Consider the following 57,671-nt stretch of genomic DNA (forward strand, 5'->3'; position numbering starts at 1 on the left):
GTTGTGGCGGGAGCGGGGTGGGCGGGCGCGCAGGCTGCGGGTGAGTCATGCGTTCCACTCGCCGTTGATGGACCCGATGCTGGAGGAGTTCGGCCGGGTCCTGAACGGTGTGACGTGCCATGAACCGCAGATTCCGCTGGTGTCCGGTACTCCGGGTGCGGACGTGACGGATCCCGCGTACTGGGTGGGGCATGTGCGGGAGACGGTCCGTTATCACGACGTGGTCGAGGCGATGCGTGCTCAGGGCGTGGGCGTCTTCGCGGAGTTGGGTCCGGATGGTGCGCTGTCGGCGATGGCTGATGCCGGTACCTGGGTTCCGGCGTTGCGGGCCGACCAGGACGAGGCGGAGACGGCGCTGCGCGCGCTGGCGGGTCTTTATGCCGCTGGCGTCGAGGTGGACTGGTCCGCGGTGATCACCGGCGGGGCGCAGAGGGTTGCCCTGCCGACGTATCCGTTCCAGCGCCGGCACTACTGGCCGAAGGCCGTCGGTCGTGGTGATGTTTCGTCGGCGGGTCAGCAGCGCGACGGGCACCCGTTGCTGGCGGCGGCGGTGTGGCTGGCCGAGGGTGATGGGCTGGTGTTGACGGGTCGTCTGTCGCTGTCGGCGATGCCGTGGCTGGCCGACCACGCGGTGCACGGCACGGTTCTTCTGCCCGGCACGGCGTTCGTGGACCTGGCGGTTCACGCGGGTGACTTGGCCGGCTGCGGTGTGCTGGAGGAACTGACCTTGCAGGAGCCGCTGCTCCTGCCCAGTTCTGGTGGCGTGCAGTTGCAGGTCCAGGTTGGTGACAGTGACAGCGACACTGGTCGGCGCACGGTCATGGTCTCTTCCCGCGAGGGGGAGGGCGAGTGGGTCCGGAATGCGGTGGGTGTGCTGGCCCCGGCCAGCAACGAGCCCGTCCCGGCACCGCTGGCTGTCTGGCCTCCGGCCGGTGCGGAGTCCGTTCCGGTCGACAACGCCTACGAGAGTTTTGCCCAGCGTGGTTACGGTTATGGGCCGGCGTTCCAGGGCCTGCGTCAGGTGTGGCGCGCCGGGGACACCGTTTATGCCGAGGCCGAGCTGCCCGAGGCCATTGAGTCCGATGCTGCCGGCTTCGGCCTGCATCCCGCGCTGCTCGACGCCGCGCTGCACAGCCTCCTTGCCGCCGGTGATGGCAATGGGGGGACGGGGCTGCCGTTCGCGTGGTCGGGGGTTCGGCTGCTGGCGGGAGGCGCTCGCCAGCTGCGCGTGGTGCTGGCCCGCGAGTCGGGCGGCGTCTCGGTGACGGCGTTCGACGGTGTCGGCGAACCTGTACTGCACGCAAGGTCGTTGGCGATGCGCGAGGCCGCGGCGGGTCAGCTGAGCGGGTCTGATCGCCAGGTGCGCCAGTCGCTGTTCACGGTGGACTGGGTTCCGCTCACGGTGCAGGCTTCGGCAGGCGCAGTGCAGTGGGCGCGGCACGGTTCCGGGATGGCTCCGGTGGTTGTTGCTGCGGTGCCTGCCGCTCCCGCCGGGACGTCGGCGCCGCAGGCGGCGCACCAGGCTGCTGCGACGGTGCTGGGGTGGGTGCAGGAGTGGCTGGCCGATCCCGCGACCGACGACGCACGCTTGGTGATCTGGACCCACGGCGTCGCAGCCGGCCAGGACTTGGCCGGTGCGGCAGTGGCGGGCCTGATCCGTTCGACGCAGTCGGAGCACCCGGGTCGTCTGCTGCTGGTCGATGTCAACCCGGCGGCCGGCCTGGAACCGACGCGTGACGCCGACGTGGACACCGTCCTGGTCATGGCGCTGGGTGCCGAGGAGCCTGAGGTCTCCATCCGGCCCGCCACTGACGGCGAGGGTGCATTGGCGTTCGGTCGTCGGCTGGCCCGGGCTGGTGCGTCCGGGGAACTGGAACTGCCCGCTGGTTCGGGCTGGCGAGTCGAGGTGACCAAGCCGGGTGACCTGGGCAGTGCGGCCGTCGTCGACGCTCCCGAGACCGAGGCTGCGCTGTCGGCGGGTCAGATCCGGGTGGGTCTGCGTGCGGTGGGTGTGAACTTCCGCGACGTGGTGACCGGTCTGGGGATGGTCGCGGACGGCCGGGTCCTCGGTGGTGAAGGCTCCGGTGTCGTGCTGGAGACCGGCCCCGGAGTCACTGGTCTGACGGTTGGTCAGCCGGTGATGGGTCTGGTGCCGAACTGGGGTCTTGTCGGGATCGTGGACAGCCGCATGGTTGCCGCCATCCCGCAGGGCTGGTCGTACCAGCAGGCCGCGGCGGTGCCGGTCGGGTTCCTCACCGCGTTCTACGCGTTGCGGGATCTGGGCCAGGCTCGCCCCGGCCAACGGGTGTTGATCCACGCCGGTACGGGTGGTGTGGGCACGGCTGCGGTGCAGTTGGCCAAGGCGTGGGGCCTGGAGGTCTTCGCGACCGCGAGCCCGGCCAAGCAGCACGCGCTGCGGGCCATGGGCGTGGCTGACAGCCACATCGCCTCGACCCGTGACCTGGACTTCTGTGAGCGGTTCCTGGCCGTTACCGGTGGCGAGGGCATGGACGTGGTCCTCAACGCCCTGGCCGGGGAGTTCACGGACGCGTCGCTGCGGCTGCTGCCGCGCGGTGGTCAGTTCGTCGAGATGGGCAAGACCGACATCCGCAACCCCGAGCAGGTTGCTGAGGCCTACCCCGGGGTGGTCTACCAGGCGTTCGACCTGATGGACGCCGGCGAGCCGCGGGTCGGGGAGATGCTGGCCGAGCTCGGGGCCATGTTCGACGCGGGCACGTTGGTCCCGCCGCCGGTGACGACCTTCGAGCTGTCGCAGGCTGTGGCGGCGCTGCGCTACCTCCAGGCCGCCCGACACCTGGGCAAGGTCGTGCTGAACGTCCCGGCCGAGTGGGATCCGCAGGGCACCGTCCTCGTCACCGGTGGAACCGGCACGCTGGGCGGCGAGTTGGCCCGACACCTGGTCGACGTCCGTGGCATGCGGCACCTGCTCCTGCTGTCGCGTCGTGGTCCGGTCGCGCCGGGCGTGGCCCGTCTGGTCGCGGAGTTGGCGCAGTCGGGTGCGAGCGTGCGGGTGCAGGCCGGCGATGCCGCCGACCGCGAGGGTCTCGCCTCGGTGCTGGCGCGGATCGCGGCCGAGCGGCCGCTGACCGCGGTCGTGCACGCCGCCGGTGTGATCGACGACGCCACCGTGGAGTCGCTGACGCCCGAGCGGATGGCGCCGGTGCTGGCTGCTAAGGCTGATGCGGCGTGGAACCTGCACGAGTTGACCGAGGACGCGGGCCTGGCCGGGTTCGTGCTGTACTCCTCGGCGGCGGCGGTCATGGGTAGCCCGGGGCAGGGGAGTTACGCCGCCGCCAACGCGTTCCTGGACGCACTCGCGTCCTACCGCCGCGACCGGCAGCTGGCCGGTCAGTCGCTGGCCTGGGGCCTGTGGGAGCAGACCTCGGAGATCACCGGGCAGTTGGCCGGCGCCGACCTCTCCCGGCTGCGTCGCGGCGGCGTCCAGCCGCTGACGACCGAGCAGGGTCTCGCGCTGTTCGAGGCCGCTGCCGCGCTGGGCGCGCCGCTGGCGGTCCCGGCCCGGCTCGACCTGAGCGCGTTCTCTCGCGGAGGAAGGGCGGTGCCTCCGCTGCTGCGGGGGCTGACCGCCGGCGTTGTCTCCGCACGTCCGACCGCAGCCGAGGCCACGGCCGCGGACGGGAGTGGCCTGGCGGCCCAGCTGGCCGCGCTCGGTCCTGCCGAGCGCGAGCACGAGGTCCTGGAGATCGTCCGGGCCGCTGCCGCCGTCGTCCTGGGCCATGTCCGTCCCGGGGACATCGATCCCCAGCGGGCCTTCCGGGACATGGGCATCGACTCCCTGACCGGGCTGGAGCTCCGCAACCGACTCGCCAGTGAGACCGGCCTGAGCCTGCCCGCCACCCTGGTCTTCGACCACCCGACACCGGCCGATCTCGCCAGTCACCTGTGCCCGGAGATCATTGCGGATGTGGTGGTGGAACCGGCGGTCTTCACCCAGCTCACCCAGCTCGAATCGATTCTCTCCGGAGTACCCGCAGACAGCGAAATGCGCTCCGATATCACGGCCCGACTGCGGACCGTGCTGTCGAAGTGGATGCGTGACCAGGAGCCGACGGCGGAAAACACCGCGGCCCAGAAACTTGAGTCGGCCTCTGCTGATGAAGTCTTTGACTTTATTGCTAAAGAGCTAGGAGTTTCCTAATCCAATGACAGAGATGACAGAGCACGAGAAGCTCCTCAGCTTTCTGAAGAAGGTAACGGCCGACTCATACGAGACCAAGGAACGCCTGCGGAAGATAGAGGCCCGCGAGCAGGAACCGGTTGCGATCGTAGGGATGGGTTGTCGGTTCCCGGGCGGGGTCGAGGACCCGGAGGGCTTCTGGCAGTTGGTCGCCGCTGGCTCCGACGCGATGTCGGGCTTCCCGGCGAACCGCGGCTGGGAGGCGGCAGGCCCGTCCGACTCCGGTGACGAGGTCCCGGCCTACACCCAGGTGGGCGGTTTCCTGGATGGCGCCGGTGAGTTCGATGCGGAGTTCTTCGGGATCAGTCCGCGTGAGGCGTTGGGCATGGACCCGCAGCAGCGCCTGCTGCTGGAGACGTGCTGGGAGGCCCTGGAGGACGCGGGAATTGCTCCGGCCACGCTGAAGGGCACGGACACCGGGGTCTACGCGGGCATCATCGCCTCGGGATATCGGCTCGGTGAGCAGGACGGTGCCGGCGGTTTCGGGATGACCGGTACGACGGCGAGTGTGGCGTCCGGTCGAATCGCGTACACGCTGGGGCTCCAGGGCCCCGCGGTGTCGATCGACACGGCCTGCTCCTCCTCGCTGACGGCAATTCACCTTGCCGTGCAGGCACTGCGCTCCGGCGAGTGCGGGATGGCCCTGGCCGGCGGTGTCACCGTCATGGCCTCGCCCGGCACGTTCGCCGAGTTCGCGCGGCAGCGAGGACTGGCCGGCGATGGCCGGTGCAAGCCGTTCGCGGAGGCGGCTGACGGCACCGGGTGGGGCGAGGGCGTCGGCGTCCTGGTTCTGGAGCGGCTGTCGGATGCCCGTGAGCGTGGGCACCGGGTGCTGGCGGTCGTGTCCGGCAGCGCCGTCAACCAGGACGGTGCGAGCAATGGTCTGTCGGCGCCGAACGGTCCGTCGCAGCAGCGGGTGATCCGGGCTGCGCTGGCCAGCGCGAGGCTGCAGCCGAGTGATGTCGATGTCGTGGAGGCGCATGGCACGGGTACGGCGTTGGGTGATCCGATCGAGGCGCAGGCGCTGTTGGCGACTTACGGTCAGGATCGTCCTGAGGGTCGGCCGCTGCTGCTGGGTTCGGTGAAGTCGAACATCGGTCACACGCAGGCTGCGGCTGGTGTGGCGGGTGTGATCAAGATGGTGCAGGCGATGCGGCACGGGATGCTGCCGCAGACCCTGCACGTGGACGCCCCGTCCTCGCATGTGGACTGGTCGGCCGGTGCGGTGGAGTTGCTGACCGAGCCGCGCGAGTGGCCGGAGGGTCCTGGTCCGCGCCGTGCGGGTGTGTCGGCGTTCGGGATCAGCGGCACCAACGTTCATCTGATCCTTGAGCAGCCCGCCCAGGGCACCGATATCCGGGAGGAGTCCGAGTCTTCGGGTCCGGCGGCGTGGGTGCTGTCGGCGCGGACCGCTCCGGCACTGGCCGCGCAGGCGACTCGCCTGGCGGAGTTCGTGTCGGCGCGTCCGGAGGTTGCGGCCAAGGACCTGGCGTTCTCCCTTGCGGTGACCAGGAGCACGGCGTTCTCCCACCGCCTGGCGGTGGTCGGCGATGACCGTGAGCAGTTGCTGGCGGGTCTGACAGCGGCTGCGGCGGGCCGGGAGGCTCCGGGGGTTGTGGCCGGGGTTGCTGGTTCGGCGGCGGGGTCGCGGCCGGTGTTTGTGTTCGCGGGTCAGGGTGCGCAGTGGGTTGGTATGGGTCTGCAGTTGTGGGACCTGGAGCCGGTGTTTGCGGCGGCGATGGAGCGTTGCGCGCAGGCGCTGGCGCCGTTTGTGGACTGGCAGTTGCGTGAGGTGCTTGGTGACGCGGGGCTGTTGGCTCGGGTGGATGTGGTTCAGCCCGCCTCGTGGGCGGTGGCGGTGAGCCTGGCCGCGCTGTGGCGGGCGTATGGCGTCGAGCCCGCCGCGGTGACTGGACACAGCCAGGGCGAGATCGCGGCGGCGTGTGTGGCGGGCGGTCTGTCGTTGGAGGATGGCGCGCGGGTTGTGGCGCTGCGCAGCCGGGCGTTGGCCGGACTGGCCGGCACGGGCGGCATGGTGTCGGTGCCCGCATCGCTTGAGGAGGTTCAGGAGTGGGTCTCCCGCTGGGGCGATGACCTGTCGGTTGCGGCGGTCAACGGCCCGCGGCAGGTCGTGGTCGCCGGTGCCGCGCAGGCGTGCAGCGAGTTCACGGACGCCTACGCCGATCGTGGTGCGCGGCGGATCGCGGTGGACTACGCGTCGCACACGGCGCATGTCGAGGCGGTGAAGGACCGTCTGGCCGAGGACCTGGCCGGCGTGTCGGCGGCCAGTAGCGCGGTGCCGTTCTACTCGACGCTGGAAGCGCGCGTGGTGGACACCGCCGGGCTGGATGGTGGGTACTGGTACCGCAACCTGCGGCAGACGGTGCGCTTCGGCGAGGTCATTGCCGGCCTCGCGGCGGAGGGCCACCGGGTGTTTGTGGAGGTCAGTCCGCATCCGGTGCTGGGCTTGGCGATCGCGCAGGCCGGTGATGGCCTGGTTGCCGCGGGCAGCTTGCAGCGTGGTGATGGTGGTCGTGGTCGTTGGCTGACTGCGCTGGCTGGTGCCTATGCGGCTGGTGTGGAGGTGGACTGGGCCGCGGCAACCGCCGACGAGGGCCGGGCGGTCAAGGTTGATCTGCCGACGTACGCGTTCCAGCGTCAGCACTACTGGCCCAAGGCCGTCACCGGGCGTGGTGACGCGTCGTCGATCGGCTTGCAGCGCGTTGGTCACCCGTTGCTGGCGGCGGCGGTGTGGCTGGCCGAGGGTGATGGGCTGGTGTTGACGGGTCGTCTGTCGCTGTCGGCGATGCCGTGGCTGGCCGATCACGCGGTGCACGGCACCGTGCTCATGGCCGGCACGGCGTTCGTGGACCTGGCGGTCCACGCCGGGGACCTGGCCGGCTGCGGCGTGCTGGAGGAGCTGACGCTCCAGGAGCCACTGCTCCTCTCGGACCACGGTGGCGTGCAGTTGCAGGTCCGCGTCACCGACGGCGAGGACGGTCCGCGAACGGTCACAATCTCCTCCCGCGAGGGGGAGGGCGAGTGGGTCCGGCACGCCGTCGGCGTGCTGGCCCCGGCCGGCAGTGAGCCCGTCCCCGCCCCGCTGGCCGTCTGGCCTCCGGAGGGTGCGGAGGCGGTTCCGGTCGACGACGCCTACGAGAAGCTGGCTCGGCGCGGTTACGGCTACGGGCCGGTCTTCCAGGGTCTGCGTCAGGTGTGGCGCGCCGGGGACACCGTCTACGCCGAGGTCGAGCTGCCGCAGGCCGCGGAAGCGGATGTCGCCGGGTTCGGCCTGCACCCCGCGCTGCTCGACGCTGCCCTGCACGGCCTCTTGGCCGCTGGCACCGGCAACGGCAGTGGCGGGGGGACGGGTCTGCCGTTCGCCTGGTCGGGGGTGCGGCTGCTGGCCGGCGGCGCCCGCCAGCTGCGGGTGGTGCTGGCCCGTGAGTCCGGCGGCGTCTCGGTGACCGCGTTCGACAGTGCCGGGCAGCCGGTGCTGGAGGCCCGGTCGCTGGCAATGCGTGAGATTCCGGCGGGTCAGCTCACCGGGTCCGGTCGTCAGGTGCGCCAGTCGCTGTTCACCGTGGACTGGGTCGCGCTGCCGGTGCAGGCTGCGGCCGTCGCAGGGCAGTGGGCGCGGCACGGCCAGCCGACCGGCTCCGAGTCGGCGCCGGTGGTCGTTGCTACGGTTCCGGTTCCCCCGTTCGGGGTTTCGGCGCCGGAGGCGGCCCAGCAGGCTGCTGCGACGGTGCTGGGGTGGGTGCAGGAGTGGCTGGCCGACCCCGCAACCGAGAGTTCGCGGTTGGTGATCTGGACCCAGGGTGTGGCCGCCGGCCAGGACCTGGTCGGCGCGGCGGTGGCGGGCCTGGTGCGCTCGGCGCAGTCGGAGCACCCGGGTCGTCTGCTGCTGGTCGATGTCGACCCGTCGGCGGCCCTCTACCCCGCCTACGACATCGCCGTGGAGACCGTTCTGGCGGCGGTGCTGGCTGTGGACGAGCCCGAGGTCCGCATCCGTCCCGCGGCTGACGGCGAGGGTGTGGTGGCGTTCGGCCGACGGCTGGCCCGGGCCGGGACGGAGGAGCCCGGAGCCGTGCCCGCCGAGTGGGACCCGCAGGGCACCGTCCTGGTGACCGGTGGAACCGGGACGCTGGGCGGGGAGTTGGCTCGGCACCTGGTGGATGTCCGTGGGATGCGGCACCTGGTGCTGATGTCCCGTCGCGGTGCCGTTGCGCCCGGAGTCGCCCGCCTGGTCGCCGAGTTGGCGCAGTCGGGTGCGAGCGTGCGGGTGCAGGCCGGCGATGCCGCCGACCGTGACGGCCTCGCGTCGGTGCTGGCGCGGATCGCGACTGAGCGGCCGCTGACCGCGGTCGTGCACGCCGCCGGTGTGATCGACGACGCCACCGTGGAGTCGCTGACGCCCGAGCGGATGGCGCCGGTGCTGTCGGCGAAGGTCGACGCGGCGTGGAACCTGCACGAGCTGACCGAGGACGCGGGCCTGGCCGGTTTCGTGCTGTACTCCTCGGCGGCGGCTGTCATGGGCAGCCCGGGGCAGGGGAGTTACGCCGCCGCCAACGCGTTCCTGGACACGCTGGCCGCCTACCGCTGCGAGCGGAACCTGGCCGGCCAGTCGCTGGCCTGGGGGCTGTGGGCCCAGGCCTCGGAGATGACGGGGCACCTGGAGGGCGCAGGTCTGACCCGGCTGCGCCGCAGCGGCATCCAGCCGCTGACGACCGAGCAGGGCCTGGCCCTGTTCGACGCCGCCGCCGCGCTGGGCACACCATTGGCGGTTCCGGCTCTGCTGGACCTGACCGCGCTGTCACGCCCCGGACGTCAACTGCCCGCGCTGCTGCGCGGCTTGGTCGCCGGTGCGCCCGCCCGCCCGACCGCGGCCGTGGCCGCGGCCGCGAACGCGGGTGGCCTGGCGGGCCGGTTGGCCGCGCTCAGCTCCGCCGAGCGCGAGCAGGAGGTGCTGGAGCTCGTCCGGGCGACTGTCGCCGGCGTTCTGGGCCATGCCAGCCCTGGGGACATCGATCCCCAGCGGGCCTTCCGCGAGATGGGCATCGACTCCCTGACCGCGCTGGAGCTGCGCAACCGACTGGTTGCGGAGACCGGCCTGATCCTGCCCGCCACCCTGGTGTTCGACTACCCCGTCCCCCTGGACCTCGCCCGGCACCTGGTGACCGAGGCGTGCGGGACTGCCGAGGCCGTCGGGGAGACCGCCGTGCCGGCCGTCCGTGTCGGCACGGACGAGCCGGTGGCGATCGTGGGAATCGGCTGCCGGTTCCCGGGCGGAGCCGAGGGCCCGGAGGGCTTCTGGCAGCTGGTCGCCGGAGGCTCCGACGCGATGTCGGGCTTCCCGTCGAACCGCGGCTGGGACGTGACGGGTCTGTCCGACCTCGATTCCGGTGATGATGCGGGCGCGAGTTATGCCCCGGTGGGTGGATTCCTGGACAGCGCCGGTGACTTCGACGCGGAGTTCTTCGGGATCAGTCCGCGTGAGGCGCTGGGCATGGACCCTCAGCAGCGGCTACTGCTGGAGACCTGCTGGGAGGCCCTGGAGGACGCGGGCATCACCCCGAGTTCGCTGCGGGGCACCGACACGGGTGTCTACGCGGGCATCATCACCTCCGGCTACCGAGTCGGAGGACAGTACGGTGCCGGCGGTTACGGAATGACCGGGACCACGGCGAGCGTGGCCTCGGGACGCGTGGCGTACTCGCTGGGCCTTCAGGGCCCGGCCGTCTCGATCGACACGGCCTGCTCCTCCTCGCTGACGGCGATTCACCTCGCCGCGCAGGCGCTGCGGTCCGGCGAGTGCGGGATCGCGCTGGCCGGAGGCGTCACCGTCATGGCCACCCCCGGTGCGTACCTGGAGTTCGCGCGGCAGCGAGGCCTTGCTGCCGACGGTCGGTGCAAGCCGTTCTCGGACGCCGCTGACGGGACCGGCTGGGGCGAGGGCGTCGGCGTGGTGGTTCTGGAGCGCCTGTCGGATGCCAGCGCTCGCGGGCACCGGGTGCTGGCGGTCGTGGCAGGCAGCGCGATCAACCAGGACGGTGCGAGCAATGGTCTGTCGGCTCCGAACGGTCCGTCGCAGCAGCGGGTGATCCGGGCTGCGCTGGCCAGCGCCGGGCTGCAGCCGAGTGATGTCGACGTCGTGGAGGCGCACGGCACCGGCACCTCGCTCGGTGACCCGATCGAGGCGCAGGCGCTGCTGGCCACTTACGGTCAGGACCGTCCCGAGGGCCGGCCGCTGCTGCTGGGTTCGGTGAAGTCGAACATCGGTCACACCCAGGCTGCGGCTGGTGTGGCGGGTGTGATCAAGATGGTGCAGGCGATGCGGCACGGGATGCTGCCGCAGACCCTGCACGTGGACGCCCCGTCCACGCATGTGGACTGGTCGGCCGGTGCGGTGGAGTTGCTGACCGAGCCGCGCGAGTGGCCGGAGGGTACTGGTCCGCGTCGTGCTGGTGTGTCTGCGTTCGGGATCAGCGGCACCAACGTTCACCTGATCCTTGAGCAGCCCGCGCAGGATGTCCCTGCCGTGGATGCTCCTGTCCTGGCCGGGCCAGAGTCGTCTTCGGGTCCGGTGGCGTGGGTGCTGTCGGCGCGGTCCGGTGCGGCGCTGGCTGCGCAGGCGGGTCGGCTGGCGGAGTTCGTGTCGGCGCGTCCGGAGGTTGCGGCCAAGGATGTCGCGTTCTCGCTGGCCGTCACCCGGACCACGGCGTTCTCCCACCGCCTGGCGGTAGTTGGCGATGACCGTGAGCAGTTGCTGGCGGGTCTGACAGCGGCTGCAACGGGCCGGGAAGCTGCCGGTGTTGTGAGCGGGGTTGCTGGTTCGGGGTCGCGGCCGGTGTTTGTGTTCGCGGGTCAGGGTGCGCAGTGGGTTGGTATGGGTCTGCAGTTGTGGGACCTGGAGCCGGTGTTCGCGGCGGCGATGGAGCGTTGCGCGCAGGCGCTGGCACCGTTTGTGGACTGGCAGTTGCGTGAGGTGCTTGGTGACGCGGGGCTGTTGGCTCGGGTGGATGTGGTCCAGCCCGCGTCGTGGGCGGTGGCGGTGAGCCTGGCGGAGTTGTGGCGGGCGTATGGCGTCGAGCCCGCCGCGGTTGTGGGTCACAGCCAGGGCGAGATCGCGGCGGCGTGTGTGGCGGGCGGTCTGTCGTTGGAGGACGGCGCGCGGGTTGTGGCGCTGCGCAGCCGGGCGTTGGCCGGACTGGCCGGCACGGGTGGCATGGTGTCGGTGCCTGCCTCGCTTGAGGAGGTTGAGGAGTGGGTCTCCCGCTGGGGCGATGACTTGTCGGTTGCGGCGGTCAACGGCCCGCGGCAGGTCGTGGTCGCCGGTGCCGCGCAGGCGTGCAGCGAGTTCACGGACGCCTACGCCGATCGCGGCGCGCGCAAGATTGCGGTGGATTATGCGTCGCACACGGCGCATGTCGAGGCGGTCAGGGACCGGCTGGCCGAGGATCTGGCCGGCGTGTCGGCGGCCAGTAGCGCGGTGCCGTTCTACTCGACGCTGGAAGCGCGCGTGGTGGACACGGCCGGGCTGGATGGTGGGTACTGGTATCGGAACCTGCGGCAGACGGTGCGTTTCGGCGAGGTGATCGCTGCGCTGGCGGCGGAGGGTCACCGGGTGTTTGTGGAGGTCAGTCCGCATCCGGTGCTGGGCTTGGCGATCGCGCAGGCCGGTGATGGCCTGGTTGCCGCGGGCAGCTTGCAGCGTGGTGATGGTGGTCGTGGTCGTTGGCTGACCGCGCTGGCCGGTGCCTACGCGGCTGGTGTGGAGGTGGACTGGGCCGCGGCAACCGCCGACGAGGGGCGGGCGGTCAAGGTTGATCTGCCGACGTACGCGTTCCAGCGTCAGCGCTACTGGCCGAAGGCCGCGGTGGCTCGGCGTGGGGATGTTGCGTCGGCTGGTCAGCAGCGCTCCGGTCACCCGTTGCTGGCGGCGGCGGTGTGGCTGGCCGAGGGTGATGGGCTGGTGTTGACGGGTCGTCTGTCGCTGGCCGCGATGCCGTGGCTGGCCGACCACGCGGTGCACGGCACGGTTCTTCTGCCCGGCACGGCGTTCGTGGACCTGGCGGTCCACGCCGGGGACCTGGCCGGCTGCGGCGTCCTGGAGGAGCTGACGCTCCAAGAGCCACTGATTCTCTCGGACCAGGGCGGCGCGCAGCTGCAGATCCATGTCGGTGACACCGACGGCGACAGCGGCCCGCGAACCGTCACGGTCTCCTCCCGCGAGGGGGAGGGCGAGTGGGTTCGGCACGCCGTTGGTGTGCTGGCCCAGGCCGATGGTGAGCCCGTTCCGGCCCCGCTGGCCGCTTGGCCTCCGGCAGGTGCGGAATCGGTTCCGGTCGATGGCGCCTACGAGCGTCTCGCCCAGCGCGGTTACGGTTACGGGCCGGCGTTCCAGGGTCTGCGTCGGGTGTGGCGTGCCGGGGACACCGTCTACGCCGAGGTCGAGCTGCCGGAAGCTGCGGAAGCCGATGCGGCCGGGTTCGGCTTGCATCCCGCGCTGCTCGATGCTGCCCTGCACAGCCTGCTGGCTGCCAGTGATGGCAGTGGCGGGGGGACGGGTCTGCCGTTCGCCTGGTCGGGTGTGCGGCTGCTGGCGAGTGGTGCCCGCCACCTGCGGGTGGTCTTGGCCCTTGGAGCGGGCGGCGTCTCGGTGTCGGCGTTCGACGGCGTCGGGCAGCCGGTGCTGCACGCACGGTCGTTGGCGATGCGCGAGGCGTCGGCCGGTCAGTTCGGCGGGTCCGGTCGCCAGGTGCGGCAGTCGCTGTTCACGGTGGACTGGGTTCCGCTCACGGTGCAGGCTCCGACCGGCGCAGTGAAGTGGGCGCGGCACGGATCCGGGATGGCCCCGGTGGTTGTTGCTGCGGTGCCTGCCGCTCCCGCCGGGAGTTCGGTGCCGCAGGCGGCCCATATGGCTGCCGGGACGGTGTTGGGTTGGGTGCAGGAGTGGCTGGCCGATCCCGCGACCGACGACGCGCAATTGGTGATCTGGACCGGCCAGGACCTGGCCGGCGCGGCGGTGACGGGCCTGATCCGTTCCACGCAGTCGGAGCACCCGGGTCGTCTGCTGCTGGTCGATGTCGACCCGGCGGCCGGCCTGGACCCGACGCGTGACGCCGACGTGGACACGGTGCTGGCCGCGGTGCTGGATGCCGACGAGCCCGAGGTCCGCATCCGTCCCGCCGCTGACGGCGGGGGAGTCGCGGCGTTCGGCCGACGGCTGCTCCGGGTCGGTGCGTCCGGGGAGTTGCTGCTTCCCGGTGGTTCGGGCTGGCGAGTCGAGGTGACCAAGCCGGGTGACCTGGGCAGCACGGCTGTCGTCGATGCGCCCGAGGCTGAAGCCGAGTTGGCGGCGGGTCAGGTCCGGGTTGGCCTGCGTGCGGCGGGCGTGAACTTCCGCGACGTGGTGGCCGGTCTGGGGATGGTCTCGGACGGCCGGGTCCTCGGCGGGGAAGGCTCCGGTGTCGTGCTGGAGACCGGCCCCGGGGTCACTGGCTTGACGGTTGGTCAGTCGGTGATGGGTCTGGTGCCCGGTTGGGGGCCGGTCGGGATCGTAGACAGCCGCTTGGTGGCCCCCATCCCGCAGGGCTGGTCGTACCAGCAGGCCGCGGCGGTGCCGGTCGGGTTCCTCACCGCGTTCTACGCGCTGCGGGATCTGGGCCAGGCTCGCCCCGGCCAACGAGTGTTGATCCACGCCGGTACGGGTGGTGTGGGCACGGCTGCGGTGCAGCTGGCCAAGGCGTGGGGGCTGGAGGTCTTCGCGACCGCGAGTCCGACCAAGCAGCACGCGCTGCGGGCCATGGGCGTGGCTGACAGCCACATCGCCTCGACCCGTGACCTGGACTTCTGTGAGCGGTTCCTGGCCGTGACCGGTGGCGAGGGCATGGACGTGGTCCTCAACGCCCTTGCCGGGGAGTTCACGGACGCGTCGCTGCGGCTGCTGCCGCGCGGTGGTCAGTTCGTCGAGATGGGCAAGACCGACATCCGCGACGCCGCTGAGATCGCCGAGGCCTACCCGGACGTGGTCTACCAGGCGTTCGACCTGATGGACGCCGGTGTGCCGCGGGTCGCGGAGATGCTGGCCGAGCTCGGGGCCATGTTCGACGCGGGCACGTTGGTCCCGCCGCCGGTGACGACCTTCGAGCTGTCGCAGGCCGTGGCGGCGCTGCGCTACCTCCAGGCCGCTCGACACCTCGGCAAGGTCGTGGTGAACATTCCCGCTGAGTGGGATCCGCAGGGCACCGTCCTGGTGACCGGTGGAACCGGCACGCTGGGCGGGGAGTTGGCCCGGCACCTGGTGGACGTCCGTGGCATGCGCCACCTGCTCCTGCTGTCCCGTCGTGGTCCGGTCGCGCCGGGCGTGGCCCGTCTGGTCGCGGAGTTGGCGCAGTCGGGTGCGAGCGTGCGGGTGCAGGCCGGCGATGCCGCAGACCGAGACGGCCTCGCCTCGGTGCTGGCGCGGATCGCGGCCGAGCGGCCGCTGACCGCGGTCGTGCACGCCGCCGGTGTCATCGACGACGCCACGATCGAATCCCTGACGCCCGAGCGCATGGCGACCGTCCTGGCTGCCAAGGCCGATGCGGCCTGGAACCTGCACGAGCTGACCCAGGACGCGGGCCTGGCCGGGTTCGTGCTGTACTCCTCGGCCGCGGCTGTCATGGGCAGCCCGGGGCAGGGGAGTTACGCCGCCGCCAACGCGTTCCTGGACGCACTCGCGTCCTACCGCCGCGATCGGCAGCTGGCCGGTCAGTCGCTGGCTTGGGGCCTGTGGGCCCAGGCGTCGGAGATGACCGGGCACCTGGAGGGCGCGGGTCTGACCCGTCTGCGTCGCGGTGGTGTTCAGCCGCTGACGACCGAGCAGGGTCTCGCGCTGTTCGAGGCCGCTGCCGCGCTGGGCACGCCGCTGGCCGTCCCGGCCCAGCTCGACCTGAGCGGGCTGCCCCGTGGAGGACGACCAGTGCCCGCGCTGCTGCGGGGGCTGGCCACCACTGCCCCGGCTCGCCCGACCGCGGCCGTGGCCGCGGACGCGGGTGGCCTGGTTGCCCGGTTGGCCGCGCTGTCTCCCGCCGATGGTGAGCAGGAGGTCCTGCAGATCGTCAGGACTGCCGCGGCCGTCGTCCTGGGCCATGCCCGATCCGGGGACATCGATCCCCAGCGGGCCTTCCGCGAGCTGGGCATCGACTCCCTGACCGCGTTGGAGCTCCGCAACCGGCTCTCTGCTGAGACCGGCCTGAGCCTGCCCGCCACCCTGGTCTTCGACCACCCCGTCCCGCTGGAGCTCGCCCGGCACCTGCACGAGCAGTTGGTACCGCGCCAAGCCGACGCCATTGAGACTGCCCTGGCGGATCTGGACGGTCTGCGCGCTGTGTTGTCGGCCGTGCCCCTCGACGACGCCGATCGCGGGCGGATCACGGAACAGTTGTATGCCCTCATGGCGGACTGGCGGGCACAGGGAACAGAGGCGGACGACGAGGACGACCTGGACTCGGCCACCAACGAGGATCTGTACCAGATCGTCGAGCGTGGGTTCGACAAGTAGCTGAATTGTCTGCCTCGAAACAAGGAGTACTGAACATATGACTGAGGAAGACAAGCTTCGCGATTATCTGAAGCGGGCTATCAACGATGGCCGGCAGCTCCAGAGCCGACTGCATAAGCTTGAGGAGAGCATTCGCGAACCGGTCGCGATCGTGGGAATCGGCTGCCGGTTCCCGGGCGGAGCCGGGGGCCCGGAGGGCTTCTGGCAGCTGGTCGCCGGAGGCTCCGACGCGATGTCGGGGTTCCCGGCGGACCGCAGCTGGGAGGCGCCGGGCCTGCTTGCCGGTGATTCCGGTGACTCGGGCACGGGTTATGCCCGGGTGGGTGGCTTCCTGGATGGCGCCGGTGAGTTCGATGCGGAGTTCTTCGGGATCAGTCCGCGTGAGGCGTTGGGGATGGACCCGCAGCAGCGCCTGCTGCTGGAGACCTGCTGGGAAGCGCTGGAGGACGCCGGCATTGAGCCGGGTTCGCTGCGAGGCACCGATACCGGTGTCTATGCCGGGGTCATCACGTCCGGGTACCGCGTCGGGAGCCAGGACGGTGCGGGTGGTTATGGACTGACCGGGACCATGGCGAGTGTGGCGTCGGGTCGGGTGGCGTACTCGCTGGGGCTGCAGGGTCCCGCGGTCTCGATCGACACGGCGTGTTCGTCCTCGCTGACGGCGATTCACCTGGCGGCGCAGGCGCTGCGGTCCGGCGAGTGCGGGATCGCGCTGGCCGGCGGCGTCACCGTGATGGCCAGCCCGGGTGCGTTCACGGAGTTCGCGCGGCAGCGGGGGTTGGCTGCCGATGGCCGGTGCAAGCCGTTCGCGGAGGCGGCTGACGGCACTGGTTGGGGTGAGGGTGTCGGTGTCCTGGTGTTGGAGCGGCTGTCGGATGCCCGTGAGCGTGGGCACCGGGTGCTGGCGGTGGTCGCGGGTAGTGCGGTGAATCAGGACGGTGCGAGCAATGGTCTGTCGGCGCCGAACGGTCCGTCGCAGCAGCGGGTGATCCGGGCTGCGCTGGCCAGCGCAAGACTGCGGGCGAGCGACGTCGACGTCGTGGAGGCGCACGGCACCGGCACCTCGCTGGGTGACCCGATCGAGGCGCAGGCGCTGCTGGCGACTTACGGTCAGGATCGTCCTGAGGGTCGGCCGCTGCTGCTGGGTTCGGTGAAGTCGAACATCGGTCACACGCAGGCTGCGGCTGGTGTGGCGGGTGTGATCAAGATGGTGCAGGCGATGCGGCACGGGGTGCTGCCGCAGACCCTGCACGTGGACGCCCCGTCCTCGCATGTGGACTGGTCGGCCGGTGCGGTGGAGTTGCTGACCGAGCCGCGCGAGTGGCCGGAGGGTACTGGTCCGCGTCGTGCTGGTGTGTCGGCGTTCGGCATCAGCGGCACCAACGTCCACCTGATCCTTGAGCAGCCCACTCAGGACATCCCTGCCGTGGATGCTCATGCTCAGGATGCCCCGGACCCGGTGGGTCCGGTGGCGTGGGTGTTGTCGGCGCGGTCTGGTGTGGCGTTGGCTGCGCAGGCGGGTCGGTTGGCGGAGTTCGTGACGGCGCGTCCGGAGGTTGCGGCCAAGGATGTCGCGTTCTCCCTGGCGGTGACGAGGACTACGGCGTTCTCTCACCGGCTGGCGGTGGTCGGCGACGACCGTGGCCAGTTGTTGGCGGGTCTGACAGCGGCTGCGGCGGGCCGGGAAGTTGCCGGTGTGGTGAGTGGGGTTGCTGGTTCGGGGTCGCGGCCGGTGTTTGTGTTCGCGGGGCAGGGTGCGCAGTGGGTTGGTATGGGTCTGCAGTTGTGGGACCTGGAGCCGGTGTTCGCGGCGGCGATGGAGCGTTGCGCGCAGGCGCTGGCGCCGTTTGTGGACTGGCAGTTGCGTGAGGTGCTTGGTGACGCGGGGCTGTTGGCTCGGGTGGATGTGGTTCAGCCCGCGTCGTGGGCGGTGGCGGTGAGTCTGGCCGCGCTGTGGCGGGCGTATGGCGTGGAGCCGGCGGCGGTTGTGGGTCACAGTCAGGGTGAGATCGCGGCGGCGTGTGTGGCGGGCGGTCTGTCGTTGGAGGATGGCGCGCGGGTTGTGGCGCTGCGCAGCCGGGCGTTGGCCGGACTGGCCGGCACGGGTGGGATGGTGTCGGTTCCGGCGGGCCTGGACGAGGTTGAGGAGTGGGTCTCCCGCTGGGGCGGTGACCTGTCGGTTGCGGCGGTCAACGGCCCGCGGCAGGTCGTGGTCGCCGGTACCGCGCAGGCGTGCAGCGAGTTCACGGACGCCTACGCCGATCGCGGTGCGCGCAAGATTGCGGTGGATTACGCGTCGCACACGGCGCATGTCGAGGCGGTCAGGGACCGGCTGGCCGAGGACCTGGCCGGCGTGTCGGCGGCCAGTAGCGCGGTGCCGTTCTACTCGACGCTGGAAGCGCGCGTGGTGGACACCGCCGGGCTGGATGGTGGGTACTGGTACCGCAACCTGCGGCAGACGGTGCGCTTCGGCGAGGTCATTGCCGGCCTCGCGGCGGAGGGCCACCGGGTGTTCGTGGAGGTCAGCCCGCATCCGGTGCTGGGCTTGGCGATCGCGCAGGCCGGCGACGACCTGGTCGCCGCGGGCAGCTTGCAGCGTGGTGATGGCGGTCGTGGTCGTTGGCTGACCGCGCTGGCCGGTGCCTATGCGGCTGGTGTGGAGGTGGACTGGGCCGCGGCAACCGCCGACGAGGGCCGGGCGGTCAAGGTTGATCTGCCGACGTACGCGTTCCAGCGTCAGCACTACTGGCCCAAGCCCGTCACCGGGCGCGGTGACGCGTCGTCGATCGGCTTGCAGCGGGACGCGCACCCGTTGCTGGCGGCGGCGGTGTGGCTGGCCGAGGGTGATGGGCTGGTGCTGACGGGTCAGCTGTCGCTGGCCGCGATGCCGTGGCTGGCCGATCACGCGGTGCACGGCACGGTGCTGCTGCCCGGCACGGCGTTCGTGGACCTGGCGGTCCACGCCGGGGACCTGGCCGGCTGCGGCGTGTTGGAGGAGCTGACGCTCCAGGAGCCGCTGCTCCTGCCCAGCGCCGGCGATGTGCAGCTGCAGGTCCAGGTCGGCGACAGCGACAGTGACAGCGGCCGACGGACCGTGACGGTTTCCTCCCGTGCAGGGGACGGGAGTTGGGTTCGGCACGCGGTCGGTGTGCTGGCCCCGGCCGGCAGTGAGCCCGCCCCGGCGCCGCTGGCCGTCTGGCCTCCGACGGATGCGGAGTCCGTTCCGGTTGACGGCGCCTACGAGAGCTTTGCCCAGCGCGGTTACGGCTACGGGCCGGCGTTCCAGGGCCTGCGTCAGGTCTGGCAGTCCGGGGACACCGTCTACGCCGAGGTCGAGCTGCCCGAGGCTGCGGAAGCGGATGTCTCCGGGTACGGCCTGCACCCCGCTCTGCTCGATGCCGCCCTGCACGCTCTCCTGGCCGCCGCCAACAGCAACAGCAGCGGCACTGGCAGCGGTGGGGGGACGGGCCTGCCGTTCGTGTGGTCGGGGGTGCGGCTCCTGGCCGGCGGTGCCCGCCACCTGCGCGTGGTGCTGGCCCCGGGACCCGGTGGGGTATCGGTGACGGCGTTCGACGGTGTCGGTCAGCCGGTTTTCCAGGCGCGGTCGTTGGTGCTGCGTGAGGCCCCGGCCGGTCAGCTCGCCGGGTCTGGCCGACAGGCCTGGCAGTCGCTGTTCACCGTTGACTGGGTCCCGGTGCTGACGCAGGCTCCGTCCGGTGCAGTGCAGTGGGCGCGGCACGGCTCCGGGACGGCTCCGGTGGTTGTTGCTGCGGTGCCTGCCGCTCCCGCCGGGACGTCGGCGCCGCAGGCGGCACAACAGGCTGCCGTGACGGTGCTGGGGTGGGTGCAGGAATGGCTGGCCGACCCCCCGACCGACGACGCACGCTTGGTGATCTGGACCCAGGGCGCGGCCGCCGGTCAGGATCTGGCCGGCGCGGCGGTGACGGGCCTGATCCGTTCCACGCAGTCGGAGCACCCGGGTCGTCTGCTGCTGGTCGATGTCGACCCGGCGGCCGGCCTGGACCCGACGCGTGACGCCGACGTGGACACCGTCCTGGCTGCGGTGCTGGATTCCGACGAGTTCGAGGTCCGGATCCGTCCCGCCGCTGACGGCGAAGGTGTGGTGGCGTTCGGTCGTCGGCTGGTCCGGGCCGGTGCGTCCGGGGAGTTGGTGCTTCCCGGTGGTTCGGGCTGGCGAGTCGAGGTGACCGAGCCGGGTGACCTGGGCAGCACGGCTGTCGTCGATGCGCCCGAGGCTGAAGCCGAGTTGGCGGCGGGTCAGGTCCGGGTTGGTCTGCGTGCGGCGGGTGTGAACTTCCGCGATGTGGTGGCCGGTCTGGGGATGGTCTCGGACGGCCGGGTCCTCGGCGGGGAAGGCTCCGGTGTCGTGCTGGAGACCGGCCCCGGGGTCACTGGCTTGACGGTTGGTCAGTCGGTGATGGGTCTGGTGCCCGGTTGGGGGCCGGTCGGGATCGTAGACAGCCGCTTGGTGGCCCCCATCCCGCAGGGCTGGTCGTACCAGCAGGCCGCGGCGGTGCCGGTCGGGTTCCTCACCGCGTTCTACGCGCTGCGGGATCTGGGCCAGGCTCGCCCAGGCCAGCGGGTGCTGATTCACGCCGGTACGGGTGGTGTGGGCACGGCTGCGGTGCAGCTGGCCAAGGCGTGGGGGCTGGAGGTCTTCGCGACCGCGAGCCCGGCCAAGCAGCACGCGCTGCTCGCCGCCGGTGTGGAGGAGAGCCACATCGCCTCGACCCGTGACCTGGACTTCTGTGAGCGGTTCCTGGCCGTGACCGGTGGTTCGGGTGTGGACGTGGTCGTCAACGCCTTGGCCGGGGAGTTCACGGACGCGTCGCTGCGGCTGCTGCCGCGCGGCGGTCGGTTCGTCGAGATGGGGAAGACGGACATCCGCGACGCCGCTGAGATCGCCGAGGTCTACCCGGGCGTGGTCTACCAGGCGTTCGACCTGATGGACGCTGGTGTGCCGCGGGTCGCGGAGATGCTGGCCGAGCTCGGAGGCATGTTCGACGCGGGCACCGTGACTCCGCCGCCGGTGACGACCTTCGAGCTGTCGCAGGCCGTGGCGGCCCTGCGGCACCTCCAGGCCGCCCGACACCTCGGCAAGGTCGTGCTCAACGTCCCCGCCGCGTGGGACAGCCAGGGCACCGTCCTCGTCACCGGTGGAACCGGCACGCTGGGCGGGGAGTTGGCCCGGCATCTGGTGGATGTCCGTGGCATGCGCCACCTGCTCCTGCTGTCCCGTCGTGGTCCGGTCGCGCCGGGAGTCGCCCGTCTGGTCGCGGAGTTGGCGCAGTCGGGTGCGGAGGTCCGCGTTCAGGCCGGCGATGCCGCAGACCGAGACGGCCTCGCCTCGGTGCTGGCGCGGATCGCGGCCGAGCGGCCGCTGACCGCGGTCGTGCACGCCGCCGGTGTCATCGACGACGCCACAATCGAATCCCTGACGCCGCAGCGGATCGCGACCGTCATGGCTCCCAAGGCTGATGCGGCGTGGAACCTGCACGAGTTGACCCAGGACGCGGGCCTGGCCGGCTTCGTGCTGTACTCCTCGGCCGCGGCCGTCGTGGGCAATCCGGGACAGGCCGGCTATGCCGCCGCCAACGCGTTCCTGGACGCGCTGGCCTCCTACCGCCGGGACCGGCACCTGCCCGGCCAGTCGCTGGCCTGGGGCCTGTGGGAGCAGACCTCGGAGATGACCGGGCACCTCAACGGCACCGGATTGTCCCGCCTGCGCCGTGGCGGCATCCAGCCGCTGACAACCGAGCAGGGTTTGGCGCTGTTCGAGGCCGCTGCCGCGCTGGGTACGCCGCTGGCGGTCCCGGTCCTGCTGGACCTGACCGCACTGGCACGCCCGGGACGACCGCTGCTTCCGCTACTGCGCGGCCTGGCCGCTGCTGCCGCCGCCCCGGCCCGCCCGACCGCTGCTGCGGCCGCTGCTGCGGACACGAGTGCGGTCAGCCTGGCGGACCGGTTGGCCGCGCTCAGCCCTGCCGAGCGAGAGGAGGAGATCCTGGAGGTCATCCGGGCAGCCGCCTCCGTCGTCCTGGGCCACACCCGCCCCGGGGACATCGACGCCCAGCGGCCCTTCCGCGACATGGGCATCGACTCCCTGACCGCGCTGGAGCTCCGCAACCGGCTCTCGACCGAGACCGGCCTCACCCTCCCCGCCACCCTGGTCTTCGACTACCGGGCACCGGACGAGCTCGCCCGGTTCCTGCTCGAAGAGTTCGGCGACGTCTGGGCGCTCAATGACGAGGACCTCGTCGAGCAGCTCGCCAAGTTGGAGACGGCCCTCGCGAAGGAGGGGGACCTCGACGAGCAACTCCGCGGCTACGCCCGCACCCGCCTGCAGGCGCTGCTGGAGATGGTCCGCTGACCGGATCGACCGGCGAAAGAGCCTAAGAGGGAGAACACCTGCTCGCGGTAGCGGAGTGGCACGGAGGAGCCGGAGCAACTGTCCCGTCGGTGCCGGCCACGGCCGGCGCTTACCTTCCGCCGACAGCCGGACGGCGTAGGCTGACGAGCGAGAGTTTGAACTCTCAAACATTCGCTCATCGGAGAACGTCATGCGCGTCGCGATCACCGGATCCACCGGACTCATCGGTTCCGCCCTCACCCGCTCCCTTCTCGCCGACGGCCACCACGTGCTGCGTCTCACCCGTGGCCGGACCGCGCCCCGGACCGCCGACGGCACCCGGAGCGCACTCTGGGAGCCCGGCAGGCGGCTGGACCCGGCCGTCCTGGACGGTGTCGACGCCGTGGTGCACCTGGCCGGCGCGGGCGTCGGCGACCGGCGCTGGACCGGGGCGTACAAGCGGGAGATCCGGCTCAGCCGTCTCGCCGGGACACGGACCGTCGCCGAGGCGTGCGCCGAGGCCGCCCGGCCGCCCCGGGTACTGGTCTCGGCCTCGGCCACCGGGTACTACGGAGACACCGGCGACCGGGTCGTCACCGAGTCCGACCCGGCCGGGAGCGACTTCCTGGCCGGGGTCTGCGTGGGCTGGGAGGCCGCCGCCGCGCCCGCCGCGGGAGCCGGCGTCCGGGTCGTCCACCCGCGGACCGGTCTCGTGGTCTCCGCCGACGGCGGCGCCTGGGGCAAGCTGTTCCCGCTCTTCCGGTTCGGACTCGGCGGCCGGCTCGGCTCCGGCGACCAGTTCTGGCCGTTCATCTCGCTGCCCGACCACATCGCGGCGCTGCGGTACGCGATCGACCACGACGACATCAGCGGACCTCTCAACCTCACGGCCCCCGCACCGCTGACGAACCGTGAGATCACCCGGGCGATGGGCCGGATCCTGCACCGGCCCACCCTCGCCGCCGTCCCCGCCTTCGCCCTGAGGGCCGTCCTCGGTGAGTTCTCGGAAGGCATCACCGGCAGCTGCCGCGCGGTTCCGGACGGTCTGCTGAAAGCGGGTTTCACCTTCCGGTACCCCGGCATCGACGACGCGCTGCGCACGGCCCTCCAGCAGGGCCAGGGGCGCTGACCTCGGTGGATCAGGCCGGGCTGAGGGGCTGGACGAGGGAGGTCGGGGTGTGCGGGGCCGCGTGGAGCTGCCTGGTGACCTCCGTCAGGTCGGCGATGAACATGCCCGCGAGTTCGGCGGTGAACCCGGTCCGTACGACCAGGCGCAGGACGGTGACGTCCTGGCAGGGGGCGGGGAACGCGTAGGCGGGCAGGTGCCAGCCGCGGGCGCGCATGGCGTGGGAGACGTCGAAGACCGTGAAGCCCTGCGTGCCGGGCGCCAACCGGAAGGCGAAGGCCGGCAGTTCGGAGCCGTCCGTGATCAACTCGTAGGGAGGCATGGAGCGGATGCGGGTGGCGAGCGCACGGGCCGTCGTACGGCTCTGGGTCGCCAGGTTCCGCAGCCCTTCGAAGCCGTAGCGCAGGAAGCTGTAGTACTGCGCGACGACATGGGCCCCCGGACGGGAGAAGTTGAGGGTGAAACTGGGGGAACGGCCGCCCAGGTAGTCGACCTCGAAGACCAGGTCGTCGGGGAGGGCGTCGGCGTCCCGCCACAGGGCCCAGCCGAGGCCCGGGAAGACATGCCCGTACTTGTGTCCCGAGGTGTTGATGGAGGCGACGCGTTCGAGCTGGAAGTCCCACATCAGGCCCGGGTCGAGGAAGGGGGCCACCATCGCACCGGAGGCGCCGTCGACGTGCACGGGGATGTCGGTGCCGGTGGTGGCCTGGTAGCCGTCCAGGGCCATGCAGATGTCGGCGACGGGTTCGTAGGAGCCGTCGAAGGTGGACCCGAGGACGGTGACCACGCCGATGGTGTTGTCGTCGCAGTACGCGGTGAGGGTGTCGGGCGTGAGGTGGTAGCGGCCGGGTTCCATCGAGACGTAACGCGGCTCGACCTCGAAGTAGTTGGCGAACTTCTTCCAGCACACCTGGACGTTCGCGCCCATCACCAGGTTCGGGCGCGCGGTGTCCTTGCCCTGGGCGCGACGGCGCGCCTGCCAGCGGCGCTTGAGCGCGAGGCCGCCGAGCATGGCCGCCTCGCTGGAGCCGGTGGTGGAGCAGCCGCGGACCTGCTCCGGACGCGGCGCGTGCCAGAGCCGGGCGAGCATCCGCACGCAGCGCTCCTCCATCGCGGTGATCTGCGGGTACTCGGCGCGGTCCGCGAGGTTCTTCTCCGCGGTCTCCGCCATCAACTGCCGTGCCTGCGGCTCCATCCAGGTCGTCACGAAGGTGGCGAGGTTGAGCCGGGCGTTGCCGTCGAGCATCAGCTCGTCGCGGACCCGCCGCAGGACCAGGTCGGGCGACGCCGCCGACTCGGGCAGCTCGTCGACGGGCGACAGGAGGTCGGCGGCGGAAGCGGTCAGGGTGTCGAACTCGGTCGCGGGCAGGACGTCGGTATTCGGGAGGACGTCGGTATTCGGGATGGGCATGCGTGCCTCGGTGCTTTCTGGTCCGTGGTGGCCCCCGTGCACTCCGACGCTAGATCGCCACGCGGTGCGACATGTCTGCCGATTACACCGATCCAGCGATCGATTTGCGCACTGATGAACTGAATTTTCCCTCGCGCATACTGGCCTTTGCCATGGCCGACCGCCGTCGCCTCACCGGGGGCCCTGACCCGTCCGGCCACGGCGTGCCCGGCGGGCCTCCACCAGCAGGGGCACCAAGGAGAGCACGACGATCACGCCGACCAGTGGCAGCAGCCAGTCGTCGATGTGGGAGACCGAGGAACCCAGGGCGTACCCGGCGAGGACGAAGCTCTGGGACCAGACCACGCCGCCGACGCTCTGCCAGAGGGTGAACGGCCGCATCGGCACCCCGAGCGCCCCGGCCGCCGGATGCAGCACGGAGCGCAGCATCGGCACGAAACGGCCGATCACCAGCGCCTTGCCGTAGCCGTAGCGGGCCAGCAGCCGCTCCGCACGGGCGGCGCCCTCGCGCACCCGCGTCCGGGAGGTCCGGGCCAGCAACGGCCGGCCGCCGTGCCGGCCGATCAGATAGCCGACCTGTCCGCCCGCCACCGCGCCCACGGCCGCGCACACCAGCACCTGCCACAGCTCGAGCCGCGGCGGCCGGTCCGCGGTCGCCGCGCACAGCACACCCGCCGGGAACAGCAGCGTGTCGCCCGGCAGGAAGAACCCGACGACCAGCAGCGCCGACTCGGCGAAGATCACCGCCAGCACGCCCAGCGCTCCGAAGGCAGCGAGCAGCGAGGCGCTGTCCGTCGGATTGACGGCAATCACCACGCTCGCCTCCACCCTGTTCGCCGACCGCCTCCCCCCAAGTGTCCCGTGACAACCTCCGCAACACCCTCGGCGACGGAATGAATCGACCACCCCAGGGCACTCGACCGGCGAGGCCGCCGAGTGCGACGTAGCGCCATGTCGGCTGCTGTCAATGCAGCCGTCACCCGATCGGATTGCTGTCGGACAGAGAATCCTGTGGTCGGGACAAGAGGCGTACGGTCGCTGGATCGCCCCGGCCGACGTGGCGGGTGGCATGGGAACGGGAGGGGACGGCACCATGGCGGTCAGTGCTGGCGAGGAGTGGCAGGCGCGGGCGAAGTGCCGTACCGCCGACCCTGAGGAGTTGTTCGTCGAGGGGGCCGCCCAGAACCGGGCGAAGGCTGTCTGCACGGGGTGCCCGGTACGCACCGAGTGCCTCGCCTACGCCCTGGATCATCGCGTGGAGCACGGTGTGTGGGGCGGGATGACAGAGCGTGACAGACGCGGTCTTCTGCGACGCCGGCCGACGGTGACCTCCTGGCGGCTCCTTCTCGAGGCCGCGCGCACCGAGCACGAGCGCCCCGCCGACCACCTCCGCAAGCAGGCCTGCTGAGCGGGCCACCCGCCCCCACCGTCCCTCCCACGGGGACGGCCACGCTCCTTGCCCCCCGGAGGATACGCGCGCGGTCGCGGTCACACGGCGCGTTCCATGCAGACCAGTCGGTCCCGTGCGTCCCAGGAGCCGGTGACGGTGAAGCCGAGGCGCTCGTACAGGGCGATGGCGGCCGCCCGCCACTGCCAGACCGACAGCCGTACCGTGCCGACACCGCTGTCCGCGGCATGGGCGAGCGCGGCGTCGACCAGGTCGGACGCGATGCCACGGCCCCGGAACGCGGGAGCGGTCCAGAGCCGCTTGAGCTCGCACCGTCGGTCGACGGGAGCGGTCACCACCAGGCAGCCGACGGCGGTGCCCCCACTCGACGCCAGCAGCACGACATCGTCGGCGAACGCGGCGCGCGGGTCCAGGACCTCCGCCCGGTAGCGGTCCGGCAACCCGTCGGCATCCGCGACGGCCTCGCCCTTCTCGGCCTGCGTCTGCAGGTGGTAGGCCGCCAGCAGCGCGGCCGGCCCGCCCTCGTCACCAGGGTCCTGACCTGCCCAGCGGACGATGGCGACCTCGCGTCGGTTCGTCATGCCGCCAGCATGGCACGCCGCCGTGTCGACACCCTTCACGGCAGCCGGGGCAGGATGTCCCGGGCCGAGTGGCTCAGGATGCGCAGGTCCTCCGCGAACCGCTCCCGGTCCTCGGGCGGCAGCGGCTCCAGGAAATAGCGGCGGATGTTCTCCACGTGCAGCCGCGCCGCGCGCACGCTGGTCCGCGCTCCCAGCTCGGTGAGGGACACCAGCTTTCCGCGCCGGTCGTCGGGATCCTCGACGCGCTCGACCAGCCCGGCCGCCTCCATCCGGTCCACCAACCGGGTCGCGCCGCCCGTCGTCAGCACCTGCTCCTGGGCGATGGCCCGCATGGAGAGCCCGGCACCCCCGGCCCGGCCCAGAATGAGCAGCACCTCAAAGGTGAGGTGCGTGATACCGCACTGCCGCTTCAGGTCCCGGCCCAGGATGTACCCGAGCCGGTTCGCCGCCCCCTGCAGTCTGCCGAAGGCCAGCACCAGAGGGTCGTTCGCGGCCTGCGCCGGCGACGTGATCCCCGTCCGCTCGTCCACGTCCCCACCGCCTTTCGGGTCTTCCACGGCGTCCATCCCCTGATCATGCCGTGTCCGCGCGCGCCCTGCCGAACTCGCGTCGATCCTCGCGTCGATGTCGAGCGGCAGTCGCTCGTGCCGGTCGCGCCGCTCGTGCCGGTCGCGCCGGGCGGGTGCGGCGTCGGACGGCGGACCGGGGTCCTGCCCGCCGCCCCGCCCCGCCCCACCCCACCCCGGCCTGGGCATCAGCCCTTGACGGGACCACCGTTGATGGCGACGCGCTGCCCATAGCGGGCGTACGGGTAGTAGTCGTACGTCGCATGGTGCTGGACACAGCGGTTGTCCCAGAAGACCAGGGTGCCCGGCGTCCAGCGGACGCGGCAGTGCAGCACCGGCCTGCGGGCGACGATGTCGAAGAGCACGTCCAGCAGGGCCCGGCTCTCGTCGGCGGAGAGCTGCGGGATCCGGCTGGTGTAGGCCTTGTTGACGTACAGGAGTCTGCGGTCGGTCTCCGGGTGCCGGGCGATGAGCGGGTGCTCGCTCTTGGGGATGACGTAGTCCGCGGGCGGTGTGTACCCGGCCAGCGCCTGCGCGCCGTCGTGGATCGCGGTCAGCGGGTCCAGCAGGCCGCGCATGGCCGGTGACAGCATCTCGTAGGCGAGGTGCATGTTGGCGAAGAGGGTGTCCCCGCCGCACCCCGGCTCCGGTGTCTCGGTGATGTAGAGCATCGACCCGAGCGACGGTTCGGCGTCGGCGGTGCCGTCCGCGTGCCAGCCGTTGCCCGCCACGTCCGCCGCGGCCGAGGTGGTGCGGATCTCCAGGATGTACGGATCGCCCTCGGGCGGCGGCGGGTTGACGGGGCGCAGCTCGCCGAAGGTGGCGGCGAAGCGCTTGTGCTGCTCCGCGGTGATCGTCTGGTCGCGGAAGACGAGGACGTGGTGGTCGCGGAAGGCGGTCCGGATCTCCTCCAGTTGCTCCGCCGGGATCTCCTGTGACAGGTCGACACCCGAGACCTCGGCCCCCAGCACGGGGGTGATCCGCTCGACGGTCAGCGTGCGGTAGGGGTGCACGGGACGCGTGGTCACCGCTTCCAGGGCTTCGCGTTCGTATGACTCCAAGGCAACCTCCTGAGCGGGATGGGGTTTACAGGTGGGCGGTCCCGGGGGTCCCGGAACCCGGGGGCGCCAGCGTCGCCCTGATGGTCTCGGCCACCTCGTGCACGTGGGGAGCCGCGACGACGCCGTAGTGGTCCGTGGGCAGATACCCGAGGACGGCGGACGGGGGCAGGCAGGTGGTCCACTGCCGGTCCGGCCGCTCGGGGTCCGTGGGGACGGGCAGGCCCGCCGTGGGGTGTTCGGCCAGCCACAGGTACGTGGGGACCGAGACGAGCGGCCGTACCCGGTGTTCCCCGAGACTGCGCAGGTTGGCGCGGCAGCAGCGGGCCAGCCTCTCGGCGTACGCCTGTGCGTGATCGGTCGGCGGCGCGGAGCCGCCGGCGCCGAGTTCGGCGGCGAACACCCTCTCCAGGTGCGCCTCGTCGTAGGCGGCGACGAGCGCTTCTGCCCGGGGTGGGGGCGGATCCAGCAGGTAGAGCGCCTCCGGTGGGCGGCCCGCCGACTCGGCCAGGGCCGCCATCTCCATCGCCACCCGGGCTCCGTAGGACCACCCGGCCAGGTGCAGCCGGTGCTCCGGCCCGCCGAAGCGGTCACGTAGGGCCGTGTCGTAGTGGCGGGCGCGGTCGGCCAGCGACCACGCGGGCGTCCCGGTGCCGCGCAGTGCCGGGTCGGCGATGAGGCACACCGTCGGCGCGGGTCCGAGCGCCGCCACCAGGGAGCGGTAGGCCTGGACGTCTCCGCCCACGGGATGCACCAGGCACAGGACGGACGGACCGGTGCCCTCCTGCCAGATGTCGAGGCCGACGTGGGAGGCGCTTGCGGGGGGCTCGTCGGTGGTGAGGGCCGCCTCGATGTGTTTCAGGATCTCCGTGAGGCTGACCTGGTGGCTGAAGGAGGCCAGGTCGCACTCGACGCCGTAGTCGTCCTCGATCCGCGCGATCAGGGTGATCAGGGTCAGCGAGTCTGCGCCCAGGTCGTAGAGGGAGTCCTCGGGGTCCAGTTCGGCCACGCCGAGCAGATCCCGGACCACCCGGGCCATGGCCTCCGCGCGCACCACGGATCCACCGGCGGCGGAGGGTTCCCCCGCCGCGGCCGTCGGCTGCGCCGATGCGGTTCCCGAGGATCCGTCCGCGGTCCCGGCGGGAGCGTAGAAGCTCCGGGAGACATCGATGTCGGTGGTGGACACGAGGAGTTGCGGCAGTTGCAGGGCGAGGGCCCGGCCGAAGACCGCTCTGCCCTCCTCGGCGGTCAGGCCGACCGCCAGGTGGGCCTGGTGGCGGCTGTCCGTGCGCAGGACCCGGGCCGCCATTCCGGTCTCGCGCCAGATGTCCCAGTCGATGCCGATCCGGACGGTCGTCTCCGTCTCGGTGGCCCGGTGGTGGGCGAAGCCGTCGAGGAGGCTCGCGCCCGCCGCGTAGTCGCTCTGGCCGACACCGCCGAGCAGCGCGGACATGGAGGAGCAGTAGACCGCGATCTCCGGACGGAAGGCTCCTATCAGGTGCTCGACGACGAGTGCGCCCCGCTCGCGGACCGCGGCGGCGTCGCGCATGGCGGTGGCGTCGCGTCGTACCAGCAGGCCGCCGTGGCCGAGACCGGCCGCGTGCACGACGCCGTCCAGCCGCGCCGTGCACGAGGCGACGGCCGCCGCCACCTCGTGCACGGGCAGAGCCGCCAGATCCGCCGGGACGAGACCGACGCGGTCGGCCCAGCCGTGCAACTCCTCGGGCAGCCGCGGGTTCCGGGACAGCAGCAGCACTCGGCCCCGGGTGTGTTCGAGCAACCAGGCGGCGGCGGCGCGGCCGATACCGCCCGTGCCGCCGAGCACCAGGTGGACGGTGTCCGCTCCGGCCGGCACGAGGGACCGCTCACCCACCGGCTCCCGCTCCGGTACGGGCACGGTGCCCGGCCGCCACCAGTAACCCTGCCGCAGCGCGAGCTGGCGCGGCAGGGCCGGCTCGTCGCCCTGCCCGGCCGACTGCCCGGCGGTACGTGCTCCCGCGACGACCGCGGCCACGTGTCCGGCCCAGCGCGTGAGGTCGCCGTCGGGGAGGTCGAGCCAGTGGCCGCGCAGGGCGGACTCCTGGTGGGCGACCTCGACCGGCCCGGCGAGGAGCGCCAGTTCCGGCCTGTCCACCGCTCCCGTCACGGGCCGGGCGCCGTACGACAGCCACCACACGCGTGGGGAGCCGTCCCGGCCGGCCAGCGCCTGCGCCAGCGCGGCCGTGCTGTCCAGGCAGGTGTGACGGGCCTGGGCCAGGGTGCCGGTACCGACCGGGCCCGTCACGTCGAGGGGCAGGGCGTGCACCCACTCCGTGTCGACGGAGACCGGAGCACCGTCCTCGGCCAGCGCGTCGAGCAGCAGGCGCACGGACGCGGGGTCGGCGGGGTCCACGGCGTAGGTGTCGGGTCCCGTGCGGGCGAAGGCGCCGGCCGGGTGCACCCGTATCACGCGCGACGCCACCGCCCTGAAGGGCGCGAGCGCCGTCCCGGGGGTGTTCCCGGGGGCCACGACGACGACGGACGCGCGGTCGGCCGGCCCCGTGGTGTCCGCGACGGCGGCGCGCCGCAGCCGGACCCAGTGCGGCTGGTGCAGCCAGTCGTCCTGGGACAACCGCCGGGGCGCGGCGGCCGGGACCTCACGCACCTCCTCGCGTGGCTCCCTGCGCGTCTCCTCGGACGGGCGCTCGGGCACAGGCTCGGACAGCCGGTCGAAGTCGTACGTCGCGAGGGAGAAGGACGGGGGCGGGAAGTCCCAGGGGGCCGGCGCGGAGCCCGGTCCCCAGTCGACAGGGCGTCCGGCGATCCAGTCCTCGGCGAGGTCCTGGGCCGTACGGCCGGTCGCGGAGACCGTCACGGCGTCCGGGTCCGCCGTACCTGGCGGTACCGCTCCCGCGGCCACCGCGCGCAGCCACTGCTCGGCCTCGGCGGCGTCCGCCACGGCCGCCGCGGTCCGCAGACGGCGCGGGACCCGCCCGGACTGGAGGTGACGCAGCACCGCCCCGTAGCGCTCGGGCCTGAGCCGGAGGTAGGCGGCGATCCGGGCGGCGTCGGCGGTGAGGGCGTCCGTGCTGGACGCCGACAGCACGAGGCACCCGGGTGCCTCGCGGGCCGCCGCCGGTCCGGGCGTGGTGTCCTGCTCCACGATGACGTGGGCGTTGGTGCCGCCGATCCCGAAACTGCTGACGGCCGCCACCCGTGCACGCCCCCCGGGCCAGGGCACGGCCTCGGCCGGGACGTGGAAGGGGGTGGGATCAGGGCCGATCTCCGGGTTGAAGGCACGGAAGTTGAGGCTGGGCGGGAGCGTCCCGTGGTGCACGGCGAGGACCGCGCGGACGAGGCCCACCACACCGGCGGCCGCGCCCATGTGGCCGAGCTGGCTCTTGACGGAGCTCAGCGCGCAGCGGCCGGACTCCCGCACGTCGAACGCCTGCCGCAGCGCCCCCACTTCGACCGGGTCGCCCAGCCGGGTGCCGGTGCCGTGGGCCTCCACATAGCCGACGTCGGCGCCCGCGCGTCCGGCGCGGGAGAGGGCGGTCCGGATCACCTCCCGCTGCCCGGCCAGGGACGGCGCGGTGTAACTCATCTTCGCCGCACCGTCGTTGTTGACGGCGGAGCCCGTGACGAGCGCGTAGACGGTGTCGCCGTCGCGGCGTGCCTGCCGCAGCGTCTTCAGGACCACGACCCCGACGCCGCTCGCGCCGACCGTGCCGGTGGCGTCGTCGCTGAAGGGGCGGCAGTCGCCGTCCGCGGAGAAGATGTGCTGCGGCCGGTAGCGGTACCCGCCGGTCAGCCCGGGGTCGACGAGCACACCTCCGGCGAGCATCGCGTCGGCCTCGCCCTGCCGGAGCAGGCCGGCGGCGAGGTGCACGGCGACCAGCGAGCTGGAGCAGGCCGTCTGGGCGCTGAACGCGGGGCCGGTCAGCCCGAGGTGGTACGCCACCTTCGTGGCCAGGAAGTCCTTGTCGTGGTGCAGGGCAAGCTGGAAGCCGTCGGGCAGCCGGCCCGGGTCCGCCTCGCGCAGCAGCGACTGGAAGTAGGTGTTCTCGCCCGCACCGGCCACCAGGCCCACCCGGGTGGCCGAGGTGTCCGCCACTCCGGCGTGCGCCAGGGCCTGCACGGCGGCCATCAGCAGATGGCGCTGCTGGGGGTCCATCAGGCGGGCCTCGTGAGGGCTGATGCCGAAGTGGCCCGGGTCGAAGTCGAGGATGCCGTCGAGGGTGCTGTGCACGCCGATGACACCGTCCGGCGCGTCGACGCGGCGGATTCCCGTGCCGCCGGACACCACCAGCTCCCAGAAGGCGGCCAGGTCCGGGGCGCCGGGCACCCGCACGGCCATGCCGACCACCGCGATCGGCTCGCCGGGTAGCGGGGTCCCGTCCTCCTGCGCGGCCGGCCCGGGGAGCGGCCGGGGGGCGGCGAGGTGGCGGGCCAGGGAGCGGACGGTGACGTGCTCGAAGAGGTCCGCGACGCTGAAGCGCAGGCCGAGTGCTGTGGTGCAGCGCAGGTGGAAGCGCATCAGGGCGAGACTGGAGGCACCCGCCTCGAAGAACGTCTGGTCCGGTGCGATCGGCGCCCCGGTGACCTCCTCGAAGGCGGCGCTGAGCCGCTCCTCCTCGGCCGACAGGCCCGTGCGGACGGCCGCGGAACGGCGTATCTCTTCCCCCGGCGCCCGGACCACAGCCCGCCGGTCCAGCTTGCCGCTGGGGGTGCGGGGCAGTCGCGCCAGCCTGCGGAACCGGTCCACGCGTACGTAGGAGGGCAGCAGGGCGGACAGATGCGCGGCCAGCTCGTCGGCGGACGGTGTTTCGCCCCGCACCTCCAGGCCCGCCGTCAGCCCGTCGCCGTCACGGGCGACCACGGCGTTGACCACGGCCGGGTGGCGCAGCAGGGCCGCCTCGACCGACCCGAGTTCGAGCCGGTGCCCGCTCAGTTTGACCTGCTGGTCGTCCCGGCCCGCGAAGTGCAGCAGACCCGCACGGTCGAAGAACGCCCGGTCACCGCTGCGGTAGAACAGTCCGGCGCCGGGGATTTCGACGAAGCGGGGGTCGTCGGACGCGGGGCCGTCGGACGCGGAGCCGTCGGACGCGGGGTCGTCGAGGTAGCAGCGGGTGGTCATGGTGCCGCCGATCAGCAGCTCGCCGGTGCACCCGGCCGGGACCGGGTCGCCCTGGGCGTCCACCACCCGCAGATCCGCGCCGGCCACCGGGCGCCCCACGGCGGGCCGCTCGGGCCACCGCCCCGGGTCTCCCGCCAGGCACAGCGCGCTGACCACATGGGTCTCGGTCGGCCCGTAGTGGTTGAACAGGCGCGCGCCGGACAGCCCGGCGAACCAGCGCCGGATGCTGTCGGTGCACACCAACTGCTCGCCCGCGGTGACCACTTCGCGCAGCCTGGAGGGGTACCTGTGCAGGCGGACGGCGTACTCGGCGAGCAGTTGCAGGGCCACGTAGGGCATGAAGATCCGCTCGACGCCGGAGGAGTCCAGCCGGTCCAGGAGCGCGGGCACGTCCTGACGCCACTCGGGACGTACGAGATGGAGACTGCCCCCTGTGCACAGCGTCCCGAAGATCTCCTGGAAGGACACGTCGAACGCCAGCATCGAGAACTGCTGGGTGGCCGCGGGGGCGGTCAGGCCGCCGGGTCCGGACTGCCACCTGATCAGGTCGCACAGCGTACGGTCCTGGATCTGCACGCCCTTGGGGACGCCGGTGGAGCCGGAGGTGAACAGCGTGTAGAGGGGGCGGGCGCCGTCGTGCGTCGGCGTGCCGGCGCTGCGCCGGTCGTCCGGGTGCCCGTCGTACGACGCGTTCGTGCCCTCGCCCCGTGGTGGCGCCGGGTCCGGCGCGCGGACGAGGTGGCGCGCCACACCGTCCGGGAGCAGCGTGTCCAGGGTCGATGAGCTGTCCCGTGCGGTCAGCACGCACAGGGGGTCGATCCGGGCCAGGACGCGGCGCAGCACGTCGGCCGGGTACGACGGGTCGAGGGGGACGGCGGTGACGTTCAGCCTCGCCAGGGCCAGCAGCGCCACCACGTGTTCGGGGGAGGGGTCCAGGTACAGGGCAACCCGGCAGGGACTGCCGTCGGCCGGGACCGGGTAGCGGTCGGCCAGCTCCGCGGCGAGGGCCGCGGCCCGGGCGTCGAGGGCCGCGTAGCTCAGCGTGGTGCCGTCGGCCGTGACGACGGCGGTGGCGTCCGGAACGCGGGCGACCTGCCGGGCGAAGCCTTCGGCGACCGTGGTGAAGCCGGGTTCCGGGGCGGGCCCGTGCCCGTGCTCCGGAAGCGACCGCCGGTACGGCTCGACGAGTTCGCGGGCGGTGCGGCGGCCACCGGCCGCGAGCGCGTCCACGCCCCGCCGGAACAGCTCCGCCATCGCCTCGACGTCCTCGTCGGTGAAACGGTCCTCCGCGTACTCCCAGAGCACGTCGAGTCCGTCCGGGTGCTCGACCACGGAGACCGTCATCGGGCACTTGGCCTCGGGCGCCGCCCACCACAGCGGGCGCTGGACGCAGCCGGGCAGCCGCAGCGCCCCGAAGTCGGTGTTCTCCAGGACGAACAGGAAGTCGAACGGTGTCCCGTCCGGTGCGCCGTCGCCGACGCCCTCCCAGCCGGTCAGGACGTCCGCGAAGGCCACGTCCTGACGCCCCAGCACCTGCCCCGTGCCGGTTCCGGTGCGGTCGAGATGCGTGCGCAGGTCCGCACCGGGCGCGACGGTTAGGGGCAGCAGCACGGTGTTCGCCATCATGCCCGTGCTGTTCTCGAACTCGCGCACCGGGCGGCCCGCGACCGGCGCGGCGATGCGCGGGCGGACCAGGCCGGTCACGCCGTACAGGCACCAGGAGAAGACGCTCAGCAGGACCTGGAACCGGGTCAGTCCGAACTCGGCGCACAGCTGGTCGACCTGCGCCCGGCGGACGACGTCGAGCGTGGTGTGCAGCAGGCGCGCCCGCGGTGCCGGGCCGGCGTCGCGGGCGGGCAGCGGCTCCTGCGGCTCCTCCCAGCCACGGTAGAACGCGAGGAGTTCGTCGCGTTGCCGCTGGTAGGCCGCGCTCGAGAACCGGTCGCCCTGCCAGGCGGCGAAGTCCAGCGGGGTGGGAGCGGGTGGCTCGGGCCGGTCTTCCCCGGCGTAGGCGGCCGTCAGGTCGTGCAGCAGGATGCCCAACGACCAGCCGTCCACGGCGATGTGGTGCAGGTGCAGCAGGAGCGTGCCGCCGCCGGCCCGTGGCAGCCAGCAGGCCCGGAGCATGCGGGGAGCGGCGAGGTCGAAGGGCTCGGCGAAGAACGCGTCGGCGAAGGCGTGCGCCTCCTCCTCGTCCCAGTCCTGCAGGGGGCCCGGCTCGTGCCAGGGGTCGTACGGCTCGCCGACGGTCTGCTCCAGGCCGTCCGGACCGAGGACGAAGCCGGTCCGCAGCGCCTCGTGGCGTACCACCAGGCCGCGCAGCGCTCGCCGCAGGGCGGCGGGGTCGACGGGGCCGTCCACCTGGAAGGCCTGGTTGACCGAGTAGGCCCGCGAGCCGGGGGAGTGGCGCTGTATCAGCCACAGCCGCTGCTGTTCGCTGGTGGCGGGCGCGCGGCGGGCCCCGGAGACCACCGGTGCCGGCAGGGCGCTCTCCGCGGCGGGAGGTGGCGTGTCGAGGTACCGGGCCACCGACGCGAGGTCACCGTGCAGGACAGCCGCCCGGGGCAGCTCGCGTCCCCAGCGCTGTCGTACGGCGAAGCAGAACCGCAGCGCCTTCAACGAGTCGCCGCCGGCGGCGATCCACCGGTCGCCGAGCCCGAGGCCGGTGGTGCCGAGCACCTCCTCGGCCAGCTCGACGACCTGACGCCCGGTCTCCGTGACGGCCGGTCCGTCGGGGCCGGGGACGGAATCGGGCGCGGTGGGCCGCCAGGGCCGGCCGGCCCGGCGCAGCAGCGCGGCCTGGTCGACCTTGCCGTTGGCGTTGAGGGGCAGTTCGGCCACGAGGTGGATCTGGTGGGGGCGCATGTAGACCGGCAGGTGGGTCACCAGGTGGCGGTCGAACTCCTCGTAGGACAGTTCCTGGCCGAGGACGACGAACGCCAGCAGTTCGTTGGGCCCCTCCCGGCCCGCGCGGCGCGTGCACACGTGGGCCCGCCGGACCGCCGGGTGGCCGAGAACACGCCGTTCCACTTCGCCGGGCTCGATCCGGAAGCCACGGACCTTGACCTGGCGGTCGGTGCGTCCCACGTACTCCACCAGGCCCTCGTCGTCGGCCCGTACGAGGTCACCGGTGCGGTAGTACCGTTCGTCGCCGCCGTCGAGCCACGGCAGCCGCACGAAACGCCGCTCGGTCTCCTTGGGGAGATTGCGGTATCCGGCGGCGAGCCCGGCCCCGGACAGCAGGAGTTCGCCGACCTCACCGGGCGCGGCGACCCGCTCCCGGCCGGGTACGACCACGACCGCACCGGTCCCCGGCAGCGGACGGCCGATCGGCACCACGTCCCTGTCGAAGTCCCGGGGGATCGCATGGCACAGGGCGAAGGTGGTGGACTCCGTCGGACCGTAGACGTTGAACAGGCGGGTACCGCTGCCCGCGTTGTCCCGGTACCAGCGGCGCATCACCCCCGCGTCGAGCTGCTCACCGCCCACGAGCACCTCGGCCGCCCCGGCGAAGCAGTGCGGTACGGCCGTGACCACCGCGTTGAACAGCGCCGTGGTGATGAAGACGGTGTCCACGCGCCCGTGTTCCAGCACCGCCGCGAGCCGCTCGGGACTCTGCACGTCCCCGTCGCGCAGGATCACGCAGCAGCCACCGGTCAGCAGGGGCACCCAGACTTCGAAACTCAGCGCGTCGAACGCCGGATTCGCCAGGCAGGCATAGCGCAGACCGGGCTCCACGCGGATGTAGCCGGGGCGCGCCAGTCGCCGGACGCCGGCGTCACGGACCTCGACTCCCTTGGGCTGCCCGGTCGTTCCGGAGGTGTAGAACAGGAAGGACACCTCGCCGGGAGCGGACGGTTCCGGCACGGCGGCAGCGGCGTCCGGAGGGCCGGGCAGCAGCGCGTCCGCGGCGACCGCCCGCACGTCCTGCGGCAGCTCCGTGGCGCTCTCGGCCGTCTCGTACACCAGGGCGGTCGCGGCCGAGTCCCGGAGGACGAAGTGACGGCGTTCGGCGGGACTCTGCGTGTCGAGGGGCACGACCCGCGCCCCCAGCCGCAGCACGCCCAGCATCACGCAGACCAGTCGCCACGACCGCGGCAGCGCCACCGCCACGGCCTGCCCCGCGGTGACGCCCCGACGCTCCAGCTCCCGCGCGACGGCGGCGGCCGCCGCGTTCAACGTCGCGTAGTCCAGCGTCACGTCACCGTCGGCGACGGCCTCTGCGCGTGGGGTGCGAAGGGCTCGGCGGTGGACATCGAGGGCTGTGCCGGCCGAGGCACTCACGTCCTCGGCCACGTCGCGCGGTCTCATCGTGCCTCCGACGTGTCTGAAGGAGTGGTGCGCTCCGGCTCGCCCCGGCCGGGTGCGGTGGTCAGCCGGTTCAGTTCGGCGGTGAGGACGGCGGCGACCCGGGGCAGTTCGTCGCTCTCCAGCATGTCCCAGTGACCGCAGGCGACCGGCTCCACCACGAACCCGCCGCCGACGCGCTGCCGCCAGAACGCGCGCAGACGAGCGGCGGCGTCCTCGGCGTCCGCGTCCTCGCCCGCCACGGCCGTGGCCTGCAACAGCACGACGCGGGCGGGTGTCTCGGGGACGGTGTAGTCGCGCGCCGTCTCGCGATGGTGGTTGTAGACGTTCAGGTACCGGGCCACCTGGGCGTCGTCGATCCCCGGGTACATGCCGTTGAAGCGCACCAGCTTCTCCCGGAACTCCGCCATGCCGACCGGCGCGATCGCGGCGCGTTGCCCGTCGTCCTGGGCGCCGTGCGTGTCGAGGAGGACCACGCTCACCTTCCGGTGCCCGGCCGCCACCAGGAGGCGGCCCATCTCGTAGGCGACCAGGCCGCCGTAGGAGAGCCCGCACAGCACCAGTGCCTCGTCGGCACGGGGGGCGACGAGCCGCAGATACTCCTCGGCCATCGCCCCGACCCCGGGCAGGAGGGGCTCGCCGGGATTGATGCCGGGAGCCTGGAGCCCCACCACGCCGACCTCGTCGCCCAGTTCGGCGGCGAGCGGCAGATAGCAGAACGCGGTGCCGCCGGCGGGGTGCACACACACCACGCGCTGCCGGCCGTCCCCGGCACGGAACTCGACCAGGCTGCCGGGTTCCGCGGACCGCGCAGCGCCGCCGTCACCGCGCACCCGCTCGGCGAGCGCCTCGATGGTGGGGTGCAGCATGACCTCCCGCACGGGCAGGGCGACGCCGAGTTCCTCCTGGACGGCGGCCGCCATCTTGATCGCCGATATCGACGTGCCGCCCAGCTCGAAGAAGTTGTCGCCGACCCCGATGTCCGGGTGCAGCAGCACCCGGCGCCAGACCCGGTACAGGGCCATTTCCACGTGGTCACGGGGCGCGGCCGTGTTGACCTGCCCCGCGTGGGCTCCGGCCGCGGCGCGCAGCACCTCCGCCCGGTCGACCTTGCCGCTGCGGTTCAACGGGAGCCGCTCGAACTCGGCCACCACGGCGGGAATCATGTAGTCCGGCAGACGGTCCTTGAGGGCCGCACGCCACTCGTACGGCAGCCGTGCGGTCTCGGCGCCGCACCCCACGCCGGCGACCAGCCGGGGGCCGCCCGGTGCGTCGCGATCGGCCAGGACGACGGCCTCCCGTACGCCGGGGACCGCCAGCAGCGCGGCTTCCACCTCGCCGGGTTCGATCCGGAAGCCGCGGAGCTTGAGCTGGTCGTCGCGGCGGCCGACGTACTCCGCGTTGCCGTCCGGCAGCCAGCGCGCCAGGTCACCGGTGCGGTACAGGCGTTCACCGGGGACGAACGGGTCGGGCACGAAGACCTCTTCGGTGAGGTCGGGGCGGTTCAGATAGCCACGGGCCAGACTCGCCCCGCCGAGGTGGACCTCGCCCGTGACTCCCACGGGCACCGGCCGCATCCGCCGGTCGAGCAGGTACAGGCGGGTGCCGCGCAGCGGCCGGCCGATGGGACACGACCGCTCGTACGGCTGCGGGTCGGTGTAGGCGGTGGAGTAGAGCGTGGCCTCGGTCGGGCCGTAGCCGAAGCAGACGCGCAGACCGGGCAGCAGCTCACGCATGCGGTACAGGGTGCTCTCCGGCAGCGACTCCACTCCGGTGAGGAGCCGGCTCAGACTGGACCCGGCCAGGCGCGCGGCGGGATCCTCGCCGATCCACAGGACGTAGGCCGGGGGCAGGAACGCCTGGGTGACCTTGCGTTCGCGCATCCAGTCCAGCAACGCCGCCGGGTCTCCGCGGAGTTCGTCGGGCACCAGGTGCAGGACGGCGCCGGTGGTCAACGGGGCGAGGAGTTCGTGCACCGACGCGTCGAAGCCGATGCTCGACCAGGCCGAGGCCGCCTCTCCGGGAGCGTCCTCCATGAGTTCGCGCCAGTGGTCGAGGAGGTTGACGACGCTGCCGTGCGTCACCGCCACGCCCTTGGGACGGCCGGTCGACCCCGAGGTGTAGATGACGTAGGCCAGCCGGGCCGGGTCCGCGTCGACGGCGGGTGCCTCGTCCCGCGTTCCCGCTGCCTCCAGTTCCGCCAGGTGCTCCCAGGGCTGTCCGCCGTGGTCCGCGATGTCGCTCCGGTCGGTGAGCACGAGGACCGGTCGGGCGTCGCTCACCATGGCGGTGAGCCGCTCGGGGGGCTGGCCGGGGTCGAGCGGCAGGTAGGCGGCGCCCGACTTGAGGATGCCGAGCACTCCGACGACGAGATCGGTGGTGCGTCCGGCGTGCAGGCCCACCACACGGTCGGGACCGGCACCACGAGCGATCAGCGCATGGGCGAGACGGTTGGCCCGGCGGTCGAGTGCCGCGTAGTCGAGCTCCGCGTCCCCGGCCACCACCGCGCACTGCCCGGGGCGCTCGCGGACCTGCCCGGCGAAGCGCGCCAGCACGCCCTGCGCCGGGCCGGTCACGGCGGGTCCGGTGCTGAAGTCGGCCAGCAGCGCCCGCTGTTCGTCCTCGTCGAGCAGCGTCAGGTCGGCGATCCCGGCGTCGGGCCGCTCGGTCATGAGCCGCAGCACGCGGAGGAACTGCCGTATGTACCGTTCGATCGTCGCCCGGTCGAAGAGGGCGACCGCGTAGTCGATCTCCCCGGTGAGTTGCCGGCCCTCGTCGGCCAGGGCCAGCACCATGTCGAACTTCGCGGGAACGTGAGCGGCGTCCTCCCGCAGTTCGACCTCCAGACCGGGGAGTTCGAGTTCCCTCCGCATGGAGGGGACCCAGGCGAACATGGTCTGGAACAACGCCGTGCAGGCCGGGCTCCGCGGCGGGTTGACCAGTTCGACGACGCGCTCGAACGGGAGGTCGACGTGTTGGAGGGCGTCACGGATCCGCTGGTTCACCCGCTTCAGGGCGTCGCTGACGGTGGGCGAGCCGGAGAGGTCGGCGCGCAGGGCGAGGGTGTTGACGAAGAAGCCGATCAGGTTCTCGACGTCCCCGCGGCGGCGGTTCGACGTCGGAGCGCCGACCACGATGTCGTCCTGCCCGGAGAGCAGGGACAGCAGCACGGACCAGCCGGTGAGGACGGTCGCGTAGAGGGAGACATCGTTGTCCGAGGCCAGCGCGCGCAGGGCCCGCGTCAGGTCCTCGTCCACGGACACGGGCAACCGGTCACCGTGGAAGTCCTGTTCGGGCGGCCGGGGCCGATCGGTGGGCAGGGAGATCACGGCGGGGACGTCCGCCAGTGCCGCGGTCCAGTAGTCGGCGTGCGAGGCGGGTTCGTCCCCTGCCATCCACTCCCACTGCCGGCGCGTGTAGTCGCTGTACTGCCAGGTCAGTTCGGGCAGCGACGCGTCCCGGCCCTGCTGGAGCGCGGAGTACACCAGACCCAGCTCGCGCAGCAGCAGGGAGCGGGACCAGCCGTCGAAGACGATGTGATGCACCGTCAGTATCAGTACGTGATGGTCGGGCCGGAGTGCCAACAGGCAGCCGCGCGCCATGGGTTCCTCGCCGAGACGGAACGGGGTGCCCTCGACCTCCGACCGGATGCGCGTGAACCGGTCGGCCGCGTCCGGCAACCCCGTCAGATCCTCGAAGGCCACCGGGAACCCGCTGTCCGGCGGATCGACGACCTGGAGAGCCGAACCCCCGCAGGGCACCAGCCGGGTGCGCAGGGCCTCGTGCCGGGCCGCGAGCAGACGCAGCGCCTCGATCAGCAGATCCCGGTCCAGCGGACCCCGGATGTCGAAGGGCATGGGCTCGTTGTAGGCGGCGCTGGCCTCTCCGTCCATGCGTGCCATGACCCACAGGCGCTCCTGCGCCAATGACAAAGGAGCGGATTCTGCCTCTGCCGGAGATTCTTCGCCGGAATGATTACCGACTGCGATTCGGGGTAAAGACACGGATTACCCTTCCCGGGAATTGAGCACGGCGCAAAGCAGTCGAAGTGAGTTCGGGGAAATTGCCTGCGGGGCTGGGTCTCTGCGGTGGGATCGCAGCGGGCGATCGACTGTCCGGCCTGGTCAACGCCCTTTTCGCGCCACTATGAGGGCAGCGCGGAGGGCGGGGAGAAGCGGTGGCTCATTTCCGTTGATGCTAAATGCGCTTCGATTGAATGGTCAACCGTGACCAACGCCACACCCATTCCGCGGCGGTATTTGTTTGCGCGCGGCGCGCGATATCGAGGGGTTTGCCTGGAACCGGCTCACCATGACTCGTCGACCAGCCGGCGGGCGGCCACCTCCGCCCCGTCGGTGCGGAGCCGGCTCGCCAGGGCCTTCGCGCGCGCCCCGGTCTCGGGCGACAGGGCGGACTCGAGGGCGGCGCCCAGGGACGCGACGGTCGTGGTCGGAGCGTCGAGGGCCGCACCGAGGCCCAGTGCCGCCACCCGGCCCGCCCAGTACGGGTTGTCCGACAGCCGGAGAGGTATCACCACGTGCGGCGTTCCGGCCCGTGCCGCCGTCAGCGTCGTGCCCGCGCCGCCGTGGTGGACCACGGCGGCCACCTTGCGGAACAGGTTCTGATGGCTGACCTCGCCGATGGCGAAGCAGTCGTCGCCGTCGTCGACGAGATCCAGGTCCGCCCAGCCGCGGGACACCAGGACGCGGTGGCCCAGGGCGCGGATCGCCTCGACGGCCATGCCGCCGACGCCTTCCGCCGGGGACATGCTGCCGAAGCCCACGTAGACCGGCGGGGCGCCCGCGTCCAGGAAGCTCTCCAGGTCCGCCGGGAGCGGGCGTTCGTCCGCGAGGGTCCAGGCGCCCGTCTGCACGACGTCGAGACCCGGGGCCCCCGGCCACGCTCCGAGGACCGGGTCCGCCGCCAACCACGGCCGGTCGGTGAGGATGTGGTCGCGCACGCTGCCCACCGGTGGCAGACCGAGTGCCGCCCGGTGGCCGTTGAGCGCCCCGGCGAACTGCGCGTCGACGCTCCGGGCGTCCGACTCCCACAGCGTCCGGTTGTCGGCGGCCCCCGGCTCCGGCCAGCCCGGCCGTGGCGGTGGCGCGTGGTGCGGCGACGGCAGGTGGACGGCCGCGTAACTCACGTACACGTAGCGGATGTCCGCGGCCTCGGCCACGGATCGCGCGGCGACCTGCCCGAGGCCCGCGGCCACCACCACGTCACATCCGTCGAACGCCGTCGGGAAGGTGTCGAACTGGGTCTCCACCAACGCGTCGCGGTAGCGGGCCAGATCCGCCGCCGACGGCAGGGTCTTCCCGCGCATCAGCTCCCGGACCGGGGGCCCGACCGGCACCAGCCGCACTCCGATGCCTGCGAGCCGCTCGGCGAACTCCTCGTCCGGCGGGGCGCACATCCGCACCTCCGCGCCGAGCGCCCGTAGCCGCACCGCGAGCGCCACCAGCGGTTCGACGTCGCCACGTGTCCCGTATGTAGACAAGAGCACCCGCATCGTGCGTCCTCTTTCATCGGCTTTCGTTGGGGCCGGCGGCAGCAGTGTAGGTCGCGCGGCGCGGGGCGTGGGTGATCGTCGGGTAGCGCCACCGCAGGTGCTCACGTCGGTCAACTCGACTATTCCGGCGCGAGGTTCGGTGTCGGCCGGCTCTGGGCAGTCTGTGCTCGGCGAGGTGTGCAAGATCCCCCATCGGCCACACGACCGGAGTGCCACGCGATGCAGAGTTCGTCCACACCCGTACCCGATGTCTCGGTCATACTGCCCTGCGCCGGATACGGAACACGTTTCGGAGCTCCCTATCCGAAGGAACTGCACTGTCTGGCCCCAGGGGTCACCGTCCTGGACCGCAGCCTGGAAGCCGTCGTCGAACTCGCCAAGAGCGGACTCACCGTGCGCCTGGTTGTCGTGTTCGCGGCACACAAGCTGGACACGGTGAGCTATCTCGCCCGCTATGCCGACACGTTCCAGATGGTCTTCGTGTACCAGGACGAGTCGTTCGGACCCGGTCTCGACGGGGCGATCCGGTCCGCCCTGCCGATGACACAGGGGCCGGTGGCCCTCGTTCTGCCCGACATCGTTGTCGCCGGCCCGGACACGCCGGGCAGGCTCCTCGACGCCCTGCGACATGCCGAGACGGCGGGCTGGAGCGTGGTGGCCGCCGAGGAACGGGACCACGACACGCTGCGGCAGATGGGCGCGCTGGCCGTGTCCGAGGCGGGCGGCGTCCTGACCGTGGGGGCGGCCACCGACAAGCCGGCGGACCCCTCGGGCTTCAACGCGTTCTGGGGGATGGTGGCCGTCACCGAGAGCGAGGCGCACAGGCTGCCCGAGGTCGTGGGCACGGGAGGGGTCAGCCCGTTGGCCGGTGCGGTCGCCCTCATGGTGGAGGGAATCGTCAACTACAACACTCCTTCGGGCTGACCCGGATCTGCCCTGTGCTAGCTTTGAGCTTTTGCAGTGTCGCTGTGTCGGCGCCCGCTTCGGGTCCGGTCGGCGGCCGGATCCCCGCCGCGCCTTCCTCGGTACGGTCCCTTCGGAGGAAGGCTCTCTGTGAGCGAATCTGCACGCGCCGCCGACGCCCGGCGGCAGGACGAGGTGCCGGGCGCCATTGCGGCTCCGCCCCCGGCGGCGTCCTTCGCGGAGCTGGGCCTCCCGGCCGAGATCCTGCGGGTGCTCGCCGAGCAGAGTGTGACGGTGCCCTTCCCCGTCCAGGCGGCGACGCTGCCCCACGTGCTCGCGGGCCGGGACGTCCTGGGCCGGGGCCGCACCGGATCCGGCAAGACGCTCGCCTTCGGCCTGGGCATGCTCGCCCGCACGGCCGGGCGGCGCGCGCGGCCGAAGGAGCCGCTCGCGCTCGTTCTGGTGCCCACCAGGGAGCTGGCGCAGCAGATCGGCGAGGCGCTCACCCCCTACGCCGAGGCGCTGCGGCTGCGGCTCGCGACCGTCGTGGGCGGAGTCTCGGTCGGACGGCAGGCCGCCGCGCTGCGGGACGGCGCCGAGATCGTCGTCGCCACCCCCGGCCGGCTCCACGACCTCGTCGAACGCAAGGGCTGCGGACTCGGACGGGTACGCATCACGGTCCTGGACGAGGCCGACCAGATGTGCGACATGGGGTTCCTGCCCCAGGTCACCGCGATCCTGGACCAGGTGCGTCCCGACGGGCAGCGGATGCTGTTCTCCGCCACCCTCGACCGCGACGTCGACCAACTGGTGCGGCGCCACCTGCGCGACCCCGCCGTCCACTCCGTGGACCCCGCCACCGGCGCGGCCTCCGCGATCGACCACCACGTCTTCGTCGTGCACGGCCCGGACCGGTACGCGGTGACCACCGAGATCGCCGCCCGGGACGGGCGGGTCCTGCTGTTCCTGGACACCAAGCACGGCGTCGACCTGCTCACGCGGCACCTGCGGGCCAGCGGTGTGGCCGCCGGGGCCCTGCACAGCGGGAAGTCCCAGCCGCAGCGCACCCGGACCCTGGCACAGTTCAGGAACGGACAGGTCACCGCACTGGTGGCGACGAACGTCGCCGCACGCGGCCTGCACGTCGACGACCTCGACCTCGTGGTCAACGTCGACCCCGCCACCGATCCGAAGGACTATCTCCACCGCGCCGGCCGCACGGCCCGGGCGGGCCGCTCCGGCACCGTCGTGACCCTCGCCCTGTCGGGACAGCGCCGCGAGACGAGCCAGGTCATGGCGGCCGCCGACGTCGTCCCCGAGGTCACCCGAGTGCGCTCGGGCGAGGCGGAGCTGAGCCGGATCACCGGCGCCAGGGCCCCCTCCGGCAAGCCCCTCGACGGCGGGCCGGGCCTACCGCGCCCCAAGAACCACAACGCCCCGTTCCGCGGCCTGGGCAGCACCAAGGACACGAAGGGCGGCACCGGGGGCAGACCGTCCCGCAGGAGCAGCGAGGCCCGCAAGCTCGCGGAGGCCCGTGAGGCGGCCCGGGTACGGCGGGGCGGCTGAACCCGTTCCCGGCGGATGCCGTTCCCGGCGGATGCCGTGACGCTCCCCCTGGCCGGCCGTAGGGCGCTTTCGTCCGGGGTGCCGCGACCGGGGTCCCCTCCTGCGCGTGCGGCGGGCGGGAGGCCCGGGGGATCCTCGAAAGGGAGAGCCAGCTTCCTGGGAGACGGAGGCCGCCGCCATGCACCCCGTCGTCACCGTGGGCCTCGACGGATCGCCCGAGAGTCTCGCCGCCGCCCGCTGGGCGGCCGACGAGGCCGAAAAACGTGAGCTCACCCTGCGCCTGCTGCACGCATGGCCGATGCTGGCCCCCGAACCGGCCCGCGTGGCCGCGGAGTTCGACCAGAACTACTGGTCGAAGCGTCTCGTCCACGACGCGCAGACGGAACTCCAGGCCCTCCACCCAGGGCTGCCCGTCGTCACCAGCCTGGTCGCCGACGATGCGCGCAACGCCCTCCTGGAAGCGGCGTCCGAGTCGGAGATGACGGTGCTCGGTTCCCGAGGTCTGGAGTCGGTGCAGAGCTACTTCCTGGGTGACGTCAGCATGCCCGTGGTCGCACGGGCCGAGCGGCCGGTGGTCCTCGTCCGTGCCGGGCGCCGGGACGAGGCACCGTTCTCAGCCGCCCCGGGCCGCGTGGTCGTGGCCCTGAAACTGCGCGGGTCCTGCGACGACCTGCTCGACTTCGCCTTCCACTGCGCCGCGGCCCGGAACGTTCCGCTGCTGGCCATCCACGGCCGAAGCGTTCCGCTCCACGCCCGGGTGCCCTGGGGGGTGGACCAGGACGTCGCCGGAGAGATGACGCGGGACGTGCAGAAGCAGCTGAGCAAGGCGCTCCGTCCGTGGCGCGAGAAGTACCCGGGGGTGGACGTGGCCGACGGTGTCGGTCTCGACAGCCCGGCCAAGGCCGTCGTGCAAGCGGCCGAGGGCGCCGCGCTGCTGGTCGTCGGCCGACATGCGCACCGTCTCGGTCCGGCGCCCCACCTGGGCCCTGTGGCACAGGCCGCCGTCCATCACGGGCGCTGCCCCGTCGCCGTCGTTCCTCACGACTGAGCCCGGTCGGCGACCGCGACGGCAGGGGCCGAACGGTCCTGCACGGCGAGGAGCGCGTCGTCTCGCATGACCGCAGCTCGCTGCGCAGAATGGTGCTGTACCCCACCTGTCACGGGGGACCCGACCCCGCACGGGGCGAGCGCCTGGACCGCGAGACCGGCGGCCCGTATCCGGGAGGCACCATGCACCACCGAACGGTCGAGGAGCTCATGACCCGGCGTGTCGTCCGGGCCCTGCGGGACACCTCGTTCAAGGAACTGGTCAGGTTGCTGGCGGACAACGACGTCACCGCCGTACCCGTGGTGGACGATCTTGGGCGCCCCCTGGGAGTCGTGTCCGAGGCCGACCTGATGCGCAAGAGCGCCGATCAGGCCGACCCGTCGGGCCGGACGCCCGTCCCGCATCTGGAAGCCTGGGAACGGGCCAAGGCCGAGGGGTCGCGGGCCGAGGAGCTGATGTCGGCTCCCGCGGTGTGCGCCCGTCCGGACTGGAGCGTGGTGGAGGCGGCCCGCCTCATGGAGACCCAGCACGTCAAGCGGCTGCCCGTGGTCGACGAGGCGGACCGGCTGCTGGGCATCGTCAGCCGTGGGGATCTGCTCCGGGTCTTCCTGCGCGGTGACGACGCCATCCGCGAGGAGATCACCAGGGAACTGCTGCGCGGCACGCTCGGCATCGAACCGGCCGACGTGGCCGCGGAAGTGCGCGAAGGGCGGGTCGAACTCAACGGCACCGTGGAGTACCGGAGTCTGGTTCCCGTCGTCGAGCAGCTCTGCCGGGGTGTGGACGGCGTGGTCTCGGTCACCGGGAACCTCGCCTGGCGGCGCGACGACACGCGGTCCGCCGCTTCCGGTTCCTGAGCACCTGGCAAGCCCACGCCTGCGGCCGCGCCGGGCCGTCAGGCGACGCGGGCCGGCCCACGAACCGGTCGCCCTCCTGCGCGGCGGGCAGCCAGTCGGTCTCCCCGACCTGCCGCAGACCGGCGCTGCGGTCGCCCACCGAGTGGCGGCGAAACGCATCGGCGGGGTCCGCTGTCCTCGGTGGCACGCCTGACCGGCGCTTGAGACGATGACCGCGAAAGGCTTCGTGCCGAAGGAGGTCGGTCATGGCCGTCGGCGCCGATGTGAACGCCTCCCCGGCCGCTCCGTCGTCCGACGGGTTCGTCATGGGCAAGGACGGCATGGCGGCGCTGGTGGACGCGCTGATCAGGCGCGGGTACACGGTCGTGGGCCCCACGGTGCGGGACGACGCGATCGTCCTCGCGGAACTGCGGTCGGCCGACGAGCTGCCGTACGGCTGGGGCGTCGAACTGGAGGCGGGGCGCTACCGGCTGCGTGAGCGGTCCGACGGGGCGGCCTTCGCGCACGCGGCGGGCCCGCAGTCCTGGAAGCCGTTCCTGCACCCGCCACGGGTGCGGGAGTGGAGCGCCGACCGGACGGAGGACGGGCTGGTCATCGCGGCCGACCGGCCCACGCCCCCGCGCTACGCCTTCCTCGGCGTGCGCCCGTGCGACCTGCGGGCCATCGCCGTCCAGGATCGGGTGCTGACCGGTGGGACGCACCGCGACCCCGGCTACGAGGGACGGCGGGACGGAGCGTTGCTGATCGTGGTCGAGTGCACGGAACCCGGTGCGACCTGCTTCTGCGTCTCGATGGGCAGCGGGCCCGCCACCGGCCCCGGCTACGACCTGGCCATGACCGAGGTGGTGGACGGGACCGGGCACCGTTTCTGGGTCCGCAGCGGCAGCGCGGAAGGCGCCGCGATCCTGACCGGGCTGCCGGTCCGCCCGGCCGACCCGGAAACCCGCGAGACGGCCCGCGCGGGCGTCGCGGACGCCGCGGACCGCATGGGTCGCACCATGCCCGAAACGGACCTTCGGGAGCTGATGGCCGCGACGCTCGACGCCCCCCGCTGGGACGACGTCGCCGGACGGTGCCTGACCTGCGGCAACTGCACCATGGTGTGCCCCACCTGCTTCTGCACCACCAGCGAGGACGTCACCGACCTCACCGGAGACCACGCGGAGCGCTGGCGGCTGTGGGATTCGTGCTTCGACCTGGACTTCTCCCAGCTGCACGGCGGCCCGGTCCGCGCCTCCGCGCGCAGCCGCTACCGGCAGTGGATGACCCACAAACTCGGCACCTGGTACGACCAGTTCGGCTCGTCGGGTTGCGTGGGATGCGGACGCTGCATCGTGTGGTGCCCGGTCGGCATCGACATCACGGAGGAGGCCGCCGCCCTGCACGACTGGACACGCTCGGGAGGGGCGGAGCCGTGAGCACCGTGGCACCGCCGCTGCCCCACCGGGTCGCCGGCACCTGGGCGGAGACCGCCGACACCCGGTCGATCGAGCTGGTTCCGGCCGGACCCGGACTGCCGCCGTTCGCACCGGGACAGTTCGCGATGATCTACGCCTTCGGGGTCGGCGAGGTACCCGTCTCGGTCAGCGCCCTGCGCGGTCCCCGGGGCGGTCTGGTGCACACCGTGCGTGCCGTGGGCGCGGTCTCGGCGGCTCTGTACCGGCTGCGCCCCGGTGACACCGTAGGTCTCAGCGGGCCCTACGGCACCGGCTGGGACCTGACGGCGGCGGCCGGGCAGGACCTGCTGGTGATCGCCGGAGGCATCGGTCTGGCCCCGCTCCGGCCGGTCGTGCACGCCGTCCTGCAACAGCGGGACGCATACGGTCGGTTCGCGGTCCTGGTGGGCGCCCGTACCCCGGCCGACCTGGCCTACCGGGACGAGATCGAGAGCTGGCGAGGCCCGGCGGAGGTGGCGGTGACCGTCGACCGCCCGGGCCCCGGCTGGCGCGGCGCGGTCGGCGTGGTCACCACCCTCCTGGACCGCCTGGACCTGCGCCCCGGTCGGACCCGCGCGCTGGTGTGCGGGCCCGAAGTGATGATGCGGCACACCGCACGCGACCTCGTCGCCCGGGGACTGGCCCCGGACCGCGTCCAGGTGTCCCTGGAACGGAACATGCGCTGCGCCACCGGCCATTGCGGCCACTGCCAGCTCGGCCCGCTCCTGCTGTGCCGGGACGGTCCGGTCGTCGGCTACGACCGCGTGGCGCAGCTGCTCCTTGTCAGGGAGCTGTGACATGGTCACCGAACCCGTACCGGCCCCCGGCCACCGGCCCACGCTCGCCGTGTGGAAGTTCGCCTCCTGCGACGGCTGCCAGCTCACCCTGCTCGACTGCGAGGACGAGCTCCTCGGCCTCGCCGACCGGCTGCGGATCGACCACTTCCTGGAGATGACCTCCGCCGAGGGCGGCACCGACGGGGAGCGCGCACGCCCGGCGGGCCGGGGGCCCTACGACCTCTCCCTCGTCGAGGGGTCGATCACCACCGCCGAGGACGCGGAGCGGATCCGGCACGTCCGCCGTGTCTCCCGGTACCTGGTGACCATCGGAGCCTGCGCCACCGCCGGGGGCATCCAGGCCCTGCGTGACTTCGCCGACGTCGACGAGTTCCTCGCGGCGGTCTACGCCCGCCCGGAGTACATCTCCACGCTCGGCACCTCGACACCGATCTCGGCGCACGTGCCGGTCGACTTCGAGCTGCGCGGCTGCCCCATCGACCGACGCCAGCTCCTCGAGGTCATCACCGCCTACCTGGCCGGGCGCAAGCCGCGGATCCCGAGCCAGAGCGTGTGCTTCGAGTGCAAGCGGCGCGGCACCACCTGCGTCACCGTCGCCCACGGGACACCCTGCCTCGGCCCCGTCACGCACGCCGGATGCGGCGCGATCTGCCCCGCCTACGGACGCGGCTGCTACGGCTGCTTCGGCCCCTCGGAACAGCCCAATCTGCGGTCCATGGTCGCCCAGTTGCACCGCGACGGGATGAGCGAGCGGGACATCCAGCGTGTCTTCCGCACCTTCAACGCCACGGCGCCGGAACATGCCCCCGTACCCGAACTCGCGGCCGAGGAGTGCCACCGCTCCCCGAGTGGCTCGCGAACCCGTCCCGAAAGGCCGGTATGAAGCCTCGCGGAACCCGCGTCCTGCGGCTGGACGCGCTGGCCAGGGTGGAGGGCGAGGCGGCCCTCCACCTACGTGTCGAGGACGGTTCGGTCACCGGGACACGGCTGCGCATCTACGAACCGCCGCGCTTCTTCGAGGCCCTCCTGACCGGCCGGGGCCACGCCGAGCCCCCCGACATCACCTCCCGCATCTGCGGCATCTGCCCGGTCGCCTACCAGATGAGCGCCTGCCAGGCGATCGAGAACGCCTGCGGTGTCACGGTGGACGGCCCCCTCGCGGACCTGCGCCGCCTGCTCTACTGCGGCGAGTGGATCGAGAGCCACGCCCTGCACATCCACCTCTTGCACGCCCCGGACTTCCTGGGCCGCGCCGACGTCGTGGAACTCGCCCGCGACCAGCGCCCGGCCGTCGAACGAGGGCTACGCGTCAAGCAGGCCGGCAACGCGATCCTCGAACAGCTCGGCGGACGCCCCGTCCATCCGGTCAACATCCGGATCGGCGGCTTCCACCGGACCCCGGCACCTGACGAACTGCGGCCCCTGGCGGACCGGCTGCGTCAGGCACGGGACGACGCGCTGGAGACGGTCCGCTGGGTGGCGGCGTTCGACTTTCCCGACGCCGTGTGCGACCACGCCCTGCTCGCACTCAGCGAGCCCGGCCGCTACGCCATCGACTCCGGGACGCCCACGGTCCTGGACCCGGCGCCGCGCGGGTTCCCCCTGTCCGACTTCGAAGAGCACGTACGCGAAGAACAGGTACCGCACTCCACCGCGCTCACCGCCACCCTGGACGGCCGCCGTTTCCTGACCGGACCGCTGGCCCGCTACGCCGTCAACGGCCGTTGGCTGCACCCCGTGGCGGCCGACGCGGCGCGGGACGCCGGACTGGGTGATCCGACCGCGGGCGCCGTCTGCGACAACCCCTTCCGGAGCATCGTCGTACGCGCCGTCGAGGTCGTCCACGCCCTCGAAGAAGCCCTGCGCATCATCGACGGCTACGAACGGCCTCCCCGGCCCGCCGTCGAGGTACCGCCGCGGGAGGCGGTCGGCGTGGGAGCGACCGAGGCGCCCCGCGGCCTGCTCTACCACCGCTACGCCCTCGCCGGGGACGGCACGCTCACCGCAGCCCGCATCGTCCCGCCCACCGCCCAGAACCAGAGGGCCGTCGAGGAGGACGTCCGCAGGGCGGTCCAGTCATGCCTGGACCGGGACGGTCCCCCCGCTGACGACGACGAACTCATCCATGTGTGTGAACGGGCCATCCGTAACCACGACCCCTGCATCTCCTGCGCCGCCCACTTCCTCGACGTGACCGTGGAACACGCATGAGCCCCCGGATCGTGGTGATCGGCGTGGGCAATCCGCTGCGCGGTGACGACGGGATCGGCCCGGCGGTGGTGGAGGCACTACGGGGCCGGGTACCCGACGGCACTGTGCTCACGGTCAGCGACGGCGAGCCCGCCAGGCTGCTCGACCTGTGGTGCGACGCGGACACCGTGATCATCGTGGAAGCACTGTGCAGCCGCCCGGGCCGACCCGGTGAGCTGCACACACTGAAACCCGCGGAGGCCGCCGGGCACGCACGGGCCACGGCGAGCACGCACGCCTTGGGCCTGGGGGAGTGTCTGGCCCTTGCGGAGACCCTCGACCGCATGCCGCCGAGGCTCGTGGTGCACGCCGTGGAGGCGGCCGACCTCGGACTCGGCGAGCATTTGAGCGACCCGGTGCGCTCCGCCCTGCCCGAGCTGACGGAACGCGTGGCCGTCTCCGTGCGACAGGCGTACGAACGCCACCACGGGCCGTAGAGGCTTCGAGCTACGGCACCGCAATCGCACGTCCCCCCCCCCGCACGGTCACGTCAGTCCACCGCTTCCGCGGGGGGCGTACAGGTCGAGCAGGCGGATCCGGGAGGCCTGCAGCCGCCGGGCGACCACCCGCCCGACCCAGACGGCGATCGCCCGGCCGTACTCGGCGTCGTCGGCGCACGTCTCCCGGACGGTCCGGGCGTCGAACTCCCAGGCCTGTACCGGGCTCATCGCCTCGGCCCCCAGCTGCCAGAGGTACGGCGGGAAGTGCCAGGACCAGCCGACCAGGTCACCCCGCCCGAGGGTCTCGACGACGGCGGGACGCCGACCGGGCACGAGCAGATCCAGGGCGACGGCTCCGGTCCGTACGACCCAGAATCGCTCGGCGGGCAGCCCCTCCTCGAAGAGCCGGGTTCCGGCCGCGAAGGAGACCTCGCGGGCACACCGCATCAGCCGCTCGCGGTGCGCGGACGCAAGCGCTGCGTTCATGGTGGCGGCGGCCATCGCACGGGCTCCTTCCGGCGGGACGGGAGGCGTCCTTCCAGCCTGGGCTCCTGCGTTGCCCGGCACCACCGGGAAGACATACGGCGGTCACGGCGAGGAGTCGTCACCATGACGGGCAACCGCACGCACCGGCGGCTCGGGGACGTCCCTCACTGATCGGCCGCGGTGATCCGACGGCCCGTCAGGCTCGTCGGCCTGATCGAGATCCACATCTCCCGGGCACCACCGGCCCAGGGCGTGCTGTGCGCGCGCAGGGCGAGCCCGCGCACGGCCTCCGGATCCGTCACCACGCTCGCGGGACCGACGGCGAGCACGCTCCAGCCCCGGCTCAGGGCCTCGTCCACATGGTCCACCTCGAAGGCGGCCTCCGTCCCGGCGGCGGACGCGGCCACCGAGTGGGGGGCGGTCCGGAACACGATGGCGTCGTGGACGACCTCGTAATTGACCGGTACGACCGCCGGACGGCCGTCGGCCGACGTCACCGCGATGCGTCCCACCCCGTGCGTGGACAGCAGGGCACGGCACTCGTCCGCGTCGAGGTCCCGCAGCAGCGGACGGAACAGGGCACGCCCCTGGCCGGGGGGCAGTTCCATGCCTCCGCCGCGCAGGGCGGCGACCGAGGTGCCCAGTGCGGTGGCCAGCCTGATCAACGCCGACATCGACGGATCGGCGGGCTGTTCTTCGAGGTAGGCCAGGTAGTCGGGGGCCATCCGGGCCCGGTGGGCGGCCTCCGCGCGGCTGAGTCCTCGCCTGCGGCGTAGCGCGGCCACCCGTCGGCCTATGTCGCCGGGGCCGACCGTCCCGGTCGGGATTACCGCCTGCGTCGCGTCCGCCTGCGTCGCGTCCGCCTGCGGCGGTACCTCGCGGCCGGGGGCGCGCTGTGCGCGTTCGAGATGGCGGACGCGGGCGTCGGGCCCCGGGAACACGAGCGTCACCTGGTCCGTGTCCGACCAGCGCACGTCGTACGGGGGCGTGCCGTCGTCGTGATGGAGTCCGACGATCTCTCCGTCGCGCCGGGCGGCGCCGGTCGCCGCCGGGGTTTCGATGACGAGTTGGTCGCCGAGGTGAGCGCGCATGATCGGCTCCTCTCTCCTTCCCGTGTCCCGACCTCCTGCCCGCCGGGGATCAGACCGGCCATCCGGAGGTCTGCCGGACGTCCGGCCGGGCTTCGGCCATGCCTCGGATGTCCCGGTCGGCGGTGCTCAGCAGCTGCCGGGCGAGATCGTTCATGGCCCTGCCCGTCGCCAGTTCGTCCCCGATCTCCGGCACGTTCGTGTCCGCCGGGTGGCAGTGCGCCGTTCCGTTGCCGGAGAGTTCCGTGGTGCCGGTGTCCAGCACCACGTGTGCCTTGGTCGTGCCGTCGTCTTCCTCGAAGAGGTGGAGGCGTACCTTCCACTGACCTGTGTGCGACATCGCTCTCTCCTGGGGTGGTCCGTCTTCCACCCTCCACTGTCGGACGGAACCCGCGTGCGGCACAGGGCCGAAAGTCCCCGAGCGACCGGCGTACGGCCCCAGGAGGCGGACGGGCCGCCGCGGAGGGGCCCCGGTGTCCGTGAGCGTGCCACGTGCTTCGCACAAGGGGCCGGGTCAGCCGAACAGACTCCGCACGCGGATCGTCTCCACGTGCCGCCAGGTGCCGTCCGACAGGAGCAGCCGGTCGTGGCCCGTCCGGCGCGGGCGGACGGAACCGACCGCCGCCCGCGGCCGGGCCTGGCTCGCCGACGGCAGCCGGGCGCCGCAGGGGGCGCGCACGGCCCGCCGGCCGGCGGACGTGGGCTTGCTCATGGTCACTCCTCTCCGTCGGGGACGCTGACCTTCACGTCCCGGTGGGAACGGCGATGACAGGGCAGCGGGCGTGGTGCAGGACGCCCTGACTGACCGAGCCCAGCAGCATGCCGGTGAAGCCACCACGTCCACGGGTACCCACCACCAGACCCAGCGCGTGCGCCGAGGCGTCGGCGAGCGCCTGCACCGGATGGCCGACGACCAGCTCGTGCCGCAGCTCCACGTCCGGGTAGCGGGCCCGGCGGCCGGCCACCGTCTCGGAGAGCAGCCGGCGGCACTCCTGCTGGGGTTCGTACTCGTCGAAGATCCGCAGGGGACCGGGCTGCCACACGTACAGCGCCCGCACCTCGGCTCCGCGCAGTGCGGCCTCCTGGAAGGCCAGGTCGACCGCCGCGCCGGAGTGCTCGCTGCCGTCGACACCGACCACGTAGTACGCCGGGTCCTGCGTCACGTGCTCCGGTTCCGGTACGACGACCACGGGACACCGGGCGTGTGCCATGACGGGCAGGGCGACCGACGCGGAACCGAACACTTCCCGAGCCCGGCCCAGGTGGCGCGAGCCCAGCACGACGGCTGTGGCGTCGCGGCTCTGTTCCCCCAGCACCCACGCGGGCTCCCCCTCCGCGAGCACGGCGTCCACATCGATGCCGGGATGCCTGGCCGCGACGAAATCCACCACCTCCGTGAGGATCTGCTTCCCGCTGCGGTGCAGTTCCTCGTTCCACTCCTCCCAGGACGGCGGGACCGCCCCTCCCCGGTAACCCCGGGTCGGCACGCCCTCGGCGTGGACCGCACGCAGCGGAACGTGCCGCCGGGCCGCCTCGTCGGCCGCCCAGGCCAGTGCCGACCGATGGGCCGGATCTGCATCGACTCCGATCACGACGGGACGGCGGTCGCTCGGTGCGGGAGCGGTCATGGTGCTCGCCTCCTCGCTGCTGTGGCGCGGCGGGTGCCCGTGCTCCCATGCAAGTCCTGGCTCGGACCCGCTGCCAGGGGCCATTGGTCCCCGGCCTCCGTGAAAGGGACTTCAGAGACCCGGATCCGGCCTGTTCGGCCCCACGCGGCGGGCCGCCGCCGTGGCACCCCGGGTGGTGCGCAGCCGGTCACCGGTGCGGTGCCACAGGTACGCCCGCGGCAACCGGCCCCCGACCGGCGGGGCGGCGGGCAGCGCGTCGAAGACGGCGAGGCCCTGGAGCCGCCCTGACCGGCTCCCCGGGAGGAGTCCCGCGGCCTGCGTCGCGCACAACTCCAGCCTGCTCAAACCGTGTTGAACACCCGACCCGACCGGCCCGCGTACGCTCGGGAGCCTGGCCGGTCCCCGCCGGACGGCCTGCCCTCTGTTGGGCGTGCCGTCCTTCGCCGGGGCGGGATACCGTGGAGACGATCCGAGGAGGCCGGGCCGGTGCACCGGGACCGAGGAGGAGCGCGGTGGAGACTCCCGATGAGCTCCGCGTCCTGCTGCCGCAGCTGAAACTCGACGAGCTGCTGGACGAGCTGCAGGCCAGGCTGGACGCTGCCCGGGGCACCCGGGACCGCGTGCACAGCCTGTTGGAGGCGCTTCTCTCCGTCGGCTGCGAGCTGGACCTGGAGCAGGCCCTGCGCTCCATCGTCAGGGCCGCCGCCATCCTGGTGGACGCCGAGTACGCGGCCCTGGGCGTCATCGGACCCGACGGCGGCAGTCTGTCGGCGTTCCACACCGTCGGGGTCACCGACGAGCAGGTCGCCGCGATCGGGCCGCTGCCCGAGGGCCACGGCATCCTCGGCGAACTGATCCGCGATCCGCGGCCGCTGCGTCTGGAGAAGCTCTCCCAGCACCCCGCCTCCTACGGTTTCCCGGACCGACACCCGCCGATGAACCGTTTCCTGGGTGTCCCGATCCGGGTCCGCGACCAGGTCTTCGGCAACCTCTACCTGACCGACAAGCGCGGTGGGCTCCAGTTCGACGAGGAGGACGCGTCGGTGCTCGCCACCCTGGCCGTGGCGGCCGGCGTGGCGATCGACAACGCCCGTCTCTACGAGGACTCCCGGCTTCGGGAGCGGTGGCTGCGGGCGAACGCGGAGATCACCCACAGTCTGATGTCCTGCAGCGGTCGGGCCGAGGCCCTGCACCTGATCGCGGGGCGCGCCAAGGAGATATCCGGCTCCGCGCTGGCGGCGGTCGCCCTGCCCTGGGAGGACAACGCGTCCCTGGGTGTCGAGATCGCGGTGGGACTGGACGCGGACGCGCACCGGGGTCTGGTGCTGCCCCTGCGCGGGACCTTGATGGGGCTGGCGTTCTCCACCGCGGCACCGGTCGCCAGCGACGACGTCACCCACGATGCCCGGGTCTCTTCCGAACCTCCGCGCTTCGACGGGCTCGGCCCCGCCGTGGCCGTCCCCATCGGCACCGGCGAGGGCGGGGTGCGCGGTGTGGTGCTGCTGGCCCGCGAAGCCGGGCGGCCCGTCTACGCCCACAAGGAGACCGAGATGCTGCAGGGCTTCGCCGCGCAGGCCGCGATCGCGATGGAGCTGGCCGACCGACGACAGGACGCCCAGCAGGTCGCGGTGCTCCAGGACCGCGACCGGATCGCCCGGGACCTGCACGACCTGGCCATCCAGCGGCTGTTCGCCACCGGGATGACGCTGCAGAGCGCCGGGCGCTTCATCGATCACCCGGAGGCGTCCGAGCGGGTGCTGCGGGCCGTCGACGACCTGGACGAGACCATCAAGATCATCAGGTCGTCCATCTTCGGCCTCCGGGCCCATGGCGACGTCGGCCGCGGCGGGCTGCGCGCGAGAGCCGTCCAGACGGTCGGCCGGGCCGCACCGGTCCTGGGCTTCGCGCCCGGCGTGCGCATGGAGGGCCTGCTGGACACCGACGTGCCC

General features: G+C 72.5%; 29 protein-coding genes (1 of these 29 running past the window's edge). 15 read left to right on the top strand and 14 right to left on the bottom strand.

Annotated elements, in window-relative coordinates; translation table 11 throughout:
- Positions 1-67 precede the first annotated feature (67 nt).
- The 4 genes from ACZ3KP_RS35720 (at position 68) to ACZ3KP_RS35735 (ending at position 23,266) form a co-directional block, all read left to right on the top strand.
- Positions 68-4,180: an SDR family NAD(P)-dependent oxidoreductase gene (locus ACZ3KP_RS35720; RefSeq protein WP_467504716.1), complete on the top strand. Its 4,113-nt coding sequence runs from the start codon at positions 68-70 to the stop codon at positions 4,178-4,180.
- A gap of 13 nt (positions 4,181-4,193) precedes the next feature.
- A complete protein-coding gene (locus ACZ3KP_RS35725; protein WP_467504717.1) occupies positions 4,194-15,767 on the top strand; it encodes an SDR family NAD(P)-dependent oxidoreductase in 11,574 nt (3,857 codons plus the stop codon).
- A 37-nt stretch (positions 15,768-15,804) separates the two neighbouring features.
- Positions 15,805-22,158, top strand: a complete 6,354-nt coding sequence (locus ACZ3KP_RS35730; protein ID WP_467504719.1) for an SDR family NAD(P)-dependent oxidoreductase — start codon at positions 15,805-15,807, stop codon at positions 22,156-22,158.
- Positions 22,159-22,348: 190 nt separating this feature from the next.
- Positions 22,349-23,266 carry a TIGR01777 family oxidoreductase gene (locus tag ACZ3KP_RS35735; protein WP_467504720.1) on the top strand — a complete coding sequence of 306 codons (918 nt, stop codon included), beginning with the start codon at positions 22,349-22,351 and terminating at the stop codon, positions 23,264-23,266.
- Between the two features lie 10 nt (positions 23,267-23,276).
- Here ACZ3KP_RS35735 and ACZ3KP_RS35740 read toward each other — a convergent pair whose 3' ends face one another.
- Positions 23,277-24,674 carry a glutamate decarboxylase gene (locus ACZ3KP_RS35740; RefSeq protein WP_467504721.1) on the bottom strand — a complete coding sequence of 466 codons (1,398 nt, stop codon included), beginning with the start codon at positions 24,672-24,674 and terminating at the stop codon, positions 23,277-23,279.
- A 171-nt stretch (positions 24,675-24,845) separates the two neighbouring features.
- Positions 24,846-25,487 (bottom strand): DedA family protein, encoded by a 642-nt coding sequence (locus tag ACZ3KP_RS35745; RefSeq protein ID WP_467504869.1) that lies wholly within the window; start codon positions 25,485-25,487, stop codon positions 24,846-24,848.
- 280 nt (positions 25,488-25,767) lie between these two features.
- On the opposite strand from ACZ3KP_RS35745, the gene ACZ3KP_RS35750 reads away from it, so the two are divergent.
- Entirely contained in the window at positions 25,768-26,082 is a 315-nt protein-coding gene (locus tag ACZ3KP_RS35750) for a WhiB family transcriptional regulator (protein ID WP_467504723.1), read from the top strand.
- Between the two features lie 80 nt (positions 26,083-26,162).
- Here ACZ3KP_RS35750 and ACZ3KP_RS35755 read toward each other — a convergent pair whose 3' ends face one another.
- From ACZ3KP_RS35755 to ACZ3KP_RS35780, 6 genes are all read right to left on the bottom strand, one after another.
- Positions 26,163-26,663, bottom strand: a complete 501-nt coding sequence (locus ACZ3KP_RS35755) for a GNAT family N-acetyltransferase (RefSeq protein ID WP_467504725.1) — start codon at positions 26,661-26,663, stop codon at positions 26,163-26,165.
- A 35-nt stretch (positions 26,664-26,698) separates the two neighbouring features.
- Positions 26,699-27,229, bottom strand: a complete 531-nt coding sequence (locus ACZ3KP_RS35760; RefSeq protein ID WP_467504727.1) for a MarR family winged helix-turn-helix transcriptional regulator — start codon at positions 27,227-27,229, stop codon at positions 26,699-26,701.
- Between the two features lie 188 nt (positions 27,230-27,417).
- On the bottom strand, positions 27,418-28,290 hold the full coding sequence (locus ACZ3KP_RS35765) for a TauD/TfdA dioxygenase family protein (protein WP_467504728.1): 873 nt from the start codon (positions 28,288-28,290) through the stop codon (positions 27,418-27,420).
- Between the two features lie 25 nt (positions 28,291-28,315).
- Positions 28,316-37,714: an amino acid adenylation domain-containing protein gene (locus tag ACZ3KP_RS35770; RefSeq protein ID WP_467504730.1), complete on the bottom strand. Its 9,399-nt coding sequence runs from the start codon at positions 37,712-37,714 to the stop codon at positions 28,316-28,318.
- On the bottom strand, positions 37,711-41,715 hold the full coding sequence (locus ACZ3KP_RS35775) for a non-ribosomal peptide synthetase (RefSeq protein WP_467504732.1): 4,005 nt from the start codon (positions 41,713-41,715) through the stop codon (positions 37,711-37,713). Before ACZ3KP_RS35775 ends, ACZ3KP_RS35770 begins: the two co-directional genes overlap by 4 nt.
- Before the next feature lie 302 nt (positions 41,716-42,017).
- A complete protein-coding gene (locus ACZ3KP_RS35780) occupies positions 42,018-43,223 on the bottom strand; it encodes a glycosyltransferase (RefSeq protein WP_467504733.1) in 1,206 nt (401 codons plus the stop codon).
- Between the two features lie 219 nt (positions 43,224-43,442).
- Here ACZ3KP_RS35780 and ACZ3KP_RS35785 point away from each other — a divergent pair, with 219 nt between their 5' ends.
- From ACZ3KP_RS35785 to ACZ3KP_RS35825, 9 genes are all read left to right on the top strand, one after another.
- Positions 43,443-44,147 carry an NTP transferase domain-containing protein gene (locus ACZ3KP_RS35785; protein ID WP_467504735.1) on the top strand — a complete coding sequence of 235 codons (705 nt, stop codon included), beginning with the start codon at positions 43,443-43,445 and terminating at the stop codon, positions 44,145-44,147.
- Positions 44,148-44,276: 129 nt separating this feature from the next.
- Positions 44,277-45,692: a DEAD/DEAH box helicase gene (locus ACZ3KP_RS35790; protein ID WP_467504736.1), complete on the top strand. Its 1,416-nt coding sequence runs from the start codon at positions 44,277-44,279 to the stop codon at positions 45,690-45,692.
- A 178-nt stretch (positions 45,693-45,870) separates the two neighbouring features.
- On the top strand, positions 45,871-46,740 hold the full coding sequence (locus tag ACZ3KP_RS35795) for a universal stress protein (RefSeq protein ID WP_467504737.1): 870 nt from the start codon (positions 45,871-45,873) through the stop codon (positions 46,738-46,740).
- A 182-nt stretch (positions 46,741-46,922) separates the two neighbouring features.
- Entirely contained in the window at positions 46,923-47,597 is a 675-nt protein-coding gene (locus tag ACZ3KP_RS35800) for a CBS domain-containing protein (protein ID WP_358973090.1), read from the top strand.
- Positions 47,598-47,842: 245 nt separating this feature from the next.
- On the top strand, positions 47,843-49,015 hold the full coding sequence (locus ACZ3KP_RS35805) for a 4Fe-4S dicluster domain-containing protein (RefSeq protein ID WP_467504739.1): 1,173 nt from the start codon (positions 47,843-47,845) through the stop codon (positions 49,013-49,015).
- The gene (locus ACZ3KP_RS35810; protein ID WP_467504741.1) at positions 49,012-49,830 is read left to right on the top strand and encodes an FAD/NAD(P)-binding protein; all 819 of its coding nucleotides are present in this window, start codon (positions 49,012-49,014) and stop codon (positions 49,828-49,830) included. The genes ACZ3KP_RS35805 and ACZ3KP_RS35810 overlap by 4 nt, the downstream gene beginning before the upstream one ends.
- A 1-nt stretch (position 49,831) precedes the next feature.
- On the top strand, positions 49,832-50,713 hold the full coding sequence (locus tag ACZ3KP_RS35815) for an NADH-quinone oxidoreductase subunit B family protein (protein ID WP_358973099.1): 882 nt from the start codon (positions 49,832-49,834) through the stop codon (positions 50,711-50,713).
- On the top strand, positions 50,710-52,041 hold the full coding sequence (locus tag ACZ3KP_RS35820) for a Ni/Fe hydrogenase subunit alpha (protein WP_467504743.1): 1,332 nt from the start codon (positions 50,710-50,712) through the stop codon (positions 52,039-52,041). Before ACZ3KP_RS35815 ends, ACZ3KP_RS35820 begins: the two co-directional genes overlap by 4 nt.
- Entirely contained in the window at positions 52,038-52,517 is a 480-nt protein-coding gene (locus ACZ3KP_RS35825) for a hydrogenase maturation protease (RefSeq protein ID WP_467504745.1), read from the top strand. The genes ACZ3KP_RS35820 and ACZ3KP_RS35825 overlap by 4 nt, the downstream gene beginning before the upstream one ends.
- Before the next feature lie 48 nt (positions 52,518-52,565).
- On the opposite strand, the gene ACZ3KP_RS35830 is transcribed toward ACZ3KP_RS35825, so the two are convergent.
- The 6 genes from ACZ3KP_RS35830 to ACZ3KP_RS35855 all read right to left on the bottom strand — a co-directional run bounded on the left by ACZ3KP_RS35830 (position 52,566) and on the right by ACZ3KP_RS35855 (position 56,067).
- The gene (locus ACZ3KP_RS35830) at positions 52,566-53,021 is read right to left on the bottom strand and encodes a cyclic nucleotide-binding domain-containing protein (protein WP_358973108.1); all 456 of its coding nucleotides are present in this window, start codon (positions 53,019-53,021) and stop codon (positions 52,566-52,568) included.
- A gap of 149 nt (positions 53,022-53,170) precedes the next feature.
- Positions 53,171-54,097, bottom strand: coding sequence for a pyridoxamine 5'-phosphate oxidase family protein (locus tag ACZ3KP_RS35835; RefSeq protein ID WP_467504747.1), 927 nt, complete (start codon positions 54,095-54,097; stop codon positions 53,171-53,173).
- Between the two features lie 49 nt (positions 54,098-54,146).
- The gene (locus ACZ3KP_RS35840) at positions 54,147-54,434 is read right to left on the bottom strand and encodes a DUF1876 domain-containing protein (protein WP_467504749.1); all 288 of its coding nucleotides are present in this window, start codon (positions 54,432-54,434) and stop codon (positions 54,147-54,149) included.
- A 174-nt stretch (positions 54,435-54,608) separates the two neighbouring features.
- The gene (locus ACZ3KP_RS35845; protein ID WP_467504750.1) at positions 54,609-54,806 is read right to left on the bottom strand and encodes a hypothetical protein; all 198 of its coding nucleotides are present in this window, start codon (positions 54,804-54,806) and stop codon (positions 54,609-54,611) included.
- 31 nt (positions 54,807-54,837) lie between these two features.
- Positions 54,838-55,722 (bottom strand): universal stress protein, encoded by an 885-nt coding sequence (locus ACZ3KP_RS35850; protein ID WP_467504752.1) that lies wholly within the window; start codon positions 55,720-55,722, stop codon positions 54,838-54,840.
- 111 nt (positions 55,723-55,833) lie between these two features.
- Positions 55,834-56,067 carry a hypothetical protein gene (locus ACZ3KP_RS35855; RefSeq protein WP_467504754.1) on the bottom strand — a complete coding sequence of 78 codons (234 nt, stop codon included), beginning with the start codon at positions 56,065-56,067 and terminating at the stop codon, positions 55,834-55,836.
- 167 nt (positions 56,068-56,234) lie between these two features.
- Between ACZ3KP_RS35855 and ACZ3KP_RS35860 the strand changes: the two genes are divergently transcribed.
- A protein-coding gene (locus tag ACZ3KP_RS35860) for a sensor histidine kinase (protein ID WP_467504756.1) crosses the window boundary here: on the top strand, positions 56,235-57,671 show its 5' portion. The gene runs 282 nt beyond the window's last position; 1,437 of the gene's 1,719 nt are visible here — the first part of the coding sequence; the start codon lies at positions 56,235-56,237; its stop codon lies off the right edge, out of view.

This window comes from Streptomyces sp. NPDC020958, assembly GCF_055562175.1.

What these genes read in the sequence shown, in the direction of transcription:
- ACZ3KP_RS35815 (WP_358973099.1), top strand. Translation starts at nt 49,832, where the DNA reads ATGGTCACCGAACCCGTACCGGCCCCCGGCCACCGGCCCACGCTCGCC.
- ACZ3KP_RS35720 (WP_467504716.1), top strand. Translation starts at nt 68, where the DNA reads ATGGACCCGATGCTGGAGGAGTTCGGCCGGGTCCTGAACGGTGTGACG.
- ACZ3KP_RS35750 (WP_467504723.1), top strand. Translation starts at nt 25,768, where the DNA reads ATGGCGGTCAGTGCTGGCGAGGAGTGGCAGGCGCGGGCGAAGTGCCGT.
- ACZ3KP_RS35840 (WP_467504749.1), bottom strand. Translation starts at nt 54,434, where the DNA reads ATGTCGCACACAGGTCAGTGGAAGGTACGCCTCCACCTCTTCGAGGAA.
- ACZ3KP_RS35800 (WP_358973090.1), top strand. Translation starts at nt 46,923, where the DNA reads ATGCACCACCGAACGGTCGAGGAGCTCATGACCCGGCGTGTCGTCCGG.
- ACZ3KP_RS35760 (WP_467504727.1), bottom strand. Translation starts at nt 27,229, where the DNA reads ATGGACGCCGTGGAAGACCCGAAAGGCGGTGGGGACGTGGACGAGCGG.
- ACZ3KP_RS35770 (WP_467504730.1), bottom strand. Translation starts at nt 37,714, where the DNA reads ATGAGACCGCGCGACGTGGCCGAGGACGTGAGTGCCTCGGCCGGCACA.
- ACZ3KP_RS35805 (WP_467504739.1), top strand. Translation starts at nt 47,843, where the DNA reads ATGGCCGTCGGCGCCGATGTGAACGCCTCCCCGGCCGCTCCGTCGTCC.
- ACZ3KP_RS35850 (WP_467504752.1), bottom strand. Translation starts at nt 55,722, where the DNA reads ATGACCGCTCCCGCACCGAGCGACCGCCGTCCCGTCGTGATCGGAGTC.
- ACZ3KP_RS35725 (WP_467504717.1), top strand. Translation starts at nt 4,194, where the DNA reads ATGACAGAGCACGAGAAGCTCCTCAGCTTTCTGAAGAAGGTAACGGCC.
- ACZ3KP_RS35735 (WP_467504720.1), top strand. Translation starts at nt 22,349, where the DNA reads ATGCGCGTCGCGATCACCGGATCCACCGGACTCATCGGTTCCGCCCTC.
- ACZ3KP_RS35825 (WP_467504745.1), top strand. Translation starts at nt 52,038, where the DNA reads ATGAGCCCCCGGATCGTGGTGATCGGCGTGGGCAATCCGCTGCGCGGT.
- ACZ3KP_RS35835 (WP_467504747.1), bottom strand. Translation starts at nt 54,097, where the DNA reads ATGCGCGCTCACCTCGGCGACCAACTCGTCATCGAAACCCCGGCGGCG.
- ACZ3KP_RS35820 (WP_467504743.1), top strand. Translation starts at nt 50,710, where the DNA reads ATGAAGCCTCGCGGAACCCGCGTCCTGCGGCTGGACGCGCTGGCCAGG.
- ACZ3KP_RS35730 (WP_467504719.1), top strand. Translation starts at nt 15,805, where the DNA reads ATGACTGAGGAAGACAAGCTTCGCGATTATCTGAAGCGGGCTATCAAC.
- ACZ3KP_RS35785 (WP_467504735.1), top strand. Translation starts at nt 43,443, where the DNA reads ATGCAGAGTTCGTCCACACCCGTACCCGATGTCTCGGTCATACTGCCC.
- ACZ3KP_RS35780 (WP_467504733.1), bottom strand. Translation starts at nt 43,223, where the DNA reads ATGCGGGTGCTCTTGTCTACATACGGGACACGTGGCGACGTCGAACCG.
- ACZ3KP_RS35830 (WP_358973108.1), bottom strand. Translation starts at nt 53,021, where the DNA reads ATGGCCGCCGCCACCATGAACGCAGCGCTTGCGTCCGCGCACCGCGAG.
- ACZ3KP_RS35755 (WP_467504725.1), bottom strand. Translation starts at nt 26,663, where the DNA reads ATGACGAACCGACGCGAGGTCGCCATCGTCCGCTGGGCAGGTCAGGAC.
- ACZ3KP_RS35845 (WP_467504750.1), bottom strand. Translation starts at nt 54,806, where the DNA reads ATGAGCAAGCCCACGTCCGCCGGCCGGCGGGCCGTGCGCGCCCCCTGC.
- ACZ3KP_RS35740 (WP_467504721.1), bottom strand. Translation starts at nt 24,674, where the DNA reads ATGCCCATCCCGAATACCGACGTCCTCCCGAATACCGACGTCCTGCCC.
- ACZ3KP_RS35795 (WP_467504737.1), top strand. Translation starts at nt 45,871, where the DNA reads ATGCACCCCGTCGTCACCGTGGGCCTCGACGGATCGCCCGAGAGTCTC.